The 56,034-nt window shown below is 73.7% G+C and carries 55 protein-coding genes and 1 pseudogene; 37 read left to right on the plus strand and 19 right to left on the minus strand.

Annotated features, from left to right (window positions below; all coding sequences use genetic code 11):
• Window positions 1–282, minus strand: a pseudogene (locus G5C62_RS27930) (hypothetical protein); the annotation flags it as partial.
• On the opposite strand from G5C62_RS27930, the gene G5C62_RS05155 reads away from it, so the two are divergent.
• A complete protein-coding gene (locus G5C62_RS05155) occupies window positions 257–721 on the plus strand; it encodes a class F sortase (protein WP_241175706.1) in 465 nt (154 codons plus the stop codon). The pseudogene G5C62_RS27930 and the gene G5C62_RS05155 sit on opposite strands and share 26 nt — an antisense overlap.
• Before the next feature lie 35 nt (window positions 722–756).
• Window positions 757–1,494 (plus strand): HAD family phosphatase, encoded by a 738-nt coding sequence (locus G5C62_RS05160; RefSeq protein WP_241175707.1) that lies wholly within the window; start codon window positions 757–759, stop codon window positions 1,492–1,494.
• A gap of 61 nt (window positions 1,495–1,555) precedes the next feature.
• On the opposite strand, the gene G5C62_RS05165 is transcribed toward G5C62_RS05160, so the two are convergent.
• Window positions 1,556–2,485, minus strand: a complete 930-nt coding sequence (locus G5C62_RS05165; protein WP_241175708.1) for a RecB family exonuclease — start codon at window positions 2,483–2,485, stop codon at window positions 1,556–1,558.
• Between the two features lie 166 nt (window positions 2,486–2,651).
• Between G5C62_RS05165 and G5C62_RS05170 the strand changes: the two genes are divergently transcribed.
• The 9 genes from G5C62_RS05170 to G5C62_RS05210 all read left to right on the plus strand — a co-directional run bounded on the left by G5C62_RS05170 (window position 2,652) and on the right by G5C62_RS05210 (window position 12,590).
• Window positions 2,652–3,518, plus strand: a complete 867-nt coding sequence (locus G5C62_RS05170) for a tRNA (adenine-N1)-methyltransferase (protein ID WP_164700190.1) — start codon at window positions 2,652–2,654, stop codon at window positions 3,516–3,518.
• Window positions 3,519–3,661: 143 nt separating this feature from the next.
• Window positions 3,662–5,452, plus strand: a complete 1,791-nt coding sequence (arc, locus tag G5C62_RS05175) for a proteasome ATPase (protein ID WP_036332684.1) — start codon at window positions 3,662–3,664, stop codon at window positions 5,450–5,452.
• Between the two features lie 195 nt (window positions 5,453–5,647).
• Complete coding sequence (gene dop / locus G5C62_RS05180) at window positions 5,648–7,153, plus strand: depupylase/deamidase Dop (RefSeq protein WP_164700157.1); 1,506 nt, start codon at window positions 5,648–5,650, stop codon at window positions 7,151–7,153.
• A gap of 110 nt (window positions 7,154–7,263) precedes the next feature.
• A complete protein-coding gene (locus G5C62_RS05185; protein ID WP_164700158.1) occupies window positions 7,264–7,473 on the plus strand; it encodes a ubiquitin-like protein Pup in 210 nt (69 codons plus the stop codon).
• Between the two features lie 38 nt (window positions 7,474–7,511).
• Window positions 7,512–8,144, plus strand: a complete 633-nt coding sequence (locus G5C62_RS28635; RefSeq protein ID WP_164700159.1) for an endonuclease VII domain-containing protein — start codon at window positions 7,512–7,514, stop codon at window positions 8,142–8,144.
• Between the two features lie 112 nt (window positions 8,145–8,256).
• Window positions 8,257–9,099, plus strand: coding sequence for a proteasome subunit beta (gene prcB / locus G5C62_RS05195; RefSeq protein WP_206330471.1), 843 nt, complete (start codon window positions 8,257–8,259; stop codon window positions 9,097–9,099).
• A gap of 3 nt (window positions 9,100–9,102) precedes the next feature.
• Entirely contained in the window at window positions 9,103–10,020 is a 918-nt protein-coding gene (gene prcA, locus G5C62_RS05200) for a proteasome subunit alpha (protein ID WP_036332676.1), read from the plus strand.
• A 59-nt stretch (window positions 10,021–10,079) separates the two neighbouring features.
• Window positions 10,080–11,438, plus strand: coding sequence for a Pup--protein ligase (gene pafA / locus G5C62_RS05205; RefSeq protein ID WP_164700160.1), 1,359 nt, complete (start codon window positions 10,080–10,082; stop codon window positions 11,436–11,438).
• Between the two features lie 402 nt (window positions 11,439–11,840).
• Window positions 11,841–12,590, plus strand: a complete 750-nt coding sequence (locus tag G5C62_RS05210) for an SDR family oxidoreductase (RefSeq protein ID WP_164700161.1) — start codon at window positions 11,841–11,843, stop codon at window positions 12,588–12,590.
• 129 nt (window positions 12,591–12,719) lie between these two features.
• Here the strand turns inward: G5C62_RS05210 and G5C62_RS05215 are convergent, their stop codons facing one another.
• On the minus strand, window positions 12,720–13,838 hold the full coding sequence (locus G5C62_RS05215; RefSeq protein ID WP_164700162.1) for a DUF3866 family protein: 1,119 nt from the start codon (window positions 13,836–13,838) through the stop codon (window positions 12,720–12,722).
• A 52-nt stretch (window positions 13,839–13,890) separates the two neighbouring features.
• Here G5C62_RS05215 and G5C62_RS05220 point away from each other — a divergent pair, with 52 nt between their 5' ends.
• The 8 genes from G5C62_RS05220 to G5C62_RS28640 all read left to right on the plus strand — a co-directional run bounded on the left by G5C62_RS05220 (window position 13,891) and on the right by G5C62_RS28640 (window position 21,940).
• Window positions 13,891–14,868 carry a YafY family protein gene (locus G5C62_RS05220; protein WP_164700163.1) on the plus strand — a complete coding sequence of 326 codons (978 nt, stop codon included), beginning with the start codon at window positions 13,891–13,893 and terminating at the stop codon, window positions 14,866–14,868.
• The gene (locus tag G5C62_RS05225; protein ID WP_164700164.1) at window positions 14,865–15,830 is read left to right on the plus strand and encodes a YafY family protein; all 966 of its coding nucleotides are present in this window, start codon (window positions 14,865–14,867) and stop codon (window positions 15,828–15,830) included. The genes G5C62_RS05220 and G5C62_RS05225 overlap by 4 nt, the downstream gene beginning before the upstream one ends.
• Window positions 15,831–15,880: 50 nt before the next feature.
• Window positions 15,881–16,087: a hypothetical protein gene (locus tag G5C62_RS05230; RefSeq protein WP_036332668.1), complete on the plus strand. Its 207-nt coding sequence runs from the start codon at window positions 15,881–15,883 to the stop codon at window positions 16,085–16,087.
• Between the two features lie 103 nt (window positions 16,088–16,190).
• Entirely contained in the window at window positions 16,191–16,517 is a 327-nt protein-coding gene (tatA, locus tag G5C62_RS05235; RefSeq protein ID WP_036332666.1) for a Sec-independent protein translocase subunit TatA, read from the plus strand.
• 91 nt (window positions 16,518–16,608) lie between these two features.
• A complete protein-coding gene (tatC, locus tag G5C62_RS05240; protein WP_164700165.1) occupies window positions 16,609–17,472 on the plus strand; it encodes a twin-arginine translocase subunit TatC in 864 nt (287 codons plus the stop codon).
• A 129-nt stretch (window positions 17,473–17,601) separates the two neighbouring features.
• The gene (locus G5C62_RS05245; RefSeq protein WP_241175710.1) at window positions 17,602–18,471 is read left to right on the plus strand and encodes a diacylglycerol kinase family protein; all 870 of its coding nucleotides are present in this window, start codon (window positions 17,602–17,604) and stop codon (window positions 18,469–18,471) included.
• Entirely contained in the window at window positions 18,455–21,280 is a 2,826-nt protein-coding gene (locus G5C62_RS05250) for an RNA helicase (RefSeq protein WP_164700166.1), read from the plus strand. The genes G5C62_RS05245 and G5C62_RS05250 overlap by 17 nt, the downstream gene beginning before the upstream one ends.
• A gap of 69 nt (window positions 21,281–21,349) precedes the next feature.
• Window positions 21,350–21,940 carry a DUF4333 domain-containing protein gene (locus G5C62_RS28640; RefSeq protein WP_164700167.1) on the plus strand — a complete coding sequence of 197 codons (591 nt, stop codon included), beginning with the start codon at window positions 21,350–21,352 and terminating at the stop codon, window positions 21,938–21,940.
• A gap of 9 nt (window positions 21,941–21,949) precedes the next feature.
• On the opposite strand, the gene G5C62_RS05260 is transcribed toward G5C62_RS28640, so the two are convergent.
• Window positions 21,950–22,858, minus strand: coding sequence for a 5'-3' exonuclease (locus G5C62_RS05260; protein ID WP_164700192.1), 909 nt, complete (start codon window positions 22,856–22,858; stop codon window positions 21,950–21,952).
• A 75-nt stretch (window positions 22,859–22,933) separates the two neighbouring features.
• On the opposite strand from G5C62_RS05260, the gene G5C62_RS05265 reads away from it, so the two are divergent.
• From G5C62_RS05265 to G5C62_RS05275, 3 genes are all read left to right on the plus strand, one after another.
• Window positions 22,934–24,079, plus strand: a complete 1,146-nt coding sequence (locus tag G5C62_RS05265) for a Xaa-Pro peptidase family protein (protein WP_241175711.1) — start codon at window positions 22,934–22,936, stop codon at window positions 24,077–24,079.
• The gene (locus tag G5C62_RS05270) at window positions 24,054–24,536 is read left to right on the plus strand and encodes an Lrp/AsnC family transcriptional regulator (RefSeq protein ID WP_052090455.1); all 483 of its coding nucleotides are present in this window, start codon (window positions 24,054–24,056) and stop codon (window positions 24,534–24,536) included. The genes G5C62_RS05265 and G5C62_RS05270 overlap by 26 nt, the downstream gene beginning before the upstream one ends.
• 78 nt (window positions 24,537–24,614) lie before the next feature.
• On the plus strand, window positions 24,615–25,724 hold the full coding sequence (locus G5C62_RS05275; protein ID WP_241175712.1) for an Rv2578c family radical SAM protein: 1,110 nt from the start codon (window positions 24,615–24,617) through the stop codon (window positions 25,722–25,724).
• A gap of 37 nt (window positions 25,725–25,761) precedes the next feature.
• Here the strand turns inward: G5C62_RS05275 and G5C62_RS05280 are convergent, their stop codons facing one another.
• Complete coding sequence (locus G5C62_RS05280) at window positions 25,762–26,607, minus strand: hypothetical protein (RefSeq protein WP_164700168.1); 846 nt, start codon at window positions 26,605–26,607, stop codon at window positions 25,762–25,764.
• A 157-nt stretch (window positions 26,608–26,764) separates the two neighbouring features.
• Between G5C62_RS05280 and G5C62_RS05285 the strand changes: the two genes are divergently transcribed.
• A complete protein-coding gene (locus G5C62_RS05285) occupies window positions 26,765–27,928 on the plus strand; it encodes a glutamate--cysteine ligase (RefSeq protein WP_164700169.1) in 1,164 nt (387 codons plus the stop codon).
• 44 nt (window positions 27,929–27,972) lie between these two features.
• Entirely contained in the window at window positions 27,973–28,839 is an 867-nt protein-coding gene (locus tag G5C62_RS05290) for a 1-acyl-sn-glycerol-3-phosphate acyltransferase (RefSeq protein ID WP_164700170.1), read from the plus strand.
• A gap of 3 nt (window positions 28,840–28,842) precedes the next feature.
• Here G5C62_RS05290 and G5C62_RS05295 read toward each other — a convergent pair whose 3' ends face one another.
• The 3 genes from G5C62_RS05295 to G5C62_RS05305 all read right to left on the minus strand — a co-directional run bounded on the left by G5C62_RS05295 (window position 28,843) and on the right by G5C62_RS05305 (window position 32,344).
• A complete protein-coding gene (locus G5C62_RS05295) occupies window positions 28,843–30,279 on the minus strand; it encodes a lipase maturation factor family protein (protein ID WP_164700171.1) in 1,437 nt (478 codons plus the stop codon).
• Window positions 30,280–30,291: 12 nt separating this feature from the next.
• The gene (locus tag G5C62_RS05300; RefSeq protein WP_164700172.1) at window positions 30,292–30,804 is read right to left on the minus strand and encodes a GNAT family N-acetyltransferase; all 513 of its coding nucleotides are present in this window, start codon (window positions 30,802–30,804) and stop codon (window positions 30,292–30,294) included.
• A 172-nt stretch (window positions 30,805–30,976) separates the two neighbouring features.
• Window positions 30,977–32,344, minus strand: a complete 1,368-nt coding sequence (locus tag G5C62_RS05305) for a KamA family radical SAM protein (RefSeq protein WP_164700173.1) — start codon at window positions 32,342–32,344, stop codon at window positions 30,977–30,979.
• A gap of 130 nt (window positions 32,345–32,474) precedes the next feature.
• On the opposite strand from G5C62_RS05305, the gene G5C62_RS05310 reads away from it, so the two are divergent.
• The 8 genes from G5C62_RS05310 (at window position 32,475) to G5C62_RS05345 (ending at window position 41,392) form a co-directional block, all read left to right on the plus strand.
• A complete protein-coding gene (locus tag G5C62_RS05310) occupies window positions 32,475–33,506 on the plus strand; it encodes an L-erythro-3,5-diaminohexanoate dehydrogenase (RefSeq protein ID WP_206330473.1) in 1,032 nt (343 codons plus the stop codon).
• Window positions 33,503–35,008, plus strand: coding sequence for an amidohydrolase (locus tag G5C62_RS05315; protein ID WP_164700174.1), 1,506 nt, complete (start codon window positions 33,503–33,505; stop codon window positions 35,006–35,008). The genes G5C62_RS05310 and G5C62_RS05315 overlap by 4 nt, the downstream gene beginning before the upstream one ends.
• Window positions 35,009–35,108: 100 nt before the next feature.
• A complete protein-coding gene (locus G5C62_RS05320) occupies window positions 35,109–36,686 on the plus strand; it encodes a lysine 5,6-aminomutase subunit alpha (RefSeq protein WP_164700175.1) in 1,578 nt (525 codons plus the stop codon).
• Complete coding sequence (locus G5C62_RS05325) at window positions 36,679–37,485, plus strand: OAM dimerization domain-containing protein (protein ID WP_164700176.1); 807 nt, start codon at window positions 36,679–36,681, stop codon at window positions 37,483–37,485. Before G5C62_RS05320 ends, G5C62_RS05325 begins: the two co-directional genes overlap by 8 nt.
• Window positions 37,482–37,892 (plus strand): hotdog fold domain-containing protein, encoded by a 411-nt coding sequence (locus G5C62_RS05330; protein ID WP_164700177.1) that lies wholly within the window; start codon window positions 37,482–37,484, stop codon window positions 37,890–37,892. Before G5C62_RS05325 ends, G5C62_RS05330 begins: the two co-directional genes overlap by 4 nt.
• Before the next feature lie 609 nt (window positions 37,893–38,501).
• Window positions 38,502–40,028, plus strand: a complete 1,527-nt coding sequence (gene lnt / locus G5C62_RS05335; RefSeq protein ID WP_241175713.1) for an apolipoprotein N-acyltransferase — start codon at window positions 38,502–38,504, stop codon at window positions 40,026–40,028.
• On the plus strand, window positions 40,025–40,828 hold the full coding sequence (locus tag G5C62_RS05340; RefSeq protein ID WP_164700179.1) for a polyprenol monophosphomannose synthase: 804 nt from the start codon (window positions 40,025–40,027) through the stop codon (window positions 40,826–40,828). The genes lnt and G5C62_RS05340 overlap by 4 nt, the downstream gene beginning before the upstream one ends.
• 36 nt (window positions 40,829–40,864) lie before the next feature.
• Window positions 40,865–41,392: an FxsA family protein gene (locus G5C62_RS05345; RefSeq protein ID WP_036332630.1), complete on the plus strand. Its 528-nt coding sequence runs from the start codon at window positions 40,865–40,867 to the stop codon at window positions 41,390–41,392.
• A 90-nt stretch (window positions 41,393–41,482) separates the two neighbouring features.
• Here the strand turns inward: G5C62_RS05345 and G5C62_RS05350 are convergent, their stop codons facing one another.
• The 4 genes from G5C62_RS05350 to G5C62_RS05365 form a co-directional block, all read right to left on the minus strand.
• Complete coding sequence (locus tag G5C62_RS05350; RefSeq protein ID WP_036332628.1) at window positions 41,483–41,827, minus strand: RNA polymerase-binding protein RbpA; 345 nt, start codon at window positions 41,825–41,827, stop codon at window positions 41,483–41,485.
• A 195-nt stretch (window positions 41,828–42,022) separates the two neighbouring features.
• Window positions 42,023–42,790 carry a thymidine kinase gene (locus tag G5C62_RS05355; RefSeq protein WP_036332626.1) on the minus strand — a complete coding sequence of 256 codons (768 nt, stop codon included), beginning with the start codon at window positions 42,788–42,790 and terminating at the stop codon, window positions 42,023–42,025.
• On the minus strand, window positions 42,787–44,157 hold the full coding sequence (locus tag G5C62_RS05360) for an MFS transporter (protein WP_164700180.1): 1,371 nt from the start codon (window positions 44,155–44,157) through the stop codon (window positions 42,787–42,789). The genes G5C62_RS05355 and G5C62_RS05360 overlap by 4 nt, the downstream gene beginning before the upstream one ends.
• 103 nt (window positions 44,158–44,260) lie before the next feature.
• Window positions 44,261–45,037 (minus strand): glycerophosphodiester phosphodiesterase, encoded by a 777-nt coding sequence (locus G5C62_RS05365; protein WP_036332622.1) that lies wholly within the window; start codon window positions 45,035–45,037, stop codon window positions 44,261–44,263.
• A gap of 128 nt (window positions 45,038–45,165) precedes the next feature.
• On the opposite strand from G5C62_RS05365, the gene G5C62_RS05370 reads away from it, so the two are divergent.
• A complete protein-coding gene (locus tag G5C62_RS05370; RefSeq protein ID WP_241175714.1) occupies window positions 45,166–45,564 on the plus strand; it encodes a hypothetical protein in 399 nt (132 codons plus the stop codon).
• 98 nt (window positions 45,565–45,662) lie between these two features.
• Here G5C62_RS05370 and G5C62_RS05375 read toward each other — a convergent pair whose 3' ends face one another.
• The 4 genes from G5C62_RS05375 to G5C62_RS05390 form a co-directional block, all read right to left on the minus strand.
• The gene (locus G5C62_RS05375) at window positions 45,663–45,890 is read right to left on the minus strand and encodes a hypothetical protein (protein WP_164700181.1); all 228 of its coding nucleotides are present in this window, start codon (window positions 45,888–45,890) and stop codon (window positions 45,663–45,665) included.
• A gap of 487 nt (window positions 45,891–46,377) precedes the next feature.
• Window positions 46,378–46,983: a maleylpyruvate isomerase family mycothiol-dependent enzyme gene (locus tag G5C62_RS05380; protein WP_164700182.1), complete on the minus strand. Its 606-nt coding sequence runs from the start codon at window positions 46,981–46,983 to the stop codon at window positions 46,378–46,380.
• Between the two features lie 8 nt (window positions 46,984–46,991).
• On the minus strand, window positions 46,992–47,849 hold the full coding sequence (locus G5C62_RS05385) for a metalloregulator ArsR/SmtB family transcription factor (protein WP_241175715.1): 858 nt from the start codon (window positions 47,847–47,849) through the stop codon (window positions 46,992–46,994).
• Between the two features lie 56 nt (window positions 47,850–47,905).
• On the minus strand, window positions 47,906–48,460 hold the full coding sequence (locus G5C62_RS05390) for an isochorismatase family protein (RefSeq protein ID WP_164700183.1): 555 nt from the start codon (window positions 48,458–48,460) through the stop codon (window positions 47,906–47,908).
• Window positions 48,461–48,741: 281 nt separating this feature from the next.
• Here G5C62_RS05390 and G5C62_RS05395 point away from each other — a divergent pair, with 281 nt between their 5' ends.
• Entirely contained in the window at window positions 48,742–50,532 is a 1,791-nt protein-coding gene (locus G5C62_RS05395) for a glycoside hydrolase family 15 protein (protein WP_164700184.1), read from the plus strand.
• A 41-nt stretch (window positions 50,533–50,573) separates the two neighbouring features.
• On the opposite strand, the gene G5C62_RS05400 is transcribed toward G5C62_RS05395, so the two are convergent.
• Both G5C62_RS05400 and G5C62_RS05405 read right to left on the minus strand, forming a co-directional pair.
• Window positions 50,574–51,359, minus strand: coding sequence for an ABC transporter permease (locus G5C62_RS05400; RefSeq protein WP_164700185.1), 786 nt, complete (start codon window positions 51,357–51,359; stop codon window positions 50,574–50,576).
• A complete protein-coding gene (locus G5C62_RS05405; protein WP_164700186.1) occupies window positions 51,356–52,261 on the minus strand; it encodes an ABC transporter ATP-binding protein in 906 nt (301 codons plus the stop codon). The genes G5C62_RS05400 and G5C62_RS05405 overlap by 4 nt, the downstream gene beginning before the upstream one ends.
• A 138-nt stretch (window positions 52,262–52,399) precedes the next feature.
• Here G5C62_RS05405 and G5C62_RS05410 point away from each other — a divergent pair, with 138 nt between their 5' ends.
• Both G5C62_RS05410 and G5C62_RS05415 read left to right on the plus strand, forming a co-directional pair.
• On the plus strand, window positions 52,400–53,695 hold the full coding sequence (locus G5C62_RS05410; RefSeq protein WP_206330474.1) for a sensor histidine kinase: 1,296 nt from the start codon (window positions 52,400–52,402) through the stop codon (window positions 53,693–53,695).
• Window positions 53,692–54,363, plus strand: coding sequence for a response regulator transcription factor (locus tag G5C62_RS05415; RefSeq protein ID WP_036332608.1), 672 nt, complete (start codon window positions 53,692–53,694; stop codon window positions 54,361–54,363). The genes G5C62_RS05410 and G5C62_RS05415 overlap by 4 nt, the downstream gene beginning before the upstream one ends.
• Window position 54,364: 1 nt before the next feature.
• Here the strand turns inward: G5C62_RS05415 and G5C62_RS05420 are convergent, their stop codons facing one another.
• On the minus strand, window positions 54,365–55,021 hold the full coding sequence (locus G5C62_RS05420; protein WP_206330475.1) for an antibiotic biosynthesis monooxygenase: 657 nt from the start codon (window positions 55,019–55,021) through the stop codon (window positions 54,365–54,367).
• A gap of 108 nt (window positions 55,022–55,129) precedes the next feature.
• Between G5C62_RS05420 and G5C62_RS05425 the strand changes: the two genes are divergently transcribed.
• Window positions 55,130–55,849 carry a M50 family metallopeptidase gene (locus tag G5C62_RS05425; protein ID WP_241175716.1) on the plus strand — a complete coding sequence of 240 codons (720 nt, stop codon included), beginning with the start codon at window positions 55,130–55,132 and terminating at the stop codon, window positions 55,847–55,849.
• Window positions 55,850–56,034: the final 185 nt, after the last annotated feature.

Genomic DNA, 56,034 nt, shown 5'->3' on the forward strand with positions numbered 1-56,034 from the left:
CGGCAGCGACGGGTCGAGGTCGCTCATGACGTCACCGTCGTAGGCACCGGAGTCGTTCTTGTCGACGCCGTGCACGACCAGGACGGCCGTGCCCGCCTCGAACGCCGCGTGGACGTCGTCGGTGACCGGACAGCAGCAGGCCCCGCAACCGGTGGCGGCTCCCGCCCAGGGGACGAACTCGGCGGACGGCGCGACGGGAGCCCCCAGCGCCCCGCCCGCGAGGCCCGACACCGACACTGCCGCCGCTGACCCGGCGGTGGCGAAGCCGGTGTCGGTCGGCATCCCGACCATCGGGGTGACCAGCGACCTGCTGCGCCTGGGCCTCAACGACGACGGCACCGTCGAGGTGCCGCCGCTGGGCCCGGACGACCAGGCCGGCTGGTACGAGCGCGGACCCGCCCCGGGCGACGCGGGCCCGGCGGTCCTCCTCGGGCACGTCGACTCCGCCGAGCACGGACCGGGGATCTTCTTCGACCTGGGCGCGCTGCAGCCCGGGGACGAGGTGGAGGTGGCCCGCGCCGACGGCACGGTCGCCGTCTTCGCCGTCGACCGCGTCGAGCGCCACCCCAAGGACGACTTCCCGACCATCGAGGTCTACGGCGACACCGCCGACGCCCAGCTGCGGCTGATCACCTGCGGCGGGGACTTCGACTCCGCGGTACGCAGCTACGAGGACAACGTCATCGCCTTCGCGACCCTGGTGCGCACCGAGCCTGCCTGAGCGGGGGCGACGGCCCCGGTTCCTAGACTGCGGGGGTGTCGGCTACCTCGATGGGCAACCCGTCCGACTCGGTGCAGCCGCTGCACGCGGTGCTGTTCGACATGGACGGCACGCTGGTGGAGACCGAGGAGCTGTGGGGCGAGGCGATGGCCGCCCTCGCCGTCCAGCTGGGTGGCACCTTCTCCGCCGAGGCGCGGGAGCAGACCGTCGGCACCTCGATGCGGGTGGCGATGGAGGTCCTCCACGCCGACCTGGGTGTCGAGCGCAGCGAGGAGCAGCACCGGGCCGACGCGGCCTGGGTCGAGGAGCAGACCGCTCGGCTGATGACCAGCCGCGGGATGCCGTGGCGGCCGGGGGCCCGGGAACTGCTGGTCGCGGTGCGCGACGCCGGCCTGGCCACCGCCCTGGTGACGACGACGCCGCGCCGGATCGCCGCCCTGGTGATCGACCACATCACCACGGACCTGGGGCAGTCGCCCTTCGACCTCACCATCTGCGGGGACGAGGTGCCCGCCCGCAAGCCCGACCCCGCGCCCTACCTGCAGGCGATGCGCGAGCTGGGCATGGACCCAGCCGGGTCCCTGGTCATCGAGGACTCGCACGTCGGGGTCACCGCGGGGCTGGCCTCCGGCGCAGCCGTGCTCGGAGTGCCGTCGATGCAGTCACTGGAACCGCTGCCCGGGCTGACCCTGCGGTCGTCGCTCGCCGGGTTGACCGTCCCCGACCTGCGCCGACTGGTCGCCGACCGCGGTCACGCGCCGACCCCGGTCTGACCGCGCCACCGGCCGACTCGGTACAGCGACTGCATCGAGTCCGCAGCGGGTGCGGATCGGGTCAGTCGGTGGCGGCCGTCAGCGGCAGGGTGGTGCGCCAGCCCGCGGCAGCCGCGGCGTCGGCCGGGAACGGCGGGGGAGTGCCACCGAACGCCGGGCAGAGCGCCTGGTGGTCGCACCAGCTGCACAGCCGGCTCTTGTTCGCCCGGAAGTCGCCGGTCGCGACCGCACGCTCGATGGCGGCCCAGATCGCCTGCAGGGTGCGCTCGAACCGCAGCAGCTCCGCCTCGTCGGGGGCGTAGGTCAGCGCGTCGCCGTCCTTCAGGTACAGCAACTTGAGCTGGGCGGCGACCACGCCGCGGGTGCGCCACAGCACCAGCGCGTAGAACTTCATCTGGAACAGCGCCTTGGCCTCGAAGGCCTCCCGCGGCATCCCGCCGGTCTTGTAGTCGACCACCCGCAGCGCGCCGGTCGGGGCGACGTCCAGCCGGTCGACGTAGCCGCGCAGCAGCAGCCCGTCGGGCAGCGTGACCTCGACCAGCTCCTCGCGGCCGTGCGGCTGGATGCGGGTCGGGTCCTCGAGCCGGAAGTAGGTCTCCACCAGCTGACCGGCCGAGGCGAGCCAGGCCTCCAGGCTCTCGGCCTGCTCACCCTCCGGCGCCTCGAAGAGCTCGGCGACGCCCGGCTCCTCGCGCAGTTCGTCCCACGCCGGCGCCACCAGCGTCTGGGCGGCGGCGACGGTGCGCTCGGCGGCGGGCAGGTCGTAGAGCTTCTCCAGCACCGCGTGCACGAGGGTGCCCCGGACCGCGGCCCGGGACTTCTTCTCCGGCAGCCGGTCGATGGTGCGGAAGCGGTAGAGCAGCGGGCAGGACTTGAAGTCCGCGGCCCGGGAGGGCGACAGGGACGGACGCCGGGGAGCGGAGTCCGCGGCCGTCGTCCGCGCTGGGGACTGGTCGGTCTCCTGGGTTCCCGTCTCCGCCGTCAGTGTCATGCGCCCGAGGTTAGGTGTGCCCCCTGACAGTTCCGAGTGCGCACGCCGGGGAGTGGCCTCTTCGCCGTCCGTACCCTCGTCCCACGTGGACGTACAGCAGCAGCAACCCGCCGACGAGACCCCGACCGCGACCGAGGTGCTCGCCGACGTGCCGCTCGAGCCCGTGGTGGTCGACGGCGAGCCGACGCCGACCGACGCCCCCGAGCCGGTCGAGGGCGCCTTCCGGGTCGGTGACCGGGTGCAGCTCACCGACCCCAAGGGCCGGCACCACACCGTCGTCCTGGAGCCGGGCAAGGAGTTCCACACCCACCGCGGCGCGATCAGCCACGACGACCTGATCGGCTCGCCCGAGGGCTCCGTCGTCCACTCGACGGCGAACACCGGCTACCTGGCGCTGCGCCCGCTCCTCGCCGACTTCGTGCTCTCCATGCCGCGCGGGGCGCAGGTCATCTACCCCAAGGACGCCGCCCAGATCGTCGGCTTCGGCGACGTCGGCCCCGGCATGCGGGTGCTGGAGGCCGGCGCCGGCTCGGGCGCGCTGAGCTGCTCGCTGCTGCGCGCCGTGGGCTCGACCGGCACCCTCACCAGCTACGAGCGGCGCGAGGACTTCGCCGACGTCGCCCGCGGCAACGTCGGGGCCTTCTTCGGCGAGGTGCCGGAGAACTGGTCGCTGCGGCTGGGCGACCTGGCCGACCACCCGGCCGCCGAGGTCGTGGACCGCGTCGTCCTGGACATGCTGGAGCCGTGGGCCGTGCTGCCCACCGTCGCCGCCGCGCTGCGCCCCGGGGGCGTGCTGATCGGCTACGTCGCGACCACCACCCAGCTGTCGACCTACGTGGAGGCGCTGCGGGCCCAGGGCGTGTGGACCGAGCCGTACGCCTGGGAGACCATGCTGCGGCCCTGGCACGCCGAGGGCCTGGCGGTGCGCCCCGAGCACCGGATGGTCGCGCACACCGCCTTCCTGGTCACCGCCCGCCGGCTGGCCGAGGGGGCCGTCGCACCGATGCGGCAGCGGCGCAAAAAGCTCGCCTGACGCCTGGGCCGACACCTGCCGCACGTGTCGGGGCGATGACGTCCGGGCGCACCGCGCGCACCCGGTCCGAGCCTGCGGCGCCGTCGCCTCCCGCGTGTATAGATTGGCGTCCTGGCTCCCCCCGATGTGTGTGGAGGTGCGCGATGGGCCCCGGTACTGGCACTGGCCCCGACGAGTTCCGAGCGCGGCGTGAGCGTGACGTCGCCTCCCTGGTCAAGCAGATCTCCTACCTCGAGGAGGAGATCAGCCTCCTCCGACGGAAGGTCACCGACAGCCCGCGCCAGGTGCGCGCGCTGGAGGAGCGGCTCGCCGAGGCGGAGGGCCGCGCGGCCTTCCTCTCCGAGCGCAACGACAAGCTGGCCGGCACGCTGCGCGACGCGCGCGAGCAGCTGGTCACGCTCAAGGAGGAGGTCGAGCGGCTGGGGCAGCCCCCGTCCGGCTACGGCGTCTTCCTGGAGCGGTTCGAGGACGGCACCGTCGACGTGTTCACCAGCGGCCGCAAGCTGCGGGTGTCGGTGTCGCCGGCCGTCGAGGTCGCCGAGCTGCAGCACGGCCAGGAGGTCATGCTCAACGAGGCGATGAACGTCGTCGCCGCCCGCGGGTTCGAGCGCGCCGGGGACGTGGTGATGCTCAAGGAGCTGCTGGAGCCCCTGCCGGGCGTCCCGCGCCGCGCCCTGGTCATCGGGCACACCGACGAGGAGCGGGTCGTCTACCTCGCCGACTCCCTGGAGGGGCAGCCGCTGCGCAGCGGCGACTCGCTGCTGCTGGAGTCCCGCTCGGGCTACGTCTACGAGCGGATCCCCAAGAGCGAGGTCGAGGAGCTCATCCTCGAAGAGGTCCCCGACATCGACTACTCCGACATCGGTGGGCTCTCCCGGCAGATCGAGCAGATCCGGGACGCCGTCGAGCTGCCGTTCCTGCACGCCGACCTGTTCCGCGAGTACGAGCTGCGCCCGCCGAAGGGCATCCTGCTCTACGGCCCGCCCGGCTGCGGGAAGACGCTGATCGCCAAGGCGGTGGCCAACTCGCTGGCCAAGAAGGTCGCCGAGCTCAACGGCGACTCCGACCGGAGCCAGGGGAAGTCCTTCTTCCTCAACATCAAGGGCCCCGAGCTGCTGAACAAGTACGTGGGGGAGACGGAGCGGCACATCCGGCTGGTGTTCCAGCGGGCCCGGGAGAAGGCCAGCGAGGGCACGCCGGTCATCGTCTTCTTCGACGAGATGGACTCGATCTTCCGCACCCGCGGGTCCGGTGTCTCCTCCGACGTGGAGAGCACGATCGTGCCCCAGCTGCTCAGTGAGATCGACGGCGTCGAGGGGCTGGAGAACGTCATCGTCATCGGCGCCTCGAACCGCGAGGACATGATCGACCCGGCGATCCTCCGCCCGGGGCGCCTGGACGTGAAGATCAAGATCGAGCGGCCGGATGCCGAGGCCGCGCGGGACATCTTCACCAAGTACCTGACGACGACGCTGCCCATCCACGCCGACGACCTGGCCGAGCACGGTGGCAGTCGCGAGGCGACCATCGCCGGGATGATCCAGAGCACCGTCGAGCGGATGTACACCGAGACCGAGGAGAACCGCTTCCTGGAGGTCACCTACGCCAACGGTGACAAGGAGGTCCTGTACTTCAAGGACTTCAACTCCGGGGCGATGCTGCAGAACATCGTCGACCGGGCGAAGAAGATGGCGATCAAGGACCGCCTGGAGACCGGCGTCGGCGGCCTGCGGGTCGGGCACCTGATGAACGCCTGCGTCGACGAGTTCAAGGAGAACGAGGACCTGCCCAACACGACCAACCCCGACGACTGGGCGCGGATCTCGGGCAAGAAGGGTGAGCGGATCGTCTACATCCGCACGCTCATCAGCGGCAAGGGCGCCGACAGCGGCCGCGCGATCGACACCGCGACCAACACCGGCCAGTACCTGTAACGAGACGTCGTCCCCACCGGCCCCTGTTGCACTGCGGCAGGGGCCGGTGGGCGTCCGTGGCCGTCCAGCGTGGATCAGGTGACCTGATCGAACACTGGCCTCCCGCGGCAACGCTGGTGCGGGAGGCCAGCCGTTGGTGGAGGGGGACGGTCGGCCGACGGCCGGCGTCGACGGCGCCCCGCCTAGCCTGGCGGCATGAGCGTGCGACGGGTGATGGGCACGGAGCTGGAGTACGGCATCTCGGTGCCGGGGCAGCCGGGGGCGAACCCGACGACGTTGTCGAGCCAGGTGGTGAACGCGTGGGCGGTGGCCGAGGCGCCGACGCCGCGCCGGCCGCGGTGGGACTTCGAGGAGGAGTCGCCGCTGCGCGACGCCCGCGGGTTCGACCTTTCCCCGGCCCAGGCGCTGGACCACAACGACCTGGACGACGACGCGGGGATGGCCAACGTCATCCTCACCAACGGGGCCAGGCTCTACGTCGACCACGCCCACCCGGAGTACTCCACGCCGGAGGTCACCAACCCCCGCGACATCGTGCTGTGGGACAAGGCGGGGGAGCAGGTGATGGCAGAGGCGGCCCGCCGCGCCGCCCGGGTGCCGGGCACCCAGCCCATCCAGCTCTACAAGAACAACACCGACGGCAAGGGCGCCTCCTACGGGGCGCACGAGAACTACCTGATGAGCCGGTCGACGCCGTTCATCGACATCATCCGCGGGCTGATCCCGTTCTTCGTCACCCGCCAGGTCTTCGCCGGCGCCGGCCGGGTCGGGATCGGCCCCGAGGGCCGCACCGACGGCTTCCAGCTGTCCCAGCGGGCCGACTTCTTCGAGGTCGAGGTGGGCCTGGAGACGACGCTGAAGCGGCCGATCATCAACACCCGCGACGAACCGCACGCCAACCCGGACGACTACCGCCGGCTGCACGTGATCATCGGCGACGCGAACCTCGCCGAGCTGTCGACCTACCTCAAGGTCGGGACGACGGCGCTCGTGCTGGCCATGATCGAGGCCAAGGCGCTGACCCAGGACCTCACCATCGAGGAGCCGGTCGAGTCGCTGCAAGCGATCAGCCACGACCCGTCGCTGACCCACCGGGTGCGACTGCGCGACGGCCGCCGGCTGACCGCGATCGAGGTGCAGCGGGAGTACCTGTCGCAGGCGCAGAAGTTCGTCGCCGACAACGGGGACGACGACGAGCAGACCGCCGACGTGCTGCTCCGGTGGGCCGAGGTGCTCGACGAGCTCGCCGTGGACCCGATGCGGCTCGCCGACCGGCTGGACTGGCCGGCCAAGCTCCGACTGCTGGAGGGGTACCGGCAGCGCGACGGGCTCAGCTGGGGCGACGCCCGGCTGAAGCTGGTCGACCTGCAGTACTCCGACGTCCGGCCGGACAAGGGGCTCTACCACCGGCTGGTGGCCCGTGGCTCGATGCAGCGGCTGCTCACCGACGACGAGGTGACCCGGGCGATGACCAGCCCGCCGCCGGACACCCGCGCCTACTTCCGCGGCGAGTGCCTGCGCCGCTACCCGGCCCAGGTCGCCGCGGCGTCGTGGGACTCGGTGGTCTTCGACGTCGGCCGGGAGAACCTCGTGCGCATCCCGACCATGGAGCCGTTGCGGGGCACCCGGGAGCACGTCGGCGCGCTGTTCGAGTCGACGTCGACCGCGGCCGAGCTGGTCGACCGGATCACCGCGCGCTGACCTGACGGCGGTGCCCATCTCAGGGGGACCCCCAGAACGCGGCGGACTGTCACCCGGCGCGGGTAGCTTCTGCCTCAGCACCGACCCAGCAGCGAGCTCCGGAGGGTGAGATGGCCACGAGGGACACCGGCGGGCAGCAGAAGGCCACGCGCACGCGCGAGGAGACCGAGGAGGTCGAGGCGTCGGTCGACGCCGAGGCCGCCGAGCGGCGCCAGGAGATGACCGACGACGTCGACTCCATCCTCGACGAGATCGACGGCGTGCTCGAGGAGAATGCCGAAGAATTCGTTCGTGCATATGTACAAAAAGGGGGCCAATAGAAACCTCCTTCTGCCATTCTTGAAGAAAACGATCCAGAATGGTAGAACATAAGTTCTGTCGTGATTGCGGCGACAATCGCCCCGCATCTGAGTTCTCGGCGGACCGACGACGTCGGGACGGCCTCAGCTTCTACTGCAAGCAGCACGCTCGGAAACGAGTGCGAACATCGAGGGACCAGCGTCTCGGGCCGCCCAAGGCGCGGCATCCGCGCGACGTCCAGTTGGCACCTGGACAGAAGTGGTGTCCCGATTGCTCGACCGTGAAGCCGCTCGATGACTTCGTTCGCAACGCTGGTCAGGCATCGGGTCGCGGGCCCTACTGCAAGCCCTGTCACAACGCACGCGGTCGCGCGTCCAGGGACAAGTTCGGCGGGAGCCGGACGTACCACCTCCAGCGGAGGTACGGGATCACCGCCGCCGAGGCGGACGCCATGCTGGCGGACCAGGGCGGCGTGTGCGCGATTTGCGCCAAGGCGCCGGCGGCGCACGTCGACCACGACCATGGCACCGGGGCCGTGCGCTCACTCTTGTGCTTCAACTGCAACGGTGGGCTGGGGCAGTTCAAGGACGACCCGGCGCTGCTCCGGGTGGCCGCCCGGTACGTCGAGTCGCATCGGGCAGGCCAGCTGGTCGGCCCGCCCCCGGGCCAGCAGCGGTGGCCGACCGACTGACGAGCCCGCCGGTAGGGTCGGCGGGGCGTCGACCCGGCAGCTCCGCGGCCGGCCGGCGCAGCAGACGCAGCAGCACGGACCGCCGTCGCACGACGGCAGGAGAGGCGGATGGGTGACCGAGACGTCAGCTGGTCGGAGCGGGTTCCCGCCCGCGTACCTGGACCGGGTGGGCTCCTCGTTCACCGACTTCCTGGGCACCACCGCCCCCGACCTGCTGCCCGGCCGGCGCACCGTCCCGACGATGTCCGTGGCTGACCTCGCCCCGCACGCCACGACCATCGTCGCCGCCACCTTCGACGGCGGCGTGCTGATGGGCGGCGACCGGCGAGCGACCATGGGCAACCTGATCTCCAGCCGGGACATCGAGAAGGTCTACGCCGCCGACTCCTGGTCGGTCATCGGCATCGCCGGTGCCGCGGGCATCGCCATCGAGATGGTCCGGCTCTACCAGGTCGAGCTCGAGCACTACGAGAAGATCGAGGGGATGACGATGTCCCTCGACGGCAAGGCCAACCGCCTCGCCGCGATGATCCGGGGCAACCTCGGTGCCGCGATGCAGGGCCTCGCCGTCGTCCCGCTGTTCGCCGGTTACGACCTCGACGCAGCCGAGGGCGTCAGCCCGGGCCGCATCTTCAGCTACGACGTCACCGGCGGGAACTACGAGGAGCGCGGCTACGCCTCGGTGGGCTCCGGCTCGCTGTTCGCCCGCAACTCCCTGAAGAAGACCTGGCGCCCCGGCCTGTCCGCCGACGCCGCCACCCGCACCCTCGTCGAGGCGCTCTACGACGCCGCCGACGACGACTCCGCCACCGGCGGCCCCGACACCGTCCGCCGGCTCTACCCGATCGTCTACCGGGTCGACGCCGAGGGCGCCGTCCGGCTCCCGGACGACGAGGTCGCCGCCATCGCCACCACCATCGTCGCCGAGCGCTCGGCCGCAGACGGGCAGGGCTGAGCCATGACCATGCCGTACTACGCCTCGGCCGAGCAGGTCATGCGGGACCGCTCGGAGTACGCCCGCAAGGGCATCTCCCGCGGTCGCAGCGTCGCCGTTCTCACCTACGCCGACGGCGTGCTGTTCATCGCCGAGAACCCCAGCGCCACGCTGCACAAGGTCAGCGAGCTCTACGACCGCATCGGCTTCGCCGCCGTCGGCCGCTACTCCGAGTTCGAGAGCCTGCGGGTCGCCGGCATCCGGCTGGCCGACGTCCGCGGCTACTCCTACAACCGGCGTGACGTCACCGGCCGGGTCATCGCCAACGCCTACGCGCAGACCCTCGGCTCGGTCTTCACCGAGCAGATGAAGCCCTTCGAGGTCGAGCTCTGCGTCGCCGAGGTGGGGGAGGACTCCGCCTCCGACCAGCTCTACCGGCTCACCTTCGACGGGTCGATAGTCGACGAGGCCTCCTTCGTGGTCATGGGCGGGCAGGCCGAGGCGGTGAGCAGCCACCTGCGTGAGCACTTCACCCCCGGCCTGAGCCTGGCGGAGGCCCTGCAGGTCGGCGTCCGGGCGCTGTCCGCGGTCAGCCCGGCCACCGCGGCCAACGGCGGGGCGCACGACCAGCTGCCCGCCGAGCAGCTCGAGGTGGCCGTCCTCGACCGGCGGCGTCCGAAGCGGGCGTTCCGCCGGGTCGTGGGCGCCGCGCTGACCAGCCTGCTCTCCGACCAGGGGACCGCCGCTGAGCCCGCCGAGAGCCCCGCGGAGGCGGCCGGCACCCACGCGCCCAGCGCCCCGGCGCCCGGGACCCCGCCGGGCCTCGGCGACCCGGCGGCCGTCGACACCGCCGGCGGCAGCGAGCAGGCCTCCGCCCAGCCGAGCACGCAGGACGGCGTCGGGGGCGGCACCGACGGCGAGACCCCGGACAGCGAGCAGTGAGCGGCGCGGCGTACTCGGGACACGAGCCGAGTACGCCGCGGACGCCTAGGCTCGGCGAGGTGGAACGACGGATCTTCGGCATCGAGACCGAGTACGGCGTCACGTGCACCTTCAAGGGGCAGCGCCGCCTCTCACCCGACGAGGTTGCCCGCTACCTGTTCCGCCGGGTGGTCTCCTGGGGCCGCAGCTCGAACGTGTTCCTGCGCAACGGCTCCCGGCTCTACCTCGACGTCGGCAGCCACCCCGAGTACGCCACCGCTGAGTGCGACGACGTCACCGAGCTCGTCGTCCACGACAAGGCCGGCGAGCGGATCCTCGAGGGGCTGATGGTCGACGCCGAGCAGCGCCTGAACGAGGAGGGCGTCACCGGCGACATCTACCTGTTCAAGAACAACACCGACTCGGCCGGCAACAGCTACGGCTGCCACGAGAACTACCTGGTGGGCCGGCACGGCGAGTTCAGCCGGATGGCCGACGTCCTGATCCCGTTCCTGGTCAGCCGGCAGATGGTGGTCGGCGCGGGCAAGGTGCTGCAGACCCCGCGCGGCGCGGTCTACTGCGTCAGCCAGCGGGCCGAGCACATCTGGGAGGGCGTCTCCAGCGCCACCACCCGGTCGCGGCCGATCATCAACACCCGCGACGAGCCGCACGCCGACGCCGAGAAGTACCGCCGGCTGCACGTCATCGTCGGCGACTCGAACATGAGCGAGACGACGACGCTGCTCAAGGTCACCATCACCGACCTGGTGCTGCGGATGATCGAGCAGGGCGTGGTGCTGCGGGACATGACCCTGGAGAACCCGATCCGCGCGATCCGGGAGATCAGCCACGACCTCACCGGCCGCCGCAAGGTCCGGCTTGCCAACGGCCGGGAGATGTCGGCCCTGGAGATCCAGCAGGAGTACCACGACCGCGCCGCCGAGTTCGTCGACCGCGAGGGCTACGGCCCGGTGCACCGGCAGATGCTGGAGCTGTGGGGGCGCACGCTCAAGGCCGTCGACAGCGGCGACCTCTCGCTGATCGACCGGGAGATCGACTGGGCCATCAAGCACCAGCTGCTGCACCGGTACATGGCCAAGCGCGACCTGTCGCTGTCCAGCCCGCGGGTCGCCCAGATGGACCTCGCGTACCACGACATCCGGCGCAACCGCGGCCTGTACTACCTCCTCGAGAAGGCCGGCCAGGTCGAGCGGGTCACCCACGACCCGGCGATCTTCGAGGCCAAGAACGTCCCGCCGCAGACCACCCGGGCCAAGCTGCGAGGGGAGTTCATCCGGCGCGCCCAGGACAAGCGCCGCGACTTCACCGTCGACTGGGTGCACCTCAAGCTCAACGACCAGGCCCAGCGCACCGTCCTGTGCAAGGACCCCTTCAAGTTCGTGGACGAACGGGTGGACAAGCTCATCGCGTCCATGTGACGGCCGGGGACCACCGCGTCGGCGAGCCGCCAGGGCCCACGCCGTCGCATGTGACCACCTCGAGTGTGACCACCTCGAGTGTGACCACCTCGAGTGTGACCACCTCGGCGTCCTGCGCGGAGGCTCAGGACGGGCTGGGGGACGGCGCGGTGCCGGGCTCGGGTGTGCCGGCCAGGCGCGCCCACGTCGGCTCCCGGTCGGCGTCGAACCGCACGGAGCACGCCATCGTCACCACACCTGATCGCCGTGTCGTTGTACGACCGTTATCCCCAACTCCGCCGCACGTCCCGGGAAGACCGACCGCGTCGACGAGGGGGAGGCGGTCCCGCAGGGCACCTGGCCCGATGCCGTCGGCCCGGCAGACCATTGGCCTTGCACGGCGCTGCCGACCACACTGCCGCGGTGGGCACCGCACTCGTCACCGGCGTCGGTCGCCGCAGCTCCATCGGCTTCGCGGTCGCCCGGCGGCTGCTGGACCGTGGGGACCGGGTGGTGGTCCAGTCCTGGGCGCCGCACGACGCGGAGCAGCCGTGGGGCGGCGACGACCTGGCCGCCGTCCTCGCCGAGCTGGGGGACCCGCCGCACGTCAGCGTCGACCTGGCCGAGCCGGGAGCGCCGGGCGAGCTGGTCGACGCCGCCCGGGACGCCGTCGGTCCGCTGACCACCCTGGTCGCCGCCCACGCCCGCAGCGCCATGGGCCGGCTCGCCGAGGTGACGGCCGCCGAGGTGGACCTTTGCTTCGCGGTCAACGCCCGCGGCAGCCTGCTGCTCACGCAGGCCTTCGCCGCCCAGCACGAGCCGGCCGCCGGCCCGGGCGCCGTCGTCCTGTTCACCTCCGGCCAGCACCGCGGGCCGATGTCCCGGGAACTGCCCTACGCGATCAGCAAGGGAGCTGTCCAGCAGATGACGCTGTCCCTGGCCGACGAGCTCATCGACGCCGACGTCACCGTCAACTGCCTGAACCCCGGCCCGACGGACACCGGCTGGGCCGATCCGGCCGAGCAGGACGGCGTGGCCCGGCTGATGCCCCGGGGGCGCTGGAACAGCCCCGCGGAGGCGGCCGCCGTCGTCGCCTGGCTGACCGGCCCGGACGCCCGCTCGGTCACGGGCCAGACCATCGACGCCGAGGGCGGCTTCCGCCGCTGGGCCTGAGCCGGTGAGCGCCAGCGGTGAGCTGGTGGATCGCTGCCGTCATTGAACCGTTATCCCCAACTCAACGCCTGAGATGCCGGCAAAACCGCCACTGCCCGCGCCAAGGACAGGGCCCCGACGCAGACGCCCTCAGGCCGGGGGCGGGCCGAACAGCGTGAGCTGGGCGGCGAACCGCCCTGCTGCGGCCGCGGCCAGGAAGTAGGCGCGGTCCTCGGCCAGGCCGCGGCCCATCGTCGACAGTCGCACCGGCGAGGCGGCCAGCGCGTCCTCCAACCCGAGCGAGTCCACCCACTCCACCGGGTTGCGCTCCGGCTGTCCGGCCAGGTCCTCCTCGACCTGGGTGCCCAGCTCCGACCCCAGCCCGCGGGGCGCGACCAGGACGACGCCCCCCATCGCGACCCGGCCGAAGGCGGTCAGCGAGTGGTGCGAGACGCCCCGGTGCCGGGGGCGCGGGTCGGCGTCGGAGATGCGCAGGGCGCCGACGGCCCGCCCACCGAGCACGTGCACGGCGTTGCAGGCCTCGCCCGCCGCGACCCCGGAGAAGCCCCACGGCGTCCCGGTGCCCAGGTTGCCCGGCCCCTGGGTGACGATCGTGACGTCGGCCCGGAGCACGTGCCGGGCGGCCAGCAGCCCGGTGTGCACCGTGACGGCCTCCACGTCGCCACCGAACGCCTGCCCGACGGTGACCACCCCGGCCAGCGAGCCGGCCAGGGTGTCCAGGGTCCGGGAGAACGCCGCGGGCAGTGCCCCGCCGTCGGTCATCACGTAGGCCACGCGCAGCGCCGGGTCGGTGACGTGCACGCCGGCCAGCACCGCGGGCAGCGCCGAGTGCAGGTCGGCCACGACCACCGGCATGCCGTCGAGGTCCTCCGCGCCGGCGATGGTGTCGTGGTGCGGCGTCTCCTGCTCGTCGACGCCCTGCACGGTCACCTGCAGCGGCGTGTAGCGGCCCTTCACCAGGTGCCCGGGGCCGGTGGGGTCCGGCGGCAGCCGGTCCGGGACGGCGACGACGAGGGCGTACCCGCCGGTACCCAGCCGCTGCGCCCAGGCCGTGGTGTTCAGCAGCACCTCGTCGTCCACCTGGGGTGACCCGACGAGGGAGGGGTGCGCCAGCGCCTTCAGCGTGCCGTCCCCGGGCACCTCGACGGTCAGCTCCTGCGCGTCGCGCCACGACCGGCCGAGTTCGGTGACCCGGCCGCGGCGCCAGCGGATCCGGGAACCGGGGGCGGGAGACGGTGCATCAGTCACCGGGGGAGGCTAACCAGCGAGCGCGCCGGCCGCCGCGCACTAGCCTGTGCCCGTGGCAGCCAAGCGGGCAGAACGACTGGTGAACCTGGTCATCGCCCTGCTCGGGACCCGGCAGTACGTCTCGGCGGCGAAGATCCGCTCGATCGTCCCCGGGTACGAGCCCGACGACGGCACCGACCGCGCCGACGAGGCGTTCAAACGGATGTTCGAGCGGGACAAGGCCGAGCTGCGCGAGATCGGCGTGCCCCTGGAGACCGGGCGGACCAGCGCCTTCGACACCGAGGACGGCTACCGCATCGCCCGGGCCGACTACGAGCTGCCCGAGATCACCCTCACCGGTGAGGAGGCCGCTGCCGTGGGCCTGGCGCTGCGGCTGTGGCAGTCCGCGCAGCTGGCCGGCGCCGCGCAGAGCGCCCTGGTCAAGCTCCGCGCCGCCGGGGTGGAGGTCGACCAGTCCCGGGGGCTGTCCATCCAGCCGCGCCTGGACGCCGGCGAGCCCGCCTTCGAGCCCTGCTATGCGGCGGCGCGCGACCGCCGGGCGCTCGCCTTCGACTACCGCCGTCCGGACGAGCAGACCGCCAGCCGCCGCCGGGTGCAGCCGTGGGGCCTGGTGGCCTGGCACGGCCGCTGGTACCTGGTCGGCCACGACCTCGACCGGCAGGCAGCCCGCGTCTTCCGGCTCTCCCGGGTCACCGGCACGCCGCGGGCCAGTGGCCCGGCCGGCGCCTTCGAGCCGCCGGCCGACCTCGACCTCGCCTCGGTGGTGGCCGGCTCGGAGCGCCGGGAGGAGCAGCTCGTCGTCGTCCGCGCCCGGCCGGGGACCGCGATCGGCCTGCGCCGGCACGCCACCCCACTGGGTGCCGCGGACGACGGCGACGACCGGCTGGAGCTGCGCACCACCGCGCCCTGGGCGCTGGCCGACCAGCTGGCCGCCTACGGCCCGGACGTGCTCGTCGAGGCGCCGCAGCGGATGCGCGAGGCGGTCGTGGAACGGCTCAGCCGGCTGGCCGCCGCGGGGGAGCGGACATGACGGCGCCCAGCACGGCGGAGCGGATGACCCGGCTGCTGGCGCTGGTGCCCTACCTGACCGCCCGGCCCGACGGCGTCCGGCTGGCCGACGCGGCCGCCGACTTCGGGGTCACCGAGGCCCAGCTGCGCCGCGACCTGGACCTGCTGTGGCTCTGCGGCCTGCCCGGGCACGGCCCGGGCGACCTCATCGACCTGGCCTTCGAGGGCGACCGGGTGCGGATCACCTTCACCGCCGGGATGGTCCGCCCGCTGCGGTTGTCCACCGACGAGGCGGTCGCGCTGATAGTCGCCCTGCGCACGCTGCTGGAGCTGCCCGGGCTGGCCGAGGGCGAGGCGGTGAGCCGGGCGCTGGCCAAGGTCTCGGCGGCCGCCGGGCACCCCGCCGAGGTGCGGGCGCCGGTGGCGGTCAGCGTCGACGCCCGCGCGCAGTCCCTCGCCGTCGTCCGTGACGGGGTGGAGCGGCGCCGCGCCCTGCACCTGCACTACTACGTGCCCAGCCGCGACGAGCGCACCGAGCGCACCGTCGACCCGATGCGGCTGCTGCTGGTCGACGGCCACTGGTACCTGGAGGCGTGGTGCCGGAACGCCGAGGGCGTGCGGCTGTTCCGGCTGGACCGGATCGACGACGTCGCGGTGCTCGAGGAGCCGGCCGCGCCACCACCCCAGGCGCACGAGCGTGACCTGGACGACGGGCTCTACCAGCCCGGCGCGGAGGAGCCGCTGGTCCGGCTGCGGCTGGCCCGCACCGCCCGCTGGGTCGCCGACTACTACCCGGTGGAGGAGCAGACCGAGGTGACCGACCCGCCGGGTGGGCTGGCGGTCACGGTGCGGACGTCGGACCTGGGCTGGGCCCGCCGCCTGGTGGCGTCGCTGGGCGGGGCGGCGACGGTGGACGAGCCGGCCGAGCTCGCCACCCGGGTCGCCGAGGAGGCCCGCGCCGCGCTGGCCCGGTACGCGGACTGACCGGCAGCTCAGCCGAGCCCCTTCCGGGCAGCGCCGGTTAGGCTCGCCCTGTGCTGCTGATCGTGTGGATCGTCGTCCCGGTGCTGGCCCTGCTGGTGCTCGGCGTCCTGGCGTACGGGGTGTTCGGTGCCGCCGGCCGGCTGGACGGCGAGCTGCGGGCGCTGGAGCGCGACGTCCGCCCGGTGCTGGCCGAGGTCCAGGCCTCGGCGGAGAAGGCCGCCGCCCAGCGCGCGGAGCGGTCGGAGACCGACGACTGAACCCGAGATGGACGGCGTGCGTACAGCCGTCCGCAGCCCTGGACCCACGGCGTTCCCGGCGTAGAGTCGGCCCGGCACGTCCGCCACGACTAGGAGGAGTCCGATGAACCTCGGCCCCATGGAGATCGGCCTCATCATCCTGGCCGTCCTGCTGCTCTTCGGTTACAAGAAGCTGCCCGACGCCTCCCGCTCGATGGGGCGCTCGATGCGCATCTTCAAGTCCGAGATGAAGGGCATGAAGGACGACGACGTGCGCGCCAAGGACGAGGCCCGCACGTCCCCGGTCACCGGTGAGATCGTGGCCCCCGCGGTGACCCCGGGTGCCGTCGACTACGAGGCCGAGGCGGCCGCCGCCGAGGCCCGGGCCGCCGAGGCCCGGGCGCGTGCGGAGCAGGTGCGTTCGTCGGCAGCCGCCGACGGCACGCGCTGACCCCCAGCACCGACCGCTGCCGCCCGTGACCCTGGCAGGGCGTGTGCGTGACCGTCGACCGCGGCGTCCCGAACGGGACGCCGCGGCGACCATGAGCCTCATCGGCCATCTCCGCGAACTGCGCAACCGCATCGGCATCGCGCTCTTCTTCGTGCTGATCGGCACCGCGGTGGCGTTCTGGTGGTACGAGCAGGGCCTGGGCCAGTTCATCCGGGCGCCCTACTGCGGGTTGGCCTCGGACGCCCGGGGGCTGCCCAGCCAGCCCGACGGCGACTGCGACCTGCTGGTCATCGACGTCCTCGGCGGTGCGCTGATCCGGCTGAAGATCAGCTTCATCGTCGGGGTGGTGCTGTCCTCGCCGTTCTGGCTGTACCAGGTGTGGGCCTTCCTCACCCCCGGGTTGAAGAAGAGCGAGAAGCGCTACGGCGTCGCGTTCGTCGCGGCGTCCAGCAGCCTGTTCGCCCTGGGGGCCGCACTGGCCTACATCGCCCTGTCCAAGGGCCTGGAGCTGCTGATCGGCCTGGCCGGCGACGGCGTCACCGTCGCGCTGACCGCGCAGGAGTACATCGGCTTCGTCATCTCGCTCCTGGTCGCCTTCGGGGTGAGCTTCGAGCTGCCGCTGATCGCGATGGTCCTGAACCTGATCGGCGTCCTCTCCTACGAGACGCTGTCCAAGAGCCGGCGGTGGATCTACTTCCTCACCATCGTGTTCGCCGCGTTCATCACCCCCACGCAGGACCCGTTCACCATGCTGCTGATGGCCGCGCCGATGTGCGTGCTGTTCGAGATCGCGATCCAGATCGCCCGGTTCGTGGACAAGCGGCGGGCCAAGCGGGAGGCCGCGGAGGGCCTGGCCGGGCTGGACGACGACGAGGCATCCCCGAGCATCGACGCGGCGAGCCCGCTGGACACCACCCCGAGCTCGCTCGACGAGCCGGCGCACCTGCAGCGCTGAGCCGGTCCGGGCGGGCATGACGCGGCCCGAGGTGGCCGTCCTGGTCAACGCCGCCGCCGGGCGGGGCCGCGCAGCCCGGGCCGTTCCCGCCGTCGTGGCAGCGCTGACCGCCGGTGGGGTGCGGCCCCGGTGCTGGCCGCCCGCACCCGGGCGGAGGCGGAACGGCTGGCCACGGTCGCTGCGGGCGACGGGGTCGGGGCGGTGGCCGCCCTCGGTGGCGACGGCACCGCCCACGCCGTCCTCCAGGCCGTGGCCGGAACCGGCACCCCGCTGGCGCTGCTGCCGGCCGGCAGCGGCAACGACCTGGCCACCGCCCTCGGTGTGCCGACCGACCCGGTGCGGGCCGCCGCCGCCCTCGCCGCGGACCTGCACGCCGGCCGCACCCGGCAGCTCGACGCCGCGCGCACCGGCGAGCGGTGGTGGGCCACCGTGCTGTGCTGCGGCTTCGACTCGGCGGTCACCGAGCGAGCGCACCGGCTGCGCTGGCCACGCGGCCCCCGCCGCTACGACGTCGCGATCCTGCTCGAGCTCGCCCAGCTGCGGCCCCGCGCGGTCACGCTCACCGTCGACGGCGCCGTCCGCCAGCAGGAGGTGACCCTGGTCGCGGTCGGCAACACCCCCTGGTACGGCGGCGGGCTGCGGATCGCCCCCGGCGCGGACCCGGCCGACGGGCTGCTGGAGGTCGTCGTCATCGGGCCGGTCAGCCGCCGGGAGCTGGTGCGCACCCGCCCTCGGCTGGCCGCCGGCAGCCACGTCGGCCACCCCGCGGTCACCGTGCTGCGCGGCCGGGAGATCGGCCTCACCGGCGCCGGCCTCACCACCTGGGCCGACGGCGAGCCGATCTGCGCGCTCCCGGCCACGACCGTCTGCGTACCCGGCGCCCTCACCGTCTTCGGCGCGGCTCCGTACCACCGAAATGGCCATTCTGGTGGTAGGGCGGGGACGACCGGTGGCGCGGAGGGAGAGCGCCTAACGTGGGGGCATGTCCAGCCCGGCTGAGCGTTATGCGGCTGCCCGCCGGCGGAACGCGCACCCCACCCTCTCGGACTTCACCGCCGAACTCGGCTTCTCCCTGGACCCGTTCCAGGTCGAGGCGTGCGAGGCGCTGGAGCAGGGCTCCGGTGTGCTGGTCTGTGCCCCGACCGGCGCCGGCAAGACCGTGGTGGGGGAGTTCGCCGTCCACAAGGCGCTGCAGGAGGGCCGCAAGGCCTTCTACACCACGCCGATCAAGGCGCTGAGCAACCAGAAGTACCGCGACCTCTGCGACCGGTACGGGGCGGCGAAGGTCGGGCTGCTCACCGGGGACAACGCCATCAACGGCGACGCACCGGTGGTCGTGATGACCACCGAGGTGCTCCGCAACATGCTCTACGTCGACTCCCCGGCGCTCACCGACCTCGGCTACGTCGTCATGGACGAGGTGCACTACCTCGCCGACCGGTTCCGCGGCGCGGTGTGGGAGGAGGTGATCATCCACCTCCCCGAGCACGTCCGGCTGGTCTCGCTGTCGGCCACGGTGAGCAACGCCGAGGAGTTCGCCGACTGGCTGGTCACCGTCCGCGGGGACACGGCGGTCGTCGTCAGCGAGGTGCGGCCGATCCCGCTCTGGCAGCACATGCTGGTGGGCGGCCGGGTGTTCGACCTGTTCGCGCTGCGGCCCGCCGCCCACGCGGGGGAGTGGGAGCAGACCCCGCGCGGGCTGTCGACCCGCGAGCGCGGCCGCGCCGTGGTCGACCCCGAGCTGGTCCGGTACGTGCACGAGCAGGAACGCCGGCACGACAGCTGGCCCGGCGGTGGCGGAACCCGCGGCGGGTTCAGCCACAAGCCCCGGTACCGGCCGCCGTCCCGGCCGGAGGTCATCGAGCGGCTGGACCGGGCCGGGCTGCTGCCGGCGATCACCTTCGTCTTCAGTCGCAACGGCTGCGACGCCGCCGTCCACCAGTGCCTGGCCTCGGGGATGCGGCTCACCGACGAGACCGAGCGCCGGGCGATCGCCGAGATCATCGACCGGCGCACCGGGTCGCTGCCCGAGGAGGACCTGCACGTCCTCGGCTTCTGGGAGTGGCGGGAGGGGCTGCTCGCCGGCTTCGCCGCCCACCACGCCGGGCTGGTGCCGGCGTTCAAGGAGACCGTCGAGGAGTGCTTCGTCCGCGGCCTGGCCAAGGCGGTGTTCGCCACCGAGACCCTCGCCCTCGGCATCAACATGCCCGCGCGCACCGTCGTCCTGGAGCGGCTGGTGAAGTGGAACGGCGAGGCCCACGCCGACGTGACGCCGGGGGAGTACACCCAGCTCACCGGCCGGGCCGGCCGGCGCGGCATCGACATCGAGGGGCACGCGGTCGTCGTCTGGGCGCCGGGGGTCGACCCGGCGGCCGTCGCCGGGCTGGCCAGCACCCGCACCTACCCGCTGCGCTCCTCCTTCCGGCCCAGCTACAACATGGCCGTCAACCTGGTCGGCGCCTTCGGCCGGGCGCACGCCCGTGAGCTGCTCGCCTCCTCCTTCGCCCAGTTCCAGGCCGACCGGTCGGTGGTCGGCCTGGCCCGTTCGGCCGCCCGGCACGAGGAGGACGCCGCCCGGCTGCTCAAGGAGATGAACGCCGGGCTCAGCGCCGCGGTGCTGGACGTCGCCGGGTACGCCCGGCTGCGGATGGAGATCTCCGAGCGGGAGAAGGCGCTGTCGCGGGACTCGCAGGCCAAGCGCCGGCTGGAGGCCGCCGAGTCCCTCGCTGCCCTGCGGGCCGGCGACGTCATCCGGGTGCCGAGCGGACGGCGCCAGGGCCTGGCCGTGGTGCTCGACCCCGGGGTCACCGAGCTCACCGACCCCCGGCCGCTGGTGCTCACCGAGGACAAGTGGGCCGGCCGGCTCGGCTCGGTCGACTTCCCGTCGCCGGTCAGCGCCCTGGCCCGGGTCAAGGTGCCGAAGAACTTCAACCACCGCAGCCCGCACGCCCGCCGGGACCTCGCCTCCACCCTGCGCAACGCCCGCGCCGAGAACGGCCTGGGTGCCCGGCGGACCAAGGGGCGGTCCGCGGCCGACGACGACCCGGTGCTCGCCGACCTGCGGCACGCGCTGCGCGCCCACCCGGTGCACGGGCTGCCCGACCGGGAGGAGCGGGTGCGTGCCGCCGACCGCTGGCTGCGCGAGGTGCGGGACGGCGAGCGGCTGCGCCGGCAGATCGCCGACCGCACCAGCTCGCTGACCCAGCAGTTCGACCGCACCTGCGACGTCCTCACCGAGCTGGGCTACCTGCACCCGGCCCCCCCGCAGGACGACGCCCCGCCCGCGGCGGTGGTCACCGAGGCCGGCCGCCGGCTCGGCCGGATCTGGTCGGAGACCGACCTGCTGACCGCCGAGTGCCTGCGGGCCGGTGTGTTCCGCGGGCTCACCCCCGCCGAGCTGGCCGGTTGCGTCTCCGCCCTGGTGTTCGAGGCGCGTCGGGAGAGCGCCGCCCAGCCCTCCGTGCCGGCCGGCAAGGTCGCCGGTGCGCTCGCCGAGATGCGCAGGGTGCACACCGCGCTCACCGACCTCGAGCGCGAGCACGCCGTGCCGGTCACCCGCGACCCGGACCTGGGCTTCGTCTGGGCCGCCTACCGGTGGGCCGACGGCCAGAGCCTGGACCGGGTGCTGGCCGGGGCGCAGCAGGCCGGCACCGAGCTCTCCGGCGGCGACTTCGTCCGCTGGGCGCGGCAGCTGGTCGACCTGCTCGACCAGCTCGCCAAGGTCGCCGACGACCCGCTGGCCGGGATCGCGCGCGCCGCGGTGGGCCGGGTGCGCCGCGGGGTCGTCGCGGTCGCCGTCACCGACTGATCCGCGGCCGGTGGGCCACAATCGGCCGTCCCCGGTGCACCGCACCGGGGAGCCGATCGAGGAGCGACGATGAGCCAGCCGCCGCAGGGCGAGGACCCGCAGTCCCCCTGGGCCCGCCCGGACCGGGAGCCCGGCGGCGCACCCGGTCCCCGGCCGGCGGCAGCGGGGTGGGGCGCCCCACAGGGCGGCTGGGGTCCACCGTCGGGCGGACCGGGGCAGCCACCGCGGTACCAGGGCTGGGGGGAGGCCCCCGGGTACGGCCAGCCCGGCCAGTACGGGCAGCCCGGTGGCTGGGGGCCGCCGTCCGCGCAGTTCGGGTCTCCCGGGGGCTGGGGTCCACCGGCGCAGCCGGCCAGGAGACGGTCCCGGCCGCCGAGGCTGGTGCTGGTCACGCTGGCGGTCCTGCTGGTGGTCGTCGCGCTGACCCTGCCGTCCCCGCTGGGCGCCACCCGGCTCGACCCGGCGGCGGTGGAGCGTGCCGTGGCCGACCAGTTCGAGGACCGGGAGGGCGTCGCCCTCGACCTCAACTGCGAGGACGAGCTCCCGGTCCGCGCCGGCGCCACCTACTCGTGCGCGGGCCGGACCGTCGACGGCGAACCGGTCAGCATCACGATCACGCTGACCGGCGAGGACGGCGACTACACCTGGGTGGCGACCTGACCGGGCCGTTCAGCCCTGCGGCCACCCCAGCGCCGACCCCAGCCGGCGCACCGAGGACTCCAGCCCGTGCGCCTCGGCCAGCGCCGCCAGGGCGTCGGGGTCGGCCGGGCGGCGGGGCAGCTCGCCGTCCACCGGTGGCAGGTCGATGGTGGTGACGACGGCGACCACCTCGGGTGCGGCGTCGAGGTAGTCGGCGGCCGCGTGCAGCATCTTCAGCACCGCCGCGGTCAGCGGTGCCTGGGGGACGGCGGTGCGGGCGGCCGCCTCCCGGATGCCGGCCAGTGACCCGAACTCGTTGATCAGCGCCGCTGCCGTCTTCGCCCCGACGCCGGACACCCCGGGCAGCCCGTCGCTGGGGTCGCCGCGGAGCACCGCGAAGTCGGCGTAGGAGCGGCCGGGGATGCCGTACTTCGCCGCGACGGCCGCCTCGTCGACGAACTCCAGGTCGTTGATGCCGCGGTTGGTGTAGAGCACCCGCACGTCGCGGGCGTCGTCGACCAGCTGGAACAGGTCCCGGTCGCCGGTGACCACGTCGACCGGCCCGCGGGCCCGGGTGGCCAGCGTGCCGATGACGTCGTCGGCCTCGTAGCCGGGGGCGCCGACCCGGGTCAGCCCGGCGGCGGCGAGCACCTCGACCAGCACCGGCACCTGCGGCCCGAGCTCGTCGGGCACCTCCTCACCGCCCTCCTGTGCGACCCGGTGCGCCTTGTAGCTGGGCAGCGCGGCGACCCGGAACGCCGGGCGCCAGTCGTCGTCCCAGCAGGCGACCAGCCGGGTGGGGGAGTGGGCGACGACCAGCCGGGCGGTCATGTCCAGGAAGCCGCGGACGGCGTTGACCGGCCGGCCGTGCGGCCCGGTCACGCTGGTCGGCACCCCGTAGAAGGCACGGAAGTAGAGGCTCGCAGCGTCCAGGAGCATCGTCGTCACGCCGGGCACGGTAACGGTGCGATGACGACGGCCGGGGCTGTCGCTCCCGCTGGTTAGTCTGCGGACGTGGTCGCCGTCTCTCCCTCCTCCCCGCTGGTGTCCATCGACCGGGTGCACGCCGCCCGCGCTCTCGCCGACGAGCTCGACATCGACGTCGTCGTCGTCACGCCCGGCTCCGACCTGCGCTACCTGTGCGGCTACGACGCGCACGCCATGGAGCGGCTGACCGCGCTGGCCGTGCCCCGCCGGGGCGAGCCGCTGCTGGTAGTGCCGCGGCTGGAGGCGCCGATGATCGAGGCCTCCCCGGCCGGGTCGTTGGGCCTGGAGGTGCTGCCCTGGGACGAGACCGACGACTCCTTCGCCCGGCTGGCCGAGGCGGTCACCGCCCGGCTGGGCAGCGCGCCGGTCCGGGTGGCCGTCGGGTCCCGCACCTGGGCCGAGCACGCGCTCGGCATCCAGCGGGCGCTGCCCGGTTCGGCGCTGGAGCTGGCCAGCCCGGTCATCGACCGGCTGCGGATGGTGAAGACGCCGGCCGAGGTCGAGGAGCTGGCGATCGCCGGTGCGGCGATCGACCGGGTGCACGCCCGGATGGGGGAGTGGCTGCGGGTCGGCCGCACCGAGGCCGAGGTCGGCGCGGACGTCGCGGCGGCGATCCTCGCCGAGGGCCACGTCGGCGTCGACTTCACGATCGTCGGCTCGGGCCCCAACGGCGCCAGCCCGCACCACGAGGTCTCCGACCGGGTGGTGGAGGCCGGGGACATGGTCGTCGTGGACATCGGCGGGGAGACGGCGACCGGCTACCGCTCCGACTGCACCCGCACCTATCTGGTCGGCGGGCACGCCGCCCGTGGCCTGACCGAGTGGTTCGCCGTCCTCCAGCGGGCCCAGACGGCGGCCGTCGCCGCGGTGCGCCCGGGGGTCACCTGCGCCCAGATCGACGCCGTCGCCCGCGACGTCATCACCAAGGCCGGCTTGGGTGAGCACTTCATCCACCGCACCGGGCACGGCATCGGGCTGGACACCCACGAGGCGCCCTACGTCGTCGCCGGCAACGACCTGCCGCTGGAGCCGGGGATGGCCTTCTCGGTCGAGCCCGGCATCTACCTGCCCGGGCGCTACGGCGCCCGGATCGAGGACATCGTCGTCTGCACCGACGACGGCGTCCGCAACCTGAACAACGGTCCCCGTGAGCTCGTCGAACTCCCCGGCTGAGCCGGGCGGGCCGCCGGCCACCCAGGACGTCGACCGCGAGCTGCTGAGCGCCCTGGCCCGCGACGGTCGGGCGAGCTTCACCGAACTGGCCGACCGGGTCGGGCTGTCGGTGTCCGCGGTGCACCAGCGGGTCCGCAGGCTGGAACAACGTGGTCTGATCACCGGCTACGCGGCTCAGCTGGACGCCAAGGCGCTCGGGCTGCCGCTCACCGCCTTCGTCTCGATCACCCCGATCGAGGCCGCCCAGCCCGACGACGCGCCGACCCGGCTGGCGCACCTGTCGGCCATCGAGGCCTGCCACTCGGTGGCCGGGGTGGAGAGCTACATCCTCAAGGTGCGGGTGGCCTCGCCCGACGCGCTGGAGGCGTTGCTGCACGAGATCCGGTCGGCGGCCAACGTCACCACCCGGACCACCGTCGTCCTCTCCACCTTCTACGAGGACCGTCCGCCGGTCTGAGGGAGGACCCCTGCCCCTCGCAGGCTCGCAGCGGGCCTGCGAGGGGGCCGGTGGACAGGGCATCGAACATGTGTTCGGATGGTCAGCATGCGGTGGGACGCCCAGCGGCTGGACTTCGACGAGCCCAGCACCCTGCCCGGGCTGCCCGACGTGCGTGGCCTGCTGCGCAGCGTGCAGGTCCCGGAGTTCCCGGGCCTGACGTTCCACGAGGTGCGGGCCAAGAGCGCACTCAACGCGGTACCGAAGGGCTCGGCGATGCCGTTCGGCCACACGATCAACCCCTACCGGGGCTGCTCCCATGCGTGTGTCTACTGCTACTCCCGGGGGACGCACGAGTGGCTGGAGCTGGACAGCGGGGCCGACTTCGACCAGCAGATCGTGGTCAAGACCAACCTCGTCGACGTGCTGCGGCGCGAGCTGGCCCGACCGTCCTGGCAGCGCCAGCACGTGGCGCTGGGCACGAACACCGACCCGTACCAGCGGGCCGAGGGCCGCTACCGGCTGATGCCCGGGATCATCGACGCCCTGGCCCGGTCCGGCACCCCGTTCTCGGTGCTGACCAAGGGCACACTGGCCCGCCGCGACGTCCCCCGGCTGGCCGCCGCGTCCCGCGACGTCCCGGTCGGGATGGGGGTGTCGATGGCCATCTGGGACGACGACCTGCACGCCGCCCTGGAGCCCGGCGTCCCCACGCCCCGTGCGCGGCTGGACCTGGTCCGGGCGATCACCGACGCCGGGCTGCCCTGCGGGGTCTTCCTGGCCCCGGTGCTGCCCGGCCTCACCGACCGGATGGAGCACCTGGAGGCGGCGATCGGCGCCATCGCCGCGGCCGGGGCCACCGGGGTCACCGTGCTGCCGCTGCACCTGCGCCCGGGCGCCCGGGAGTGGTTCACCGCCTGGCTGTCCCGGGAGCACCCCGGCCTGGTCGGCCGGTACCGCCAGCTGTACGGCCGCGGCGCCTACGTGCCGGCCGAGTACCGCAGCTGGCTCGCCGGCCGGGTGGCCCCGGTGTTGGCCCGGTACGGCCTGGACCGGCAGAGCGGGGGAGTGGCGCGCGGCGTCGACGCCGGCAGCAGCCTCGGCCTGCCCGGCGACGAGTCGGTGGGCTTCCCCGCCGGCAGTCTGCCCACCCGACGGCCGGAGGTCGCGCCGATCGACGAGGCGCCCGAGCAGTTGACGCTGTGCTGAACCCGGCGTCGGACTGACACGGGGGAGGGAGCCGGGGTCAGCCGGCCAGCCGGGCGCGACGGCCCACGGTGCGCAACGCCCGCACGGCGCCGCGGGGGCCCACCGGCGGCGCACCACCGGCCAGCGCCAGCCGACGGTAGGAGTCGTAGGAGAGCGTCAGGTAGTCCGCCGCCAGCTCCTCGACCTCCGCACGGCGGCTGGGCGGGGCCGTGGCGCGCATCGCCGTCGCGGTGCGCACGGCGTGCTTGGCGAACGTCACCTGCAGCGCCTGCGTGGACAGCTGCCCACCGACGTGCGAGTTCGGCCCCGGGCCCCGCCGCAGCGCCGGCAGCACCCACGGGCTCGCCGCCAGGCCGGGGAACCGGCTGCGGACCTCCTCCCAGGCGTGCCAGGCGGTCAGCGCCCCGGGCACCGACCACTCGCCGTCCTCGGTGGCCACGACGAGGCGGCGTCCGGTCGCCTGCACCTGGTCCCGGCGCAACCCCTGGAACTGGCCCACCGTCGCCGGCCAGCCCAGCGCGAGCGCGCACCACGCGACCGAGCGCAGGTGCTCCGGCGCCTCGCTGCGCACCCGGGTCAGCTCCCGCAGGTCGAGGGTCACCGGATCGGGCTCGGGGGTGGTGGCCCGCGGCACCCCGACCCCGCCGTAGCGAGCGACCTTGCTGTACAGGGCGACGGTGGCCGGCTTCCAGTCGCGGGCCGCGACCAGCGGCTCCAAGCCGGTCTCGGCGAGCGCGTCCGGCCCCAGCCCCTGCTCGAGGGCCGCCTCGACCAGTCGCCGCCACTGCGGTTCGTACCCCGGCGGCACGGGCAGCCGGGCCCAGGCGCGGGCCGGCGGAGGGGCAGGCATGTCGGGCAGCGGCGGCTGCCATGCACCTGGCATGTCAGCACACTACCGTTATCCCCAACAGTGTCGCGACAAATCGTTGTCGTCACCTGCCGAAGACGACCACCGTGCCCTCCGGACACGGATCAGCAACGCCGCCGCCCTGGCTGGGCCCAGCGAGCACGACGACCGGGATGCCCGTGATCATGGGTCGGTGCGCACCGTCGGAGTCGAGGAAGAGCTGTTGGTCGTCGATCCGGCGGGGGTGCCGGTGCCGCTGGCCCCGGAGGCGCTGGAGGTGGCCGCCCGCCGCGGTGAGGGAGAGACGGTCGGAGAGCACGACCGCGCCCAGCAGTCCGATGCGGCGCCCGACACCGACGCCGCCGGGGCCCCGGCCGGTCCACGCCTGGTGCCCGAGCTGAAGGAGCAGCAGATCGAGCTGGGCACCCGGGTCTGCCGGGAGCTCGACGAGGTGGCCACGGAGCTGCGGCACTGGCGTTCCCGGGCCGATGCGGCCGCCGCGACCGTGGGCGCCCGGGTGGCGGCCCTGGCCAGCTCACCGGTGGCCGTGGAACCGGAGACGACGCCGGGGGAGCGGTACGCGCAGATGGTCGAGGTCTTCGGCCTCACCGCCGCCGAGGTGCTCACCTGCGGCTGCCACGTGCACGTCTCCGTCGACGACGACGAGGAGGGGGTCGCCGTCCTCGACCGCATCCGGGTGTGGCTGCCGGTGCTGACCGCGCTGACCACCAACTCGCCGTTCTGGTCCGGGCGCGACACCGGCTACGCGAGCTTCCGCTCCCAGGTCTGGAACCGGTGGCCCTCCGCCGGCCCGAACGCCGTGTTCGGCACCCCGGCCCGGTACCACCAGCTGATCGCCGAGCTGGTCGCGACCGAGACGGTGCTCGACGAGGGGATGGTCTACTTCGACGCCCGCCTCTCGGCCACCTGGCCGATGGTGGAGGTGCGGGTGTCCGACGTCGCGCTGCGGGTGGAGGACGCCGTCCTGCTGGCCGGGCTGGTGCGCGGCCTGGTCGAGACCGCGGCCCGGGAGTGGCGGTCCGGCGTCCCGGCGCCGGAGGTGCGGACCGAGGTGCTCCGCGTCGCCGGCTGGCGGGCCGGCCGCTCCGGCCTGACCGGGGACCTGGTCGACCCGCGGACCGGTCAGCCGGCCCCGGCCGCCGACGTGGTCACCGCCCTGGTCGAGCACGTGCGCCCGGCCCTGGGTGACAGTGGCGACACCGAGCGGGTCGAGGCGGGCATCGCCGACCTCCTGCGCCGCGGCACCGGGGCGATCCTGCAGCGCGAGGTCTTCGACGAGACCGGCGACCCGGCCGCCGTCGTCCGGGCCGCGGTCGCCGCCACCCACGGCGACTGAGGCCGGAGCGCCGCTCTCGGACCCGGGTTGGTTAGGGTCCGCCCATGTACACGGCCAGCTGGGGCGACGTCGCCCGCCGGGACCTGTTCGGGCCGAAGCCGGACCCTCGGGACCGCCCCTACCGGTCGGTGATCCGGATCGTGCTGGTCGTCTTCCGGCTGTTCCGCTTCCGGTTCGACATCCGCGGGGCCGAGCACGTCCCGGCCACCGGTGGCGCGGTCATCTGCAGCAACCACGTCTCCTACTTCGACTTCACCTACCTCGGGCTCGCCGCGCTGCCGCAGCACCGGCTGGTGCGGTTCATGGCGAAGGCCGCGATCTTCGGGCACTGGTTCGCCGGGCCCTTCATGCGCGCCATGCAGCACATCCCGGTCGACCGCAAGGCCGGTGCCTCGGCGTTCGACGCCGCCGTCCGGGCGCTCAAGGACGGCCACCTGGTCGGGATCTTCCCCGAGGCGACGATCAGCACCTCGTTCACCGTCAAGGACGTCAAGGCCGGGGCAGCCCGGATGGCAGTCGAGGCCGGGGTGCCGATCATCCCCGCCGCCGTCTGGGGTGGGCAGCGCATCGCCACCAAGGCACACAAGGTGGTGCTGCGCCGGGACGTGCCGGTGACGGTGATCATCGGCGAGCCGATCGTCCCCGAGCCGGGGGAGAAGCCGCAGGCCCTGCTCCGTCGCACCAAGGCGGCGATGGTCGAGCTGCTGGACGAGGCGCAGCGCACCTACCCGGACCAGCCGGCCGGGGACGGCGACCGCTGGTGGCAGCCGGCCCACCTGGGCGGCAGCGCGCCGACCCCGGAGGTGGCCGCGATCAACGACGCCGACTACGCCGCCGGCAACCGGACGCGGGTCAAGGCCCCGCACCCGCTGGCCCGGGCCAAGGCGCTGCTGGGTCGCGTCCGCCGCTGACCCTCAGCGCACCCGCGCGCCGAAGTCGTCGGCGGTGAGCGGGGCGACCATCTCCCGTTCGTAGCTGCGGTGCCACCAGGCACCGGTCTCCCGCCGTTCCTGGCGGGTGGTGAACCGGTAGCGGTAGACGAGGACCCGCACCGCGGCGGGGCGGTCGGTGCCGAAGGGCGCCGAGCGCAGCAGCCGCAGGGTGGCCGGGTCGGCGTCCAGCAGCTTGCCGAGGAAGGGCAGCAGCCAGGCCCGGCCGTAGGCCGGCGAGAGGGCTACGAACCACATCAGCCAGTCCAGCCGCAGGTGGTAGGGGGCCCACTGGGGCGGACGGCGGTGGACGTCGCCGGGCTTGCCGCGGAACTCGTACTCCCGCCACACGGCGTCCGGCCCGGTGCCGTCGGTGGCCTCCACGACCAGCTCCCGGCGCACCTTGGTCACCGAGCCGAAGGCGCCGTAGCTGTTCACCAGCCGCAGCGGGTCGAAGCTGGTGTTCATCCGCTGCCCCGGGGACAGCATGTTCCGCACCGGCGCCACGCTGAGGACGGCGACCAGCAGCGCCAGCCCGATCCCCACGCCGACGAACCAGGTGGGGGAGGAGAGCTCGTCGGGGCGGTCGACGGGCAGCACGGCGGCCAGCCAGCGCCCGTCGACCACCGACAGGGCCAGCACCAGGGTCAGCGCGTTCAGCCAGGCGAAGTTGCCGCTGATCAGCAGGTACCCCTGGGTGACCACGATGACCAAGGCCGCCGCGCCGGCGATCGGCTGTGGCGCCAGCAGACCGAACACGACGACCAGCTGGGTGACGTGGTTGGCCAGCGTCTCCACCCGGTGCAGCCGGGGGCTGAGCCGGTGGAACCACCAGCTCAGCGGGTTGGGCATCGGCTGGGTCTCGTGGTGCCAGTTCAGGCAGGTCAGCTCCCGCCAGCAACGGTCACCGCGCATCTTGATCAACCCGGCGCCGAACTCCAGCCGGAACAGCAGCCAGCGCAGCAGCCACATGCCCAGCACGGGTGGTGCGACGTGCGCCGGGCCGAGGAAGACGGCGAGGAACCCGGCCTCCAGCAGCAGCGACTCCCAGCCGAAGCCGTACCAGATCTGCCCGACGTTCACGATCGACAGGTAGAGCGTCCAGAGCACCGCCCACAGCGCCATCCAGCCGGCCAGCGGCAACCGGTCGGCCAGCCCGCCGAGAGCGGCGGCGGAGAGCGCGATGCCGGTCCAACAGCAGCCGGCGAAGAACCGGTCGGACCAGTGCAGGTGGAACAGGCTCGGCGCGCGCTTCCAGGAGGCCCGCTCCAGGTACCGGGGGGCCGGCGTCAGGCCGTGGGTGCCGAGCAGCGCGCGCCCCTGGTGCAGGGCCGCGACGAACGCGATCAGGTAGACCAGCGCGAGTCCCCGGGTGAACACCCAGCGGCCCATCCAGGCGCCCGGGTCGGCGAACCAGTCCACGGTGGCCTCCGCTCACTTCGCCGGGGCCTCGAGCCGGAACGCCTCCAGCTCGGTGCCGTACCAGCGGGTGGTGCGGCCCAACGCCTGCATGCCCAGCTTCTGGCAGACCCGCAGCGAGGCCTCGTTGCCCGGCCGGACGACGGCGTAGACCTCGAGCAGCCCGTCGTCGAACGCCCGGTCGACGACCGCCCGGGCCGCTTCGGTGGCGTAGCCGAGCCGCCAGCTGTCCGGGTGCAGGTGCCAGCCGACCTCGACCTCACCGACGCCGTGGGGGAGGGGCTTGAGCAGCACCGTGCCCGCCGGTGGGCCCCCGCTGCGCGGCTCGATCGCCCAGCACCCGTGCGCCGGGTCCAGCTGGTGCACCAGCCGCCAGCGCTCGACGAGCTCAGCGGGCGACACCGTGGGTGCACCGCCCAGCCAGCGGGTCACCTCGTCCCGGCTGTACAGGTCGGCGAGGCGGGCGAGGTCGGCGTCGTCCGTCGTCCACGCCCGCAGCCGCAGCCGGTCGGTGCACAGCAGTTCCACCCGGAGGTGCCTACCGCCGTCCGCCCGGTCGAAACCCCGCCGCCCGCCCAGCAGTGATCAGGTCCCCTGATCGAAGACTGTCCCCCCGCACCAACGCTGGTGAGGGAGGACAGCCGGTGATCAGGTCACCTGATCACCGTCGGTGGAGCGGGAGGGGGCGGTGACCGGGGCGTCAGCCGCCGACGGGGGTGAGCTGACGGTCGCGCTGGGCGGCCCACCAGGCGCGGCCCTCAGCGGGCAGGCCGGCGATCGGGTCGTAGTAGGCGTAGCGGCGGTCGAGCGCATCGGCGTCGGTGCGCTCGATGCCGGTGCGGTAGTTCTTCGTCCAGTAGGAGATGCCGCGCTCGCGGTCGTACTCGGCGACCTGGTGCACCCAGCGCTTGCCGACGTAGGGCACGTCGCACACGATCCGCGGCGTCGCGAAGCCCGGCAGGTAGCCCATGACGTCGTGCTGCAGGGTCTGCGCGGTGCCCAGCGAGACCCGCCAGTGCTCGGCGCTGGGGATCATGTCGCACATGTAGAAGTAGTAGGGCGTGATGGAGGCGCCGTCGAGCAGCGCGAAACACAGGTCCAGCAGCTGCCCGGCGGTGGCGTTCACCCCGGCCAGCAGCACGCCCTGGTTCCGCACGTCGCGCACGCCGGCCGCCAGCAGCGCCCGGGTGGCCTCGGCGACCAGCGGGGTCACCGACTGGGCGGCGTTGACGTGGGTGTGCACCGCCAGCGAGACGCCGCGTGCCCGTGCGGTGGCCGCCAGCCGGCCCATCCCGTCGACGACCTCGGGCTGCAGCCAGTGCTGGGGGAGGCCCATCAGCGCCTTGGAGGCGAGCCGGACGTCGCGGATCGAGTCGATCTCCAGCAGCCCCTCGACGAACGCGGCGAGGTTCTTGAACGGCAGGTTGGCGACGTCGCCACCGGAGACGACGACGTCCCGGACGCCGGGGGTGCGGCGCAGGTAGGCCAGCATCTCGGCCTGCCGGTCGACCGGCTTGAGGTCGAACCGCAGCTTGTCCACCGCCGGGGTGGAGTTGCCGACCAGGTCCATCCGGGTGCAGTGCCCGCAGTACTGCGGGCAGGTGGACAGCAGCTCGGCCAGCACCTTGGTCGGGTAGCGGTGGGTGAGGCCCTCGACGGCCCACATCTCGTGCTCGTGCAGCGAGTCGCGGGCCGCGTGCGGGTGGCTCGCCTCGTCGCCGGGCAGCCGGTCGGAGGCGACCGGCAGCATGTAGCGACGCACCGGGTCGGCGAGCATCGCGGCGGTCGAGGGCAGCGCCGCGGGCACCATCGTGTTGAGCATCTGCGGCGGCAGCAGCAGCGACATCGTCGCCCGCCCGGCCTGGTCGGCCTCGACGTCGGCGTAGAACGACTCGTCCAGCAGGTCGCCGTACACACCGCGCAGCTGGCGCACGTTCTTCACGCAGTGCGCACGCTGCCACTGTGCGCTGCGCCAGTCCTCGTCGGTGACCTCGGCGAAGCCGGGCAACCGCCGCCAGTCGGGCTCGATGAGCTCACGGGCGGTGTACTCGTAGGGCTGCTCCAGCACCGGAACTCCTGTCCGCGCGACGTCTTCGACTCCGACACCGCGACCCTACGGGAAGAAGTATGGCATCAGGGGCAGATGACGATAGGTTCTCCGGTGTCGAGCCGGAGACGACGAAGGGACGACGGTGGCGATGAACGCGCTGCACCGCAGCCTCGGAGTGCACCGGGTGCTCGAACCGGCCGGCGTGCTGCCCCAGGCGGCCGCCCGGCTGGACGCCGACCCACGGATCGGCCCCGACGAGGTCCGCATCACCGTGCACCGGCTCAACCTCGATGCCGCCTCCTACCGGCAGCTGGCCGAGGAACACGGCGGGGACGGCGACCGGGTGCGCGCCGCCGTCCTCGGGATCGTCGGGAGCCGGGGCAAGATGCACAACCCGGTCACCGGCTCGGGCGGGATGCTCATCGGCGTCGTCGACGAGGTGGGCGACGACTCCCCGCTGGGCCTGGAACCCGGCCAGCGGGTGGCCACCCTGGTCTCCCTCACGCTCACCCCGCTGCGGATCACCGACGGACTGGCGCAGTGGGACGGGCGCAGCGAGCAGGTGCCGGCCGCCGGGACGGCGGTCCTCTTCGCCCGCTCGATCGCCGCCGTCCTCCCCGACGACATTCCCCAGGAGGTGGCGCTGGCGGTGCTCGACGTCTGTGGCGCCCCGGCGGCCACCGAGCGGGTCGTGCACCGCTCGGGTCACCGACCCTCGGTCGCCGTCCTGGGTGCGGCCGGCAAGTCCGGCTGCCTGAGCCTGGCCGCCGCCCGGGACGCTCGCGCGGGCCGGCTGGTCGGCGTGGTCCGCGACGAGCGGGAGGCCACGGCGCTGCGGGCGGCGCGGCTGGCCGACGAGGTGGTCGTGGCCGACGCCACCGATCCGTTCGCCGTCGCCGCAGCGGTCGGCCAGCCGGTCGACGTCACCGTCGTGTGCGTCGACACCCCCGGCGCCGAGCACGGGGCGATCCTCGCGACGGCCGACGGCGGCACCGTGGTCTTCTTCTCCATGGCCACGTCCTTCTCGGCGGCGGCCCTGGGAGCTGAGGGGATGGCGGCGGACGTGACGATGCTCGTGGGCAACGGCTACACGCCGGGGCACGCAGCCCTGGCGATGGACCTCTACCGGCACTCGCCGGGTGTCCGGTCGCTGATCGAGCCGCGGGTCCGCGCCTCGTGAGCGGGCTGCTCATCCGGGACGTGACGGTCGGCGACCGGCCCGGCCGTGCCGTGCACGTCGTCGACGGGCGGATCGCCTGGCTGGGCGCCGCGGCCGACGCACCCACCGCAGCCCGGGTGCTGGACGGCGGGGGAGCGCTGCTGACCCCCGCGTTCGTCGACGCCCACGTGCACGCCACCGCCACCGGCTTGGCGCTGACCGGGCTGGACCTGCACGGCGCCGACAGCCTGCGGTCCGCACTGACCGGCGTCACCGCCCAGACCACCGCCGCCCCCACCGGCACGGTGCTCGGCACCGGCTGGGACGAGACGGCCTGGCCCGAGGGTCGCGGGCTCACCCGGCACGACCTGGACGCGGTGGTCGGGGAGCGGCCGGCCTACCTGGCCCGGGTCGACGTTCACTCGGCCACCGTCTCCACCGCCCTGCTGGACCGGGTGCCCGGCATCACCGAGCTGCCCGGGTACAGCCCCGACGGCCGGCTCCGGCTCGACGCCCACCATGCCGCCCGGCAAGCCGCCTACGGGTCGGTGCCGCCGGACCAGCGCCACAGCGCCCAGCGGGCCACCCTGGACGCCGCGGCCGCGCTGGGGATCGGCAGCGTGCACGAGATGGCCGGCCCGGAGGTGTCCAGCGCCGAGGACCTCGCCGGCCTGCTCGCGCTGGCCGCCGAGGCCCCCGGGCCGCGGGTGGTCGGGTACTGGGGCGAGCTGTCCGAGCGTGGCGGGCTGGACGTCGTCCGTGAGCTCCGGCTGGCCGGCGCCGGCGGTGACCTGTTCTGCGACGGCGCGTTCGGCTCGCACACCGCGGCGCTGAGCAGCCCCTACGCCGACCGGCCGGAGACCACCGGCGCGCTGCGCTTCGACACCGCGGCCCTCGTCGAGCACGTCCGCGCCTGCACCGTCGCCGGGCTGCAGGCCGGGTTCCACTGCATCGGGGACGCCGCCGTCGACCAGGTGTTGGCCGCGGTCGGCACGGTCGTCGCGGAGCTGGGCCGGGACGCCGTCCGGGCCTGCCGGCACCGCCTGGAGCACGTGGAGATGGTCGGCGACGCCGCGATCGACCAGCTGCGCCGGTGGGGGATGGTCGCCAGCGTCCAGCCCGCCTTCGACGCCGCCTGGGGCGGGCCGGCCGGCATGTACGCCGAGCGGCTGGGCGTCGAGCGGGCCGCCGGCTGCAACCCGCTGGCCGACCTCGTCGACGCCGGGGTGGCCGTGGCCATCGGCAGCGACGCCCCGGTCACCCCGCTGGACCCGTGGGGCGGGGTGCACGCGGCGGTCGACCACACCACCCCCGGCTCCGGCATGCGCCCGTTCGACGCCTTCGACGCGGCGACCCACGGCGGCTGGGTCGCCACCCGCGGCGAGCACCCGGAGGGGCCGCTGGCGGTCGGTGCGCCGGCGGACCTGGCGCTGTGGGCGACCGAGCTGACGCTCTCCGCCGTCCTCGCCGCCCGTGCCCGCCCCACCTGCCGCCAGCTGATCGTCGCCGGGGAACCGTGTTGACCCTCCGGGGTACACCGCAGCCGGCCCGGAGCCGCGTCGTCGTCCCCGGCAGGAGGCCTCCGGCTCCTGCACCGGAGCCGACCCGACACAGGGGAGTGCGATGAGCCGACTGCAACTGGACCAGGCGTTGGTGGCGCGGGCGCGGGAGCTCGCCGCCCGGGCGGCGGCGCCGGTGGTGGACCTGGCCGTGACCTACACGACCGTCTCGGTGGAACGGGCCACGCTGCGGCTGGCCGGGTTGACCGGCACCGACCCGGTGGACGGCGACGGCGAGGTGCCGTGGGTGAACCGCGTGGTGGACGCGGTCCGCGACCAGGTCGGGCTGGAGCACGGCGTCGCCCTGCCGGTCTGGCACGCGCTGGGCTCCGGCGGCACGCTGCAGGACCTCGCCGAGCAGGTCGGCGCCGGCACCGCCCGGTTCACCGTGCCCGAGGGCGCCGCCGCCGAGCGGGCCCGGGAGGCCAGCCGCGCCGCCGTCGGTGCCGGGATCGCCCGGATCGACACCAACCGGGCCCGCCGGGAGGAGCTGGTGGCCACGCACGGCGACCCACCCCGCCGACCGTGGATCTACCTGATCGTGGCCACCGGAGACATCCACGAGGACATCCCACAGGCGCAGGCCGCCGCCCGCGCCGGGGCCGACGTCATCGCCGTCATCCGCTCCACCGGGCAGTCGCTGCTGGACTACGTGCCCGAGGGCGCCACCCGCACCGGCTATGCCGGCACGTACGCCACCCAGGAGAACTTCCGGCTGATGCGGGCCGCGCTGGACGACGTCAGCGCCGAACTGGGCCGCTACGTCCGGCTGACCAACTACGCGTCCGGGCTGTGCATGCCGGAGATCGCCGTCCTGGCCGGGCTGGAGCGGCTGGACATGATGCTCAACGACGCGATGTACGGGATCCTCTTCCGCGACATCAACCCGCACCGGACCTTCGTCGACCAGCGGTTCAGCCGGATGGTGCACGCCCGCGCCGGGATCATCATCAACACCGGCGAGGACAACTACCTCACCACCGCCGACGCCGTCGACGAGGCGCACACCGTCACCGTCAGCCAGCTGCTGAACGAGCGGCTCGCACACGAGGCCGGGCTCGAGGACTGGCAGCTCGGCCTCGGTCACGCCTTCGAGATCGATCCGGCCGTCCCCGAGTCCTTCCGGCTGGAGCTGGCGCACGCGCTGCTGGCCCGCGGGCTGTTCCCGGACGCGCCGCTCAAGTGGATGCCGCCGACCAAGCACATGACGGGCGACGTCTTCCGCGGCTACCTGCTGGACGGGTTCTTCAACCTGGCCGGGGCGCTCACCGGCCAGGGCATCCTGCTGGTCGGGATGATGACCGAAGCGGTGGTCACCCCCTGGTTGAGCGACCGCGACCTGGCGCTGCGCAACGTCCGCTACGTGCTCGAGGCCGCCGGGAACCTGCACGAGGACTTCGCCCCGCAGCCGGGCGGGTTCATCGACCGCCGCGCCCACACCGTGCTCACCGAGGCGGTGGAGCTGCTGGAGCGGATCGCCGCACACCCGCAGGGCCTGATCCAGGCGATCGCCGACGGCACGTTCGGCATCACCAAGCGGTCCCCGGACGGCGGCAAGGGCCTGGACGGCGTCGTCCGCAAGGCCGCCGACCACTTCGACCCGGCCACCGAACTGCTCACCCGCGAGGTGTCCCGTGCCTGACGACCACCAGAATGGCCATTTTGGTGGTCCGGGGGCCGGGAGCGTCGTCCGGCCGTACGGGGACACCACCGGCGACGGGATGGTGCAGACGTCGTTCACGCTGCCCGTCCCGCCCGGGCCCAAGGCCGACGGCGCCGCGCTGCAGCTGGCGCAGAAGATGGGCATCGAGCCGGCGATGGTGGTGCACAGCGCCGGCATCGGATCCGGGGGTGGGGCGGCGGGCGACAGCGCCGCCTTCACCTTCTTCGTCGTCTACGGCAGCGTGCGACACCTGGTCGACCTGGATGCCGTGCACGTCGAGGAGCGCCCCTACCCGCTGCTCTCCCCGGGCGAGGTCAACGCCGCGGTGAAGACCCGGCTCCGGCGCAGCCTCGTCGTCCTGGGCGCGTGCATCGGCACCGACGCGCACACCGTGGGCATCGACGCGATCCTCAACCTCAAGGGCTTCGCGGGGGAGAAGGGCCTGGAGTACTACCGGGAGCTGCAGGTGGCCAACCTCGGCGCCCAGGTCAGCGTCCCGGAGCTGGTGCACGCCGCCCGCGCCCGGAAGGCCGACGCCGTCCTGGTCTCCCAGGTGGTCACCCAGCGGGACGCGCACCTGCGCAACACCCGCGAGCTGGCCGGGGCGTTCCGTGAGGCGATGGGGGAGTCCCGGCCACTGCTGGTCGTCGGCGGCCCCCGCTTCGACCCGGCGATGGCCGCCGACCTGGGCGTCGACAAGGTCTTCGGCCGGGGGACGACGCCCGGTGAGGTCGCCAGCTACCTGGTGCACGCACTCGTCCCCGAGGAGACCGCATGACCGACCCGCGGCCGACCGACCCCCGCCTGGGGCTGGTCGTCACCCACCGCCGCTACGTGCCCCACGCACACGCCCACTACGGCGGCTCGCTCGTCGACGGGGCCTACACGCTCGGCCTGTTCGGCGACGTCGCGACCGAGGTGGCGATCCGCACCGACGGCGACGAGGGGCTGCTCGCCGGCTACTCGGAGGTCTCCTTCCTCGCCGCAGTGCAGGCCGGCGACGTCCTGGAGGCGTCCTGCGAGGTGGTGCGGGTCGGCCGCCGCAGCCGGGAGCTGCGCTGCTGGGCCGACGTGGTCGCCCGTGCCGACCCCTCCCGCGGCGCCTCGGCCGCCCAGGTGCTCGACCCGCCGCTGCGGGTGGTGGAGGCGGTGGCGACGCTCGTCGTCCCCGGCAGCCCCGCCTGACCCCGCCGGGACATCTGCACGCCACCCGGTGTTCCACTGCGGTGACGCTCCGAACCACTGGTCCCGAGGGGTTCCCCGACGTCGGGTCGGTGCCTAGGGTCGGGGTCGCCCCATCCCGGGAGACCGGGGTGTGCTTCCCCCTCGGCACAGTCGCGCGCTCGTCCCTCGGTGACGCAGTCCGGTGACGCACCTCGCGTCGCCGGCTGCGTGTCCCCACCAGGCCGAGGGGGAGCCGCGGACCCGAGGGTGCACGTCCCACTCCCGACGTCCGCTCCGGCGGGGCCCCGCGTCACCAGACAACGGAGCAGCGGCCGCAGCCAGCGGCCGGTGTCCCGGCCCGAAGGCGCGGGGTGCCCCGGGGACGGACGCCGAGCGGGGCGAGCTGCGGCGGTCGCCCCGCCGGGAGTGGGATGCTGGACGTGGTCGTGGCGTCCGTGCCACGACCGGGTCCGCGCGGCACGCCGGGTCCGAGGCGTCCCGGGTTCGACCCGGGCCAGCGCGAAGGCGGCGGTGCCGGCAGTGGTGGCGACCGGCACGGTGGAGTCAGCCACCTCGAACACCCCGGCGGAGCCCCCGGCCCCCCGTCGCCGATGGCCCTGGCGCACCGGCGTGGCAGCAGCCGGTGGCCTGGCGCTGTACCTCGCCTTCCCCGGGCACGACCTGTACTGGCTGGCCGTGCTCGGGCCGGCCGCCCTCGCCCTCGCCGTCCGCGGCGAACGGGCGCGCAGCGGGGCGTGGCTGGGGCTGGTGCTCGGCCTGGTCTTCCTGGTGCCCCTGCTGTCTTGGACCGGCATCTACGTCGGCGCCTTCCCCTGGCTGGTGCTGGCGGTGTTCGAGGCGCTGTACTTCGCGCTCCTCGGCGGCGCCCTGGCCGCCACCTCCCGGTTGCCCGCCTGGCCGCTGTGGGCAGCCGCGCTGTGGGTGGGCGCCGAGGCACTGCGCGGCCGGCAGCCGCTGGGCGGGTTCCCGTGGGGACGGCTCGGGTTCAGCCAGGCCGACGGGCCGTTCACGGCGCTGGCGGCCTACGGCGGTGTCCCGCTGGTGAGCTTCGCGGTCGCCCTGACCGGCACGCTGCTGGCCGCGGGCCTGGTCGGCCTGCACCGGGCCACGCGCCGGCCCGGCGAGCGGCGAGCCGGACGGCGTGGAGCGGCCCTGGCGCTCGTCGGTGCGCTCGCCGTCCCCCTGGTCGCGGTGCTGGCCGAGCTGCCGCTGGCGGGGTCGTCGCTGACCGCGGGCGGGCCCGACCGCACGGTGGCGGTCATCCAGGGCAACGTGCCGCGGGCCGGGCTGGACTTCAACGCCCAGCGGCGGGCGGTGCTGGACAACCACGCGGACCAGACGCTCGAGCTGGCCGCAGCCGTCGCGCGCGGTGAGGCCGCGCAGCCCGACCTGGTCATCTGGCCGGAGAACAGCTCCGACATCGACCCGTACACCAACGCCGACGCCGCCCGGGTCATCACCCGCGCGGCGGTCGCCATCGACGCGCCGATCCTGGTGGGCGCGGTGGTGCAGCTGCCGGGGGAGTACGTGGCGAACACGGCCATCGTCTGGGACCCGGTGACCGGGCCGGGGGACACCTACGTCAAGCGGCACCCCGTGCCGCTGGCGGAGTACGTGCCGGCCCGGCCGTTCTTCCGGTTCTTCAGCCCGCTCGTGGACCGGGTCACCGACTTCGTGCACGGCACCGAGGTCGGCATCCTGGACGTCGGCGGGGCGCGGGTCGGCGACGTCATCTGCTTCGAGGTCGCCTACGACGGGCTGGTCTCCGACGTCGTCGACGCCGGCGCCGGGATGCTGGTCGTGCAGACCAACAACGCGACCTTCGGCTACACCGACGAGAGCGCGCAGCAGCTGGCGATGAGCCGGCTTCGGGCCGTCGAGTACGGCCGCACGGTCGTGGTCGCGGCGACCAGCGGGATCAGCGCCGTCGTCGCCCCGGACGGCTCCCTCGTGCAGCGCTCCGAGCTGTTCACCGCCGACACCTTCGTCGAGGAGATCGCCCAGCGGGACTCCTCGACCGTCGCCGAACGGCTGGGCGCGGCCCCGGAGTGGGTGCTGACGGCGCTGGGCGCGGGCGCCGTCCTGGCGGTGGCCTTCCCGGCCCTGGCCCGGCGCCGGGCCGAGCGCGGCCGGTGACCGGCCCGGCGGCCCCCGGGCCGGTGCTCGTGGTGGTCCCGACCTACGAGGAGGTCGGGAACCTGGCGGCGGTCCTGGACCGGCTGCACGCGGCGGTGCCGACCGCGCACGCCCTCGTCGTCGACGACGCCTCGCTCGACGGCACCGGCGAGCTGGCCGACGCCCGGGCCGCGGCCGACGAGCGGGTGCACGTGCTGCACCGCACCGCCAAGGCGGGACTGGGCCCGGCCTACGTCGCCGGCTTCCGCTGGGCCGAGCAGCACGGCTACGGCGTGGTGGTCGAGATGGACGCCGACGGCTCGCACCCGCCCGAGCGGCTCCCGGCGCTGCTGGCCGCCCTCGCCGACGCCGACCTGGTGCTGGGGTCCCGGTACGTGCCCGGGGGAGAGGTGCTCGACTGGCCGCCGCACCGGCTGGCGCTGTCCCGGCTGGGCAACCTCTACACCCGGTGGGCGCTGCGGCTGCCGCTGGCCGACGCGACCGGCGGGTTCCGGGCGGCCCGGATGGAGCTGGTCCGCCGGTTGCCCTTCGACACGGTCGCCAGTCAGGGCTACTGCTTCCAGGTCGACTGGGCCTGGCGGGCGGTCCGGGCCGGTGCCCGGGTGGTCGAGGTGCCGATCGCCTTCAGCGAACGCACCGTCGGGCGGAGCAAGATGAGCGGTTCGATCGTTGGAGAAGCACTGGTACGGGTGACCTGGTGGGGCATCCTGGACCGGCTGGCCGATCGGCTGCCGGGCCGGGTGACCCGGCCCGTGCCAGCACGAGCCCGGGACGGGCGGCGGCCCAGGGTCCTCCGGTAGGGAGGACCCACCGCCCCGCGGGCGGAGGGAGAACGCATGGCCACCAGCCACACCGCCCCACGACGCAGGTCGTCGGGGCTGCGGACGGCGATCGGGCTGGGCGCCCTGGCCGAGGTCGTCGTCTACGTCCTGGTCGCCTCCTGGATCGGGCTGGGCTGGACGATCCTCGCCACCCTGGCCACCAGCGCGCTGGGCTGGGCGCTGCTGGCCCGGCAGGGCACCAAGGCCCTGGGGGAGCTGCGGCTGCGCGCCGAGGAGCACCGGGCCCCCGGTCGGGCCCTCGGCGACGCCGGCCTGGTCGCCCTGGGCGGGCTGCTGATGGTGCTGCCCGGCTTCCTGGGTGACCTGCTGGGCCTGCTGTGCCTGCTGCCGGCCACCCGTGCCCTGCCCCGCGCGCTGATCACCCGCGGCCTGCTGCGGCGACTGCCGGACCGGCTGCGCGGCCCGGTGTACGTGCGCTCGACCCGCACCGAGCCGGTCGCCGGCCCCGACCAGCCGTTCCGCGCCGGGCCGGCCAGCCGCGTGATCGAGGGCGAGGTCGCCCCGGAGCGCACGGACCCCTGACCCCCCGCCCCCGGACACAGCACGGCCCCGGTGGGGACTCCCACCGGGGCCGTGCCGTGCTCAGCTCAGCGTGAGCTCAGTCGAAGACGCTCAGGACGCGCGGGTCCGGCGACCACGGAGCACCTCGAGCCGCTCGGCGAGGACCTCCTCCAGGTCGTCGACCGAACGACGCTCCAGGAGCATGTCCCAGTGCGTACGCGGCGGCTTGACCTTCTTGGGAGCCGGCTCCGCGCCGCCGACCAGCTTGGCGGCCGAACCGTCGTACTTGCACTCCCAGGTGTCGGGGAGCTCGGCGTCATCGGCGAAGGGCACCGTGACGAGGTGCCCCTGGGCACACCGGTACTCGGCGTACTGCCGCTCGATGGGCGCGGTGTTGCGCTCGGTCTCATAGCTCACGCTGCCCAGTCGGCTTCCGCGTAGCGAACGCTCGCCCATGGCACACCGTCCTCTCGTGCTGATGTCGGTCAGATCTGGACTGCCCGGGCAGCCGCATGCTCACGCATCCGGTGCGGGGTGTCGCAGGGGTCAACGACAGATGAAGGAAAGAGATTCCGTGTCGTCAGTCGTACATCATCGCACGGGGTGATGTCTCAGCGCTCAACCACCTCGACGGGTGAGCACCGGACCGGCTCAGCGCAGGGCCAGTTGCCCCGCCACGGTCGGCGTCGGGCCCAGCTGACCGCGGTAGTAGTGCCGCCGGCACAACACCTGGTAGCGGACGGCGGCGTCCCCGCCGGACGCGACCTCGGGGACGTCCGCCGGCGGCTGCGACGCCGGAGCGGTGTCGGCGACCACCACGGTGGCCCCCTCGCGCACCACGGCGCCACCGACCACCCGGGCGTTGAGCAGGCCGGGCAGGCCGCACCAGCAGAGCACCTCGACCTGCACCCGCTGCACGTCGTCGGCCAGCTCGAACAGCCGCTGGGTGCCCGGGAACAGCCGGGTGCGGAAGTCGGTGGTCAGCCCGAACGCGTAGACGTCGACGTGGGACTCGTCGACCAGCTCGGCCAGCTGCTCGGCCTGCGCGCCGGTGAGGAACTGCGCCTCGTCGACGATCAGGTAGTCGACCCGCTGCCCGGCGGCCCAGCGGTCGCGCACCAGCAGCCGGACGTCGGTGTCGGCGTGCAGCTCGATCGCCGCCCGCTGCAGCCCGACCCGGGAGCTGATCTGCGGGGTGCCGGAGCGGTCGCCCTGGGTCAGCAGCAGCCCGTGCCGGCCCTGCCGGCTCTGGTTGTGGTCGACCTGGAGGGCGAGGGTGGACTTCCCGCAGTCCATCGGTCCGTGGAAGAAGACCAGATGGGCGGGCGCCGGGTGCCGACGCCGGTCGCCGGCGGCCGGGACGACGTCCAGCGAGGCGTCGAGGGCGGCGAGCTGACCGGCGGGGGGAGTGGGGGTCACAGACGCTCCGGAGGGGTGTTGCCGGCTTCGACGACCGCGCGGCGCATGTCCAGCCGGGCCAGCAGCCAGCCGCCGGCGACGAAGAAGAAGACGAGGCTGAAGATCGCGTACCGGTAGGACTCGGTGAGCTGGTAGGTCAGGGCGAACAGGAACGGGCCGAGCCAGCTGGTCCCACGGTCGCTGATCTCGTAGAAGCCGAAGTACTCGGCCTCCTTGCCCGGCGGGATGAGCTGGCTGAACAGCGAGCGGGACAACGCCTGGGTGCCACCGAGCACGAAGCCGATGCAGACGGCGAGCAGGTAGAACTGGACGACGGCGCCCGACTGCACGAAGTACGCCGCCACCAGGACGCCGACCCACAGCACCAGGCTGCCCAGCACCGTGCGCTTGGCACCGATCACCATGGCGATCCGGCCCATCCCGATCGCCCCGAAGAAGGCCACCACCTGCACCAGCAGGATCGCCGAGATCAGCGTCGACTGGTCGAGGTCGAGCTCCTCGGCGCCGTACTGCGCCGACACCCCGATGATCGTCTGCACGCCGTCGTTGAACAGCAGGTAGGCGCCGAGGAACCACAGGGTGAGCCGGTACCGCCGCAGGTCGCGCAGCGTCGCGGCGAGCTGCCGGAAGCCACCGGAGAGCGCCCCCTGCCCGGGTGGCACCGCCACGGCGGACTCGCGCGGCTGCCGGTTGCGCAGCAGCGAGACGCTGACCACGGTGAACCCGGCCCACCAGATCCCGGCCGAGGCCAGGCAGATCCGCACCGCCTCGCCCTCGGTCAGGCCCAGCGTCTCGTACTGGGAGAACAGCGCCAGGTTGCCGGCCAGCAGCAGCGCCCCGCCCAGGTAGCCGCAGGCCCAGCCGCGACTGGAGACGGCGTCCCGCTCGTCCGGCCCGGCGAGGTCCGGCAGCCAGGAGTAGTAGACGACGGTCGCCGCGCCGAAGGAGAGGTTGGCCGCGATGAACAGCGCAGCGCCCAGGAGGTAGCGCTCACCGGCGACGAAGAACAGCGACATGGTGCACAGCGAGCCGAGGGCGGCGAAGGTGGCCAGCAGCTGGCGCTTGGCGCCGCTGCGGTCGGCGATGGCCCCGGTGATCGGCAGCACGAGCACCTGCAGCACGACCGACAGCGACAGCACGTACCCGAACCAGCTGCCCGGCGGGACGCTGATGCCCAGCGGGTGGATCCGGCCCTCGGCGTCGGCGGCCGCCTCGGCGATCGAGGTGAGGTAGGGCGCGAGGAAGACGGTCGTCACCGAGGTGTTGAAGACCGACATCGCCCAGTCGTAGGAGTACCAACCGGCGCGCTCGCGGCGCAGCGCCTGGTCCGGCGGCGGTGCGGGGTCGACCTGCGGCGCGGCGCTCACCGGCGCAGGGTGCCAGGCGCGGGGACGGCGGTCCAGCACCGGCCCGACTGCCGGTGCGTGCCGTGCCCGACCGGTCGGTGCGCAGCCGCCTGGCGGACGACGCTCACGCGCCGGTCCACTGCCCCCGGGACACCAGCAGGTCGCGGAGCATGGCCGGCCGGTCGGTCATCACGCCGTCGACGCCCAGGTCGAGCATCTCGGTGGCCTCCGCCTCGCTGTCGACCGTCCAGACGTGGACCTGCAGGCTCCGGGCGTGTGCCGCGGCGATGAACCGCTCGTCGACCAGCGGGCGGCCCCCCAGGGCCAGCGGCACCTGCGCGCACCCGGCCTGGATCCGGACCAACCCCGCAGCGCGCGGCGAGTAGGAGGACAGCCGGAGCGCGGCGACGCCCTTGGGCCCCAGGGAGGTGCAGACGTCCGGGCCGAAGAGGCGTCGCGCCGCGGCGATGCGGGCGTCGGAGAAGGAACCGAGGCAGATCCGGTCCTCGACCTTCAGCCGCCGGACGCTGTGCACCAGCGGCGCCAGCACGCCGGCGGCCTTGATGTCGAGGTTGAACCGGACGTCGGGCCAGGCACCCATCAGGTCCTCCAGCCGCATGATCGGCTCACGGCCACCGATCAGCGCCGTGCGCATCTCCCGCCAGGGCAGGCTGTCGACCCGGCCGGTGCGGTCGGTGACCCGGTCCAGCGTGGGGTCGTGGAAGACCACGAGCTCGCCGTCGTAGGTGACCCGGACGTCGGTCTCGATGTACCGGTAGCCCAGCTCCACGCACGCCTCGAAGGCCGGCTGGGTGTTCTCCAGGTGCTCGATCGCCCCACCGCGGTGGGCCATCGCCACCGGGGTCGGGCCGTCGAGGAAGGCGTAACGCGAGCCCGGCACGCCCCCACGCTAGTGCGGTGGTCCGCAGCGTCTCGGAGGTGGTCCAGGTGACGACGCGCCCACCCGCCGGGAGCGGCCTCGGGCGTGTCCGCGGCGGACGGGCGGGCCGGGCGTCTACCGTCCCAGCCGTGACGGTAGAGCAGGGCGTCGAGGCCCGTCTGGTCCCTCGGACGCGGCGTCCCGAGGGCGAAGAGCGACGGTGCGGCTGGTGCCGCAACGTCCTTCCGGCGCAGGAGTCGGTCGGCCGGCCCCGGCTCTACTGCGGCCAGGCGTGCCGGCAGCGGGCGTACGAGCAGCGGTCGGCGACGGCGAAGGCCGGACTGTCCGCGGACGTCGTCCTGGTGACCCGGGCAGAGCTGGACGGCCTTCAGGACCGGCTGTACCAACTGCGCTGCGCCATCGAGGACGTCCAGACGCTGCTCACCGAGAAGCCCACCAAGGCCGAGCTCGAGCGTTCCCTGGCCGACCTGGTCCACTCCACCGGACGACTGGATCGTCTCTGGCTCAACGGCAAGGCGGCCGGCTGAGCCGTCCGGCGTTCGACCGCGGAGCTGCGCCCAGATCCGTCACAGTGACGGATCTGGGCCCAGCCCGGTTGTCGGCAGGGGAGTGGTCCGGTGGTCGATCAGCTGCCGTCCTCGACGCCGCCGCCCACGTCACCCTCGCCGTCGGAGTTGTCCGGGAGGTTGCCCTGGTCTTCACCGCCCGGATTGCTGCCGCCGGTGTTGTCGCTGTCGTCAGTGGTGCCGTCGTTTCGGTCGAGGCCGGCCGGGTCGCCACAGGCGGTCAGCGCCGGACCGCCGACAAGAGCCAGCGAGACGAACAATGCAGCCACTGGGCGTCGGATGTTCATGGACCGACCCTACGAACAGACGGCCGCCGCCGCCGCCTGGAACCAGTCAGCATGGTCTTTTCGTCAGTGTGACGTATCAAGGCCGACCCAGCGGTCCAGGAGGAGCCGGCCACAGGGAGCGTCTGGTGGCCGTGGCCGTGGCCGTGGCCGTGACCGGCCGGCGGCGGTCGATCGTCGCTCCAAGATCACCCGGGCCGTCCAGGATCGCTGGTCGGTCCACGGAGCTGGATGATCAACATCAGGGCGATCACCACCGCGGCCGCGTCGGAGCAGCACGCCGAGTGGTCTTGGTATGAACAGCCCGCAGCTCACTGTGGACGGCGTGCGCCTGCGACAAAGGGCCTCGGGGGACTCACCGCAGGCGTCGCCTCGAGGACGCCGCAAGACGGTCGTGCCGGCCAGTTCACCGCCCCGACCAGCGATGACACATCCGCCGATAATCGACATTATGTCAAGTAGTGGAGATGGCAGACCCCGACCGGTCTCTTCACGCGCCCGTGGTCACCGACCGGGTCCACTGCGCCGGGCCTCGGCCCATGAAGGCGACCAGGCGCTCGACAGGTGACTCGTCCGGTCCGGAGGTCACCCGGGCGGCGAACGACGTCCCGCGGGCCGAGTCGTCGAGCAGCCCACCGGCCAGGGCCAGGACGTCCCCAGCGAGGTCTGCCGGCATCTGGTGTGCCCGGCCTCGTGCGGCGGCGACGTCCCAGCCGTGGACGGTGAACTCGATCGCGGCACCGTGGGCCGCCTCGGCCGCCCACGGTGCCGGGTGTCCGTAGCTCCCCTGCTCACCGGCTGCCTGCAACTGGTCGAGCAACTGCTGGACCCGCCGCTGGGCGCCGGCCACCGGGTCGTCGGCGGGCCGCGCCGGCGACTCGGGCATGGTCAGCCGACCGGTGTCGAGCAGGCCGGCGAGAGCATCGGCGACGTCCGCCAGGTGCGCCACGACGGACCGGACGTCCCAGTCGGCGCAGGGCGTCGGCCGGTCCAGGTCGCCGATGGTCAGCGCCCCGACCTCGTCCAGGGCGTAGCGACCGGCTCTGGCCGCCAGCGCGACGTCCGCTCCGAGTGGGCTCTGGCTCAGCTCGGTCACGACGTCGCTCAGGCGTCCGCGTGTGCACGAGCGCCGCGCACCGGCGTCATCTGCCACGGCTCGGCCGGCAGCACCTCGCCCGTCTCCAGGAGCGACTTGAGGTTCGCCAGCACGGCGGGCCACCCGTGCGAGACACCGTCGTGGCTGGCCTGGTCCGCGAGGCGCTCGTGGGTGACGGTGAGCCGGACGATGCCCTCGTGCGGTTCGACCGCGAAGGTCACGACCGACGGCTCCCCCACCGGGTCCTCGTCGCCGTCCGCCGCCGGCTCCTGGAACGTGATGACCAGGCGGGTCGGGGGCACCGACTCGAGCACCCGCCCGGCGACGTCCACCTTCTCCGACCCGTCGGTGCGTCGGTGCTCCCAGGTCGACCCGGTCTGCCAGTCGGACACGTTGGCGTGCCCCCAGTACCGGGCGGTCAGGTCGGCGTCGGTCAACGCGCGCCACACCTGCTCGGCGCTCGCGCGGACGTAGGTGACGTAGACGTAGTCGGGAACTCCGGACGTGCTCGTGCTGGTGGCCATGGCCTGCTCCTCTGCCTGCTGCGTGATCGCGCTGATGGCGGAAAGCCGGGGCCGGTCGAACGCCGAGATCCAACGCTCCTGGACCTGGTGGATCGGCACCGGGTTGAGGTGGTGCAGCCGTTCCCGACCCCGCCGGACGACGGTGACGAGGTTGGCTCGCTGCAGGACGTCGAGGTGCTGGGTCGCCGACTGCCGGGCCATGCCCAGGTGCGCACAGAGCTCACCGAGGGTCTGGCCGTTCCGTTCCCGCAGCCGGTCGAGCAACAGCCGCCGAGTCGGGTCGGCGAGCGCCTTGAAGACGGCGTCCATCCCGCTCGCCTCGGCGTCCATGAACAGGATCATGCAGGTGAACACCTGCATGTGTCAACGGGTCGCGGCAGCGGTCGTTCCCCACTCGGTCACCCGGAGAAGGTCACGTCCCGCGTCTCCACCACCCCGGCCGTGCGACCGGGCGCCGCCTGGAACTGCCAGTAGAGGTTCGTGTGCGCGATGACCTGCTCCGCGGGCGGCGCGCCCCAGGCGCTCTTGTCGCCGGCGGTGTGGGCATCGCCGACGAGGGTGACGTCGTAGCCCCGGGTGAAGGCCCCGTGGATCGTCGACCGGATGCAGGCATCGGACTCTGCCCCCGCCACGACCAGGCGGCCCACGCGGAGGTCGGCCAGCACGTCCTCGAGGTCGGTGCCCTCGAACGAGTCGCCGTAGGACTTGTGCACCAACGGCTCGGACTGCGCCCGCACCAGCTCGGGGACGTACTGCCACTCGTCACTCCCCCGCACCAGCTCCTCGTCGGAGTGCTGCACCCAGACGACCGGCACCCCGTCGCCGCGCGCCTTCTCGACCAGGGCGTCGATGTTGCCGACGACCTCCTCCCGGCGGGGCGCCTCGGCCACCACGCCCTGCTGGACGTCGATGACGATGAGTGCGGTGTGCGGTCGGTCGGGCAGCGTGCTCATGGCGGTCTCCCCTGCTGGTCAGCGGCTCGTGCGACAGCGGGAACGCTAGACCGGACCACCGACACGAGGACCCGGTCCGACACCGACCGGCGGCAGGGCCACCCCTCCCCTGCTGGAGCTGGTCCTTCCCTTGTTCGGTAATGCGCCGTTGTTGGGGATAACGGTCGAACGAATGGATCGAGGGGTTTGCGGCGAGAGGCTGGTCGGTAGGGGGCGCAGGGCGCCTCCCGCGTGCCACCCGCGGCTGACCCGCGGACCGACCCACTCGAGAGGAACCACCCGTGCCGAGCAGGATCGAGGACTACGGACTGATCGGGGACCTGCAGACCGCTGCGCTGGTCGGCAAGGACGGCTCGATCGACTGGCTGTGCCTGCCGTCCTTCGACTCCGCTGCCTGCTTCGCCGCGCTGCTGGGCGACGAGCGCAACGGCCGGTGGCAGCTCGCGCCGGCTGGAGCGGGCACCTGCACCAGTCGGCGGTACCGGGGTGACTCACTGGTGCTGGAGACCGAGTGGGAGACCCCGACCGGGACGGTACGCGTCATCGACTTCATGCCGCCGCGGGGCGAGAGCCCCGATGTCGTCCGCATCGTCGAGGGCGTGTCCGGCCGGGTGCCGATGCGACTGGACCTGGTGCTCCGCTTCGACTACGGCCACCTGGTGCCCTGGGTGCGTTCGGTGGACGGCGACCTGGTCGCCGTCGCCGGCCCGGACGCCGTCTCCCTCGCCACGCCGGTCCAGCTGCACGGGCAGGACCACACCACCGCAGCCGAGTTCGAGGTCGCTGCCGGTGAGCGGGTCCCGTTCGTGCTCACCCACCACGCCTCGCACCTGCCGCGGCCCGAGGCGGTCGACGCCGAGGAGGCGCTGACGAGCACCGAGGCGTTCTGGGCCGAGTGGATCGGCCAGTGCAGCTACGACGGGGAGTGGGGACCGGCGGTCCGTCGCTCGCTGATCACCCTCAAGGCGCTGACCTACCGGCCCACCGGCGGGATCGTCGCCGCCGCGACCACCTCCCTGCCCGAGGAGCTCGGCGGCAGCCGCAACTGGGACTACCGCTACTGCTGGCTGCGCGACGCGGCGTTCACCCTGCAGGCGCTGCTCGGCACGGGCTACCTCGAGGAGGCGCGGGCCTGGCGGGAGTGGCTGCTCCGCGCCGTCGCCGGTGACCCCGCCGACCTGCGGATCATGTACGCGCTGGACGGGTCCCGGCGGATCCCGGAGTACGAGCTGCCGTGGCTGCCCGGGTACGAGGGCTCGGCCCCGGTGCGGGTGGGCAACGCCGCCGCCGGGCAGTTCCAGCTCGACGTCTGGGGTGAGCTGCTCGACGGGCTCCACCTGGCCCGCGAGTCCGGGCTCTCCCCACTGGAGGACGCCTGGGCGGTCCAGAAGGAGCTGGTGGCCTTCCTGGAGGGGGTGTGGGACACGCCGGACAGCAGCCTGTGGGAGGTCCGGGGCGAGCCGCGCCACTTCGTGCACTCCAAGGTGCTGGCCTGGGCCGGCGTCAACGGCGCGATCGAGGCCGTGGAGCGGCACGGGCTGGACGGGCCGGTCGAGCGCTGGCGGGACCTGCGTCAGCGGATCCACGACGACGTCTGCGCCCGGGGCTATGACGCCGAGCGCCGGACGTTCACCCAGTTCTACGGTTCCGAGGGCCTGGACGCGGCCCTGCTGCTCATCCCCCAGGTCGGCTTCCTGCCCTGGGACGACGAGCGGGTCGTGGGCACGGTGGAGGCGGTGCAGCGCGAGCTCACCTCCGACGGCTTCCTGCTCCGCTACCACACCCACGCCGACGGCCGGGTCGACGGACTGCCGGGTGAGGAGGCGCCGTTCCTGCTGTGCAGTTTCTGGCTCGCCGACGCGCTCAACGGCATCGGCCGCACGACCGAGGCACGGGAGCTGTTCGAGCGACTGCTGGGCCTGGGCAACGACCTCGGGCTGATGAGCGAGGAGTACGACCCGCGGACCGGCCGGCACCTGGGCAACACCCCGCAGGCCTTCAGCCACGTCGGCCTGGTCAACACCGCCCGGCACCTCAGCGGGGCGCTGCGGGTCCCCGGCGAGCACGCCTGAACCGGTCGGCGGCGGGACGACGCCCGCCGCCGACCGTCAGGTCAGGCGACCTCGGTCCGCAGGATGCGCAGCCAGCCGAGCAGCATCGGCAACGCCACCCACAGCCCCACCGAGGTGCCGAACTGCAGCCACCCCTGCGGATCCACTCCGTCCTCGAACAGCGGCATCGAGGTGGTCGACAGGTCCAGCCAGTCGCGCACCCAGTCCAGCGCCGCCACCAGGCTGACCAGGATGGTGAAGACCGTCGGCAGCACGAAGTACAGGACGATCGCCAGCGGCGAGCTGAGCAGCAGCATGCCGAACGCGACACCGGCCAGCACGGTCACCACCTGGACGACGAGCACCTGGCCCACCAGCGCGGCGCTGAGGCTCCAGTCCCTCTCCGCGTCGGAGAAGACCGGGGTCAGCACGGTCGCGAGCACGGAGGCCAGCGCCGCGACGACGACCCCGAGCACCGCCAGCAGCGTGGCCGCGAACACCTTGGCGACGAGCACCCGGGAGCGGCGCGGCACCAGCGTGAACGTCGTCATGGCGGTGCGCTGCGACCACTCGCTCGTCACCAGCAGGATGCCGAGCACCGGTAGCAGGATGCTGATCGGCAGCTGGGTGAAGCCGAAGTGGTCGGTGAACGTCTTGGGCACGTCCTCGACGAACAGCGAGAGCGCCACCACCGCGAGCACAGCCAGGCCGATGACGATCAGCAGCCACCGCCCGGCGCGGGTGTCGTAGGACTTGCGCAGCTCCACCCGCACCAGCTGGAGCAGGGACGGCGCCGGGTGGTCCGCCAGCGTGAGCGGCTGTTCCGGTGTGAGGGTCGCGGTGCTCATGCCTGCACCTCCTGGACCTCGTGCGAGGAACCGGTGAGGGAGCGGAAGAGGTCCTCCAGCCCCGCTCCCCCGGCGGCCCGCAGCTCGGTGAGCACGACGCCCGCCGCGGCCACCGCCTGACCGACGGCGAGGGCCTCGGCGTCGGCCACGAGGGCGTCGTCCGGTCCGGCTGAGACGCCGATGCCGGCCACCTCCAGCGCCTTGGCCAGCAGGGCCCGGTCCGGACCGCGCACCAAGGTGCCGCCGGTGCCGGCCAGCAGCTCGGACTTGCTGCCCTGCGCGACGATCCGCCCGCCGGAGATGACCACCAGCTGGTCGGCGACCGCCTCCACCTCGTGCAGCAGGTGGGAGGAGAGGAGCACGGTGCCGCCGCGGTCGGCGAAGTCGCGCAGCAGCCCGCGCATCCAGAAGATGCCCTCCGGGTCCAGCCCGTTCGCCGGCTCATCGAGCACCAGCACCTGCGGGTCGCCGAGCAGCGCGGTCGCCAGGCCCAGCCGCTGCCGCATCCCGAGGGAGTACTGGCCGACGCGCTTGCCGGCCGGCCGCCCGGCCAGGCCCACCCGCGCCAGCGCCTCGTCCACCCGGCGACGGTCGACGCCGAGGACCCGGGAGGCCAGGGTGAGCACCTCCCGCCCGGTGCGCCCACCGTGCTGGGCACCGGCGTCGAGCAGCACGCCCACCGAGCGACCGGCGTTGGGCAGGTCGCGGTACCGGCGCCCGCCGACGGTCGCGGTGCCGCTGGTCGGCTCGGCCAACCCGACCAGTGCGCGCATCGTCGTGGACTTGCCGGCACCGTTGGGGCCGAGGAAGCCGGTGACGGTGCCCGGCGGACAGGAGAAGGAGACGTCGGCGACGGCGAGCTGCCCGCCGTACGCCTTCGTCAGGTGTTCGATCGTGATCATGGTGCAGACCCTGCTCCGTCCGACCGGCTCCGCGCATCGGCCAGAAGTAGGTGATCACCCGCTCCCCCCGGCTGCCGACGCCGCAGACGTAGACCTTGGTCTGTTCCGGCGACCGACGGGCGTCCGTAGCCTCCTCCTGTGAGCGTGGCGACGGGACCGGGGTCCGCCCCCGGCGTGGAACACCCCTCGCTGGTGCCGGCCCAGCTCCTGGGCGACCCGGGTGCTGTGCCCGAGCGGAGCCCGGACACCACGTCCGGCACGGGCCGACGCCGCCGGGTCCGCCGCTCGGTCCGCGACTGGGCGGTCGACGTCGCGGCGTTCCTCTTCGCGATCGCCTTCGGCATGGTCGTCGTGGGCATCACCCTGAGCGAACCGGGCCCGCACCCGGATGCGCTGATCGCTGCCGACGTCCTGGCCGGGTCCATCGGTTGCCTGCTGTTGTGGTGGCGGCGCCGGTGGCCGGTCGGCGTGGCCGTGGTGCTGGCGCTGATCGGCAGCTTCTCCGACATGAGCGGTGCGGCGGTGCTGATCGCGCTGTTCACCGTCGCGGTGCACCGCCGGCTCCCCCCGGTGCTGGCCGTGACGGGGCTCAACCTCGCATCGGTCGTCACCTACAGCCTGCTGCGCCCGACCGAGGACATGCCGTGGCCGCTGTTCCTCGGCTTCGGCGTCGTGCTCACCGCCGCCGTCGTGGCCTCGGGCCTGTTCGTCCGTGCCCGCCGTCAGCTGGTGGTGTCGTTGCGGGAACGGGCGGTGCGGGCCGAGGACGAGCAGCAGCTGCGGGTCGAACAGGCCCGGCACCTCGAGCGCACCCGGATCGCCCGGGAGATGCACGACGTGCTGGCCCACCGGCTGTCCCTGCTGAGCATGCACGCCGGGGCGCTGGAGTTCCGCCCCGACGCCCCCGCGGCCGAGGTGGCCCGGGCCGCCGGCGTGGTCCGGGCCAGTGCCCGCCAGGCGCTGGAGGACCTCCGGGAGGTGATCGGGGTGCTCCGCGACGGTGGGGACGGCGACCCGAGCACCCGCCCGCAGCCGAGGCTGGCCGACCTGCCCGCGCTGATCGAGGAGTGCCGGCGGGCCGGGGTCCGGGTGCGGGCGGAGTACCGGGTGCCCGAGCTCGGCTCGGCCCCGGCAGCCACTGGGCGCAACGCCTACCGCGTCGTCCAGGAGGGCCTGACCAACGTGCGCAAGCACGCGCCGGGCACGGTGGCCGCCGTCGTCGTGGCCGGGGGCCCGGGCAGGGGCCTCACCGTGGAGGTGCGCAACCCGCCGCCGGCCGGCGGGGAGCACTCCGCGCCGCTGCCCAGCGCCGGCACCGGCCTGGTGGGTCTGCTGGAGCGGGTCAGCCTGGGCGGCGGGCACCTGGAGCACGGCTGGACGTCCGACGGGGAGTTCCGGCTGCGCGCCGAGCTGCCCTGGCCGGGGACGGCGTGAGGGAACCGGTCCGGGTCCTCGTCGTGGACGACGACCCGCTGGTGCGCGCGGCGCTGGCGATGGTGCTCGGCGGGGCGGTGGACCTGGAGCTCGTCGGCGAGGCCACCGACGGCGACGAGGTGCCGGCCGCCGTGGCGGCCAGCGCCCCGGACGTCGTCCTGATGGACATCCGGATGCCGCGCACCGACGGCCTGACGGCCACCGAGCTGCTGCAGGCCACGCCGGATGCCCCCGAGGTCATCGTGCTGACCACCTTCGACGCCGACGACCAGGTGCTCCGGGCGCTGCGCGCGGGGGCCAGCGGGTTCCTGCTCAAGGACACCCCACCGGTCGCGATCCTGGAGGCCGTGCGCCGGGTGGCGGCCGGCGAGCCGATGCTCTCCCCCACCGTGACCCGTCAGCTCATCGCGCACGTCTCGGCGGTGCGGCCGGCCGGCCCGGCCGAGGACCGGCAGACGCGCGCGCGGACGCGGCTCGACCTGCTGAGCGACCGGGAGCGGGAGGTGGCACTCGCCGTCGGGCGTGGGCTGTCCAACGCCCAGATCGGCGCCGAGCTGTACCTCAGCGTGGCCACCGTGAAGGCACACGTCTCCCGGCTGCTGGTCAAGCTGGACGTCGCCAACCGGGTCCAGATCGCCCTGCTCACCCACGACGCCGACCTGGTGTGAGTCAGCGGTCGCGCCGGTTCGGCCCCGTCCGGAGGCTCGCCCCGAGCTTGCGAGGGGTGAGGGGGACGGGGTCCTTCCGGAGCCACCACCCCAGCCGCCGGGTCATCCAGGGCAGCAGCAGGTAGGTCATCACCGGGGTGAGGGTCAGCGTCATCACCGCCACCCGGAGGACGACGTGGGCCTCGGTCAGCAGCGCACCCAGGGTGACCGTGGCCAGCAGGTTGAGCGGGAAGAACACCAGCCAGATGGTGACCGCCTGCTTCCACCGCGGGGGTGCGGTGGACGCGGGCAGCTCCGTCGCCGCGTCGGCCGGCGCGTCGAACCAGCCCTCGATGCCGGTGCGCCGCTCGGTGCGGGTGACCTCGGCCAGCCCCTGCGCCGACCCGAGCCACCAGCGTCGCTCCGGGCTGGCCTCCCAGGCCGTCATCGTCGCCGGTGAGTCGAAGCGGCACAGCATGTGCCACTCGTCGGCGTCGTGGCGTGGGCGGACCCAGCCACCGCCGAGGAACCCGGGGAAGTTCTCGGCCATCGTCAGTTCCGCCCGGATCCAGGCGGTCATCTCCACCGTGTGGGCCGGGTCGGCCCGCCGGGTGAAGGAGACGGTCACCGGCAGCTGCGGGGTCTCCGCGAGCGCCGGCACCGGGACAGTGCTCTCCATGGCCCCAGCATCCCTGGCGCGGATGTCGCGGAGATGTCGGGTCGGTCACCGCGCGTCCAGCGGCGTGGCGCTGACCTCGCGCACACGTCCAGTGGCGACGATGCCCGGGTGGACGTCGTCAGCTCGCTCTGGGAGCAGGTCTCCGCGACCTCTCCCCCGCTGCCGCTCTGGCTGCTCGTCCTGACCGCGGCGCTCGCCGCTGCCCTGGTCCTCTCCCCCACCCTGTGGCAGCGGGCCCGGCACTCGGTGACGATCGCGCACGAGGGGGCGCACGGCCTGGCCGCCCTGGTCACCGGCCGGCGGCTGGCCGGCATCCGCCTGCACTCCGACACCTCCGGCGTCACGGTGTCGGCCGGCCGGCCCAGCGGCCCCGGCATGGTGCTGACCGCAGCCGCGGGCTACACCGGCCCGGCCCTGTTCGGGCTGGGCGCGGCGGCGCTGCTGGCCGCCGGGTTCGCGATCGGCCTGCTGTGGGCGCTGTTGCTGCTGCTGGCCCTGCTGCTGGTGCAGATCCGCAACTGGTACGGCCTGTGGTCGGTGCTCGTCACCAGCACCCTGGTCTTCGCCGCCACCTGGTGGCTGCCCGCGGTGGGACAGTCGGCGTTCGCGGCCGGCGTCACCTGGTTCCTGCTGCTGGCCGCGCCGAAGACCGTCCTGGAGCTCCAGGCCAAGCGCCGCTCGGGCACGGCCCGGGACTCCGACGCCGACCAGCTGGCCCGGCTCACCGGGCTGCCGGGGATCGTGTGGGTCGCCGTCTTCCTGCTCGTCGACGGTGGTGCCCTGCTCCTCGGCGGCTGGTGGCTCCTCCGCGACACCGCCCCCCTCTGACCCCCTTCACCACCGAAATGGCCATTTTGGTGGTGAAGGGGTCAGTCGCCCCGGCCGAGCCGGCGAGGTCCGGGGGGGTGAGGGGGTCTCCTTCAGTCGCTGGTGGGGCGGCTGTAGCTTATACACATGTGAAGCTGCCGACGGAGGAATAGGATGATGATCTAACAAATCAAGTATATTCACTA

It is taken from the genome of Modestobacter sp. KNN46-3 (genome assembly GCF_011039295.1).

Excerpts from the sequence above, each read along its gene's own strand:
- G5C62_RS05165 (WP_241175708.1), bottom strand. The coding sequence starts at position 2,485 with ATGACACTGACGGCGGAGACGGGAACCCAGGAGACCGACCAGTCCCCA.
- arc (WP_036332684.1), top strand. The coding sequence starts at position 3,662 with ATGGGCCCCGGTACTGGCACTGGCCCCGACGAGTTCCGAGCGCGGCGT.
- dop (WP_164700157.1), top strand. The coding sequence starts at position 5,648 with ATGAGCGTGCGACGGGTGATGGGCACGGAGCTGGAGTACGGCATCTCG.
- G5C62_RS05185 (WP_164700158.1), top strand. The coding sequence starts at position 7,264 with ATGGCCACGAGGGACACCGGCGGGCAGCAGAAGGCCACGCGCACGCGC.
- G5C62_RS28635 (WP_164700159.1), top strand. The coding sequence starts at position 7,512 with ATGGTAGAACATAAGTTCTGTCGTGATTGCGGCGACAATCGCCCCGCA.
- prcA (WP_036332676.1), top strand. The coding sequence starts at position 9,103 with ATGACCATGCCGTACTACGCCTCGGCCGAGCAGGTCATGCGGGACCGC.
- G5C62_RS05225 (WP_164700164.1), top strand. The coding sequence starts at position 14,865 with ATGACGGCGCCCAGCACGGCGGAGCGGATGACCCGGCTGCTGGCGCTG.
- tatA (WP_036332666.1), top strand. The coding sequence starts at position 16,191 with ATGAACCTCGGCCCCATGGAGATCGGCCTCATCATCCTGGCCGTCCTG.
- tatC (WP_164700165.1), top strand. The coding sequence starts at position 16,609 with ATGAGCCTCATCGGCCATCTCCGCGAACTGCGCAACCGCATCGGCATC.
- G5C62_RS05250 (WP_164700166.1), top strand. The coding sequence starts at position 18,455 with ATGTCCAGCCCGGCTGAGCGTTATGCGGCTGCCCGCCGGCGGAACGCG.
- G5C62_RS28640 (WP_164700167.1), top strand. The coding sequence starts at position 21,350 with ATGAGCCAGCCGCCGCAGGGCGAGGACCCGCAGTCCCCCTGGGCCCGC.
- G5C62_RS05260 (WP_164700192.1), bottom strand. The coding sequence starts at position 22,858 with ATGCTCCTGGACGCTGCGAGCCTCTACTTCCGTGCCTTCTACGGGGTG.
- G5C62_RS05275 (WP_241175712.1), top strand. The coding sequence starts at position 24,615 with ATGGTCAGCATGCGGTGGGACGCCCAGCGGCTGGACTTCGACGAGCCC.
- G5C62_RS05280 (WP_164700168.1), bottom strand. The coding sequence starts at position 26,607 with ATGCCAGGTGCATGGCAGCCGCCGCTGCCCGACATGCCTGCCCCTCCG.
- G5C62_RS05290 (WP_164700170.1), top strand. The coding sequence starts at position 27,973 with ATGTACACGGCCAGCTGGGGCGACGTCGCCCGCCGGGACCTGTTCGGG.
- G5C62_RS05310 (WP_206330473.1), top strand. The coding sequence starts at position 32,475 with ATGAACGCGCTGCACCGCAGCCTCGGAGTGCACCGGGTGCTCGAACCG.
- G5C62_RS05320 (WP_164700175.1), top strand. The coding sequence starts at position 35,109 with ATGAGCCGACTGCAACTGGACCAGGCGTTGGTGGCGCGGGCGCGGGAG.
- G5C62_RS05330 (WP_164700177.1), top strand. The coding sequence starts at position 37,482 with ATGACCGACCCGCGGCCGACCGACCCCCGCCTGGGGCTGGTCGTCACC.
- G5C62_RS05345 (WP_036332630.1), top strand. The coding sequence starts at position 40,865 with ATGGCCACCAGCCACACCGCCCCACGACGCAGGTCGTCGGGGCTGCGG.
- G5C62_RS05350 (WP_036332628.1), bottom strand. The coding sequence starts at position 41,827 with ATGGGCGAGCGTTCGCTACGCGGAAGCCGACTGGGCAGCGTGAGCTAT.
- G5C62_RS05375 (WP_164700181.1), bottom strand. The coding sequence starts at position 45,890 with ATGAACATCCGACGCCCAGTGGCTGCATTGTTCGTCTCGCTGGCTCTT.
- G5C62_RS05385 (WP_241175715.1), bottom strand. The coding sequence starts at position 47,849 with ATGATCCTGTTCATGGACGCCGAGGCGAGCGGGATGGACGCCGTCTTC.
- G5C62_RS05390 (WP_164700183.1), bottom strand. The coding sequence starts at position 48,460 with ATGAGCACGCTGCCCGACCGACCGCACACCGCACTCATCGTCATCGAC.
- G5C62_RS05400 (WP_164700185.1), bottom strand. The coding sequence starts at position 51,359 with ATGAGCACCGCGACCCTCACACCGGAACAGCCGCTCACGCTGGCGGAC.
- G5C62_RS05405 (WP_164700186.1), bottom strand. The coding sequence starts at position 52,261 with ATGATCACGATCGAACACCTGACGAAGGCGTACGGCGGGCAGCTCGCC.
- G5C62_RS05420 (WP_206330475.1), bottom strand. The coding sequence starts at position 55,021 with ATGGAGAGCACTGTCCCGGTGCCGGCGCTCGCGGAGACCCCGCAGCTG.